At 58.5% G+C, this 47,446-nt stretch carries 42 protein-coding genes and 1 pseudogene; 20 read left to right on the top strand and 23 right to left on the bottom strand.

Translation table 11 applies throughout. From position 1 onward, the window contains the following. The first annotated feature begins 41 nt into the window (after nucleotides 1–41). The 5 genes from E5J99_RS21920 (at nucleotide 42) to E5J99_RS17530 (ending at nucleotide 5,115) form a co-directional block, all read left to right on the top strand. Nucleotides 42–368 (top strand): RDD family protein, encoded by a 327-nt coding sequence (locus E5J99_RS21920; RefSeq protein WP_167852197.1) that lies wholly within the window; start codon nucleotides 42–44, stop codon nucleotides 366–368. Between the two features lie 54 nt (nucleotides 369–422). After that, nucleotides 423–713, top strand: a complete 291-nt coding sequence (locus tag E5J99_RS17545; protein ID WP_135499122.1) for a putative quinol monooxygenase — start codon at nucleotides 423–425, stop codon at nucleotides 711–713. 217 nt (nucleotides 714–930) lie between these two features. Beyond that, nucleotides 931–2,742 (top strand): ABC transporter ATP-binding protein, encoded by a 1,812-nt coding sequence (locus E5J99_RS17540; RefSeq protein WP_135499121.1) that lies wholly within the window; start codon nucleotides 931–933, stop codon nucleotides 2,740–2,742. 100 nt (nucleotides 2,743–2,842) lie between these two features. Further along, nucleotides 2,843–3,463 (top strand): hypothetical protein, encoded by a 621-nt coding sequence (locus E5J99_RS17535; RefSeq protein ID WP_135499120.1) that lies wholly within the window; start codon nucleotides 2,843–2,845, stop codon nucleotides 3,461–3,463. Nucleotides 3,464–4,491: 1,028 nt separating this feature from the next. Then, a complete protein-coding gene (locus E5J99_RS17530) occupies nucleotides 4,492–5,115 on the top strand; it encodes a DNA-3-methyladenine glycosylase I (protein WP_135499119.1) in 624 nt (207 codons plus the stop codon). A 219-nt stretch (nucleotides 5,116–5,334) separates the two neighbouring features. On the opposite strand, the gene E5J99_RS17525 is transcribed toward E5J99_RS17530, so the two are convergent. Beyond that, nucleotides 5,335–5,667 (bottom strand): hypothetical protein, encoded by a 333-nt coding sequence (locus tag E5J99_RS17525; protein ID WP_135499118.1) that lies wholly within the window; start codon nucleotides 5,665–5,667, stop codon nucleotides 5,335–5,337. Between the two features lie 12 nt (nucleotides 5,668–5,679). Here E5J99_RS17525 and E5J99_RS17520 point away from each other — a divergent pair, with 12 nt between their 5' ends. Continuing rightward, complete coding sequence (locus tag E5J99_RS17520; protein WP_135499117.1) at nucleotides 5,680–6,735, top strand: serine hydrolase domain-containing protein; 1,056 nt, start codon at nucleotides 5,680–5,682, stop codon at nucleotides 6,733–6,735. Between the two features lie 25 nt (nucleotides 6,736–6,760). Here E5J99_RS17520 and E5J99_RS17515 read toward each other — a convergent pair whose 3' ends face one another. Next, entirely contained in the window at nucleotides 6,761–7,357 is a 597-nt protein-coding gene (locus E5J99_RS17515; protein ID WP_245319073.1) for an IS630 family transposase, read from the bottom strand. After that, nucleotides 7,324–7,710, bottom strand: coding sequence for an IS630 transposase-related protein (locus E5J99_RS17510; protein WP_135499115.1), 387 nt, complete (start codon nucleotides 7,708–7,710; stop codon nucleotides 7,324–7,326). The genes E5J99_RS17515 and E5J99_RS17510 overlap by 34 nt, the downstream gene beginning before the upstream one ends. Nucleotides 7,711–8,245: 535 nt before the next feature. Here E5J99_RS17510 and E5J99_RS17505 point away from each other — a divergent pair. Both E5J99_RS17505 and E5J99_RS17500 read left to right on the top strand, forming a co-directional pair. Then, nucleotides 8,246–8,947: a hypothetical protein gene (locus E5J99_RS17505; protein ID WP_135499114.1), complete on the top strand. Its 702-nt coding sequence runs from the start codon at nucleotides 8,246–8,248 to the stop codon at nucleotides 8,945–8,947. A gap of 507 nt (nucleotides 8,948–9,454) precedes the next feature. Continuing rightward, the gene (locus E5J99_RS17500; protein WP_135499113.1) at nucleotides 9,455–10,072 is read left to right on the top strand and encodes a hypothetical protein; all 618 of its coding nucleotides are present in this window, start codon (nucleotides 9,455–9,457) and stop codon (nucleotides 10,070–10,072) included. Nucleotides 10,073–10,083: 11 nt separating this feature from the next. Here the strand turns inward: E5J99_RS17500 and E5J99_RS17495 are convergent, their stop codons facing one another. Beyond that, the gene (locus E5J99_RS17495; protein WP_135499112.1) at nucleotides 10,084–10,719 is read right to left on the bottom strand and encodes a class I SAM-dependent methyltransferase; all 636 of its coding nucleotides are present in this window, start codon (nucleotides 10,717–10,719) and stop codon (nucleotides 10,084–10,086) included. An 838-nt stretch (nucleotides 10,720–11,557) separates the two neighbouring features. Next, nucleotides 11,558–13,699 carry a carboxy terminal-processing peptidase gene (locus tag E5J99_RS17490; RefSeq protein WP_135499111.1) on the bottom strand — a complete coding sequence of 714 codons (2,142 nt, stop codon included), beginning with the start codon at nucleotides 13,697–13,699 and terminating at the stop codon, nucleotides 11,558–11,560. A gap of 480 nt (nucleotides 13,700–14,179) precedes the next feature. Between E5J99_RS17490 and E5J99_RS17485 the strand changes: the two genes are divergently transcribed. Both E5J99_RS17485 and E5J99_RS17480 read left to right on the top strand, forming a co-directional pair. Beyond that, the gene (locus E5J99_RS17485) at nucleotides 14,180–14,587 is read left to right on the top strand and encodes a hypothetical protein (protein WP_135499110.1); all 408 of its coding nucleotides are present in this window, start codon (nucleotides 14,180–14,182) and stop codon (nucleotides 14,585–14,587) included. Nucleotides 14,588–14,628: 41 nt separating this feature from the next. Next, nucleotides 14,629–15,363 (top strand): DUF3885 domain-containing protein, encoded by a 735-nt coding sequence (locus E5J99_RS17480; RefSeq protein ID WP_135499109.1) that lies wholly within the window; start codon nucleotides 14,629–14,631, stop codon nucleotides 15,361–15,363. 349 nt (nucleotides 15,364–15,712) lie between these two features. Here the strand turns inward: E5J99_RS17480 and E5J99_RS17475 are convergent, their stop codons facing one another. The 8 genes from E5J99_RS17475 to E5J99_RS22085 all read right to left on the bottom strand — a co-directional run bounded on the left by E5J99_RS17475 (nucleotide 15,713) and on the right by E5J99_RS22085 (nucleotide 23,923). Further along, nucleotides 15,713–16,534, bottom strand: a complete 822-nt coding sequence (locus E5J99_RS17475; protein ID WP_135499108.1) for an enoyl-ACP reductase FabI — start codon at nucleotides 16,532–16,534, stop codon at nucleotides 15,713–15,715. 166 nt (nucleotides 16,535–16,700) lie between these two features. After that, nucleotides 16,701–18,374 carry a DNA repair protein RecN gene (gene recN, locus E5J99_RS17470; RefSeq protein ID WP_135499107.1) on the bottom strand — a complete coding sequence of 558 codons (1,674 nt, stop codon included), beginning with the start codon at nucleotides 18,372–18,374 and terminating at the stop codon, nucleotides 16,701–16,703. A gap of 291 nt (nucleotides 18,375–18,665) precedes the next feature. Beyond that, nucleotides 18,666–19,586, bottom strand: a complete 921-nt coding sequence (porD, locus tag E5J99_RS17465) for a type IX secretion system protein PorD (protein WP_135499106.1) — start codon at nucleotides 19,584–19,586, stop codon at nucleotides 18,666–18,668. Then, on the bottom strand, nucleotides 19,579–20,256 hold the full coding sequence (locus E5J99_RS17460) for a phosphopantothenoylcysteine decarboxylase (RefSeq protein ID WP_245319070.1): 678 nt from the start codon (nucleotides 20,254–20,256) through the stop codon (nucleotides 19,579–19,581). Before E5J99_RS17460 ends, porD begins: the two co-directional genes overlap by 8 nt. A 43-nt stretch (nucleotides 20,257–20,299) precedes the next feature. After that, entirely contained in the window at nucleotides 20,300–20,851 is a 552-nt protein-coding gene (locus E5J99_RS17455) for a flavoprotein (protein ID WP_135499105.1), read from the bottom strand. Between the two features lie 16 nt (nucleotides 20,852–20,867). Then, complete coding sequence (locus E5J99_RS17450; protein ID WP_135499104.1) at nucleotides 20,868–21,212, bottom strand: DNA-directed RNA polymerase subunit omega; 345 nt, start codon at nucleotides 21,210–21,212, stop codon at nucleotides 20,868–20,870. Nucleotides 21,213–21,311: 99 nt separating this feature from the next. Next, nucleotides 21,312–22,136, bottom strand: a complete 825-nt coding sequence (locus tag E5J99_RS17445; RefSeq protein ID WP_135499103.1) for an outer membrane protein assembly factor BamD — start codon at nucleotides 22,134–22,136, stop codon at nucleotides 21,312–21,314. Between the two features lie 56 nt (nucleotides 22,137–22,192). Next, on the bottom strand, nucleotides 22,193–23,923 hold the full coding sequence (locus tag E5J99_RS22085) for an OstA-like protein (protein ID WP_135499102.1): 1,731 nt from the start codon (nucleotides 23,921–23,923) through the stop codon (nucleotides 22,193–22,195). Between the two features lie 87 nt (nucleotides 23,924–24,010). Here E5J99_RS22085 and tilS point away from each other — a divergent pair, with 87 nt between their 5' ends. The 4 genes from tilS to E5J99_RS17420 all read left to right on the top strand — a co-directional run bounded on the left by tilS (nucleotide 24,011) and on the right by E5J99_RS17420 (nucleotide 27,694). After that, the gene (gene tilS, locus E5J99_RS17435) at nucleotides 24,011–25,339 is read left to right on the top strand and encodes a tRNA lysidine(34) synthetase TilS (RefSeq protein WP_135499101.1); all 1,329 of its coding nucleotides are present in this window, start codon (nucleotides 24,011–24,013) and stop codon (nucleotides 25,337–25,339) included. A gap of 35 nt (nucleotides 25,340–25,374) precedes the next feature. Continuing rightward, a complete protein-coding gene (locus tag E5J99_RS17430; protein ID WP_135499100.1) occupies nucleotides 25,375–25,848 on the top strand; it encodes a hypothetical protein in 474 nt (157 codons plus the stop codon). Nucleotides 25,849–25,967: 119 nt separating this feature from the next. After that, nucleotides 25,968–26,906, top strand: a complete 939-nt coding sequence (gene mdh / locus E5J99_RS17425; RefSeq protein ID WP_135499099.1) for a malate dehydrogenase — start codon at nucleotides 25,968–25,970, stop codon at nucleotides 26,904–26,906. 89 nt (nucleotides 26,907–26,995) lie between these two features. Further along, a complete protein-coding gene (locus E5J99_RS17420) occupies nucleotides 26,996–27,694 on the top strand; it encodes a DNA alkylation repair protein (RefSeq protein ID WP_135499098.1) in 699 nt (232 codons plus the stop codon). A 63-nt stretch (nucleotides 27,695–27,757) separates the two neighbouring features. On the opposite strand, the gene E5J99_RS17415 is transcribed toward E5J99_RS17420, so the two are convergent. Genes E5J99_RS17415 through mutL form a run of 3 tightly spaced genes read right to left on the bottom strand, consistent with a single transcriptional unit; the run spans nucleotide 27,758 to nucleotide 31,404 of the window. Further along, complete coding sequence (locus tag E5J99_RS17415) at nucleotides 27,758–28,648, bottom strand: rhomboid family intramembrane serine protease (protein ID WP_135499097.1); 891 nt, start codon at nucleotides 28,646–28,648, stop codon at nucleotides 27,758–27,760. 14 nt (nucleotides 28,649–28,662) lie between these two features. Beyond that, on the bottom strand, nucleotides 28,663–29,439 hold the full coding sequence (locus E5J99_RS17410; RefSeq protein ID WP_135499096.1) for a rhomboid family intramembrane serine protease: 777 nt from the start codon (nucleotides 29,437–29,439) through the stop codon (nucleotides 28,663–28,665). A 21-nt stretch (nucleotides 29,440–29,460) separates the two neighbouring features. After that, on the bottom strand, nucleotides 29,461–31,404 hold the full coding sequence (gene mutL / locus E5J99_RS17405; RefSeq protein ID WP_135499095.1) for a DNA mismatch repair endonuclease MutL: 1,944 nt from the start codon (nucleotides 31,402–31,404) through the stop codon (nucleotides 29,461–29,463). Nucleotides 31,405–31,688: 284 nt separating this feature from the next. On the opposite strand from mutL, the gene E5J99_RS17400 reads away from it, so the two are divergent. Further along, the gene (locus E5J99_RS17400) at nucleotides 31,689–34,643 is read left to right on the top strand and encodes a glycoside hydrolase family 3 N-terminal domain-containing protein (protein WP_135499094.1); all 2,955 of its coding nucleotides are present in this window, start codon (nucleotides 31,689–31,691) and stop codon (nucleotides 34,641–34,643) included. Between the two features lie 199 nt (nucleotides 34,644–34,842). Beyond that, nucleotides 34,843–35,979 carry an N-acetyl-alpha-D-glucosaminyl L-malate synthase BshA gene (gene bshA, locus E5J99_RS17395; RefSeq protein WP_135499093.1) on the top strand — a complete coding sequence of 379 codons (1,137 nt, stop codon included), beginning with the start codon at nucleotides 34,843–34,845 and terminating at the stop codon, nucleotides 35,977–35,979. Nucleotides 35,980–36,249: 270 nt separating this feature from the next. Here the strand turns inward: bshA and E5J99_RS17390 are convergent, their stop codons facing one another. Next, nucleotides 36,250–36,786: a DUF7935 family protein gene (locus E5J99_RS17390; RefSeq protein ID WP_135499092.1), complete on the bottom strand. Its 537-nt coding sequence runs from the start codon at nucleotides 36,784–36,786 to the stop codon at nucleotides 36,250–36,252. 153 nt (nucleotides 36,787–36,939) lie between these two features. On the opposite strand from E5J99_RS17390, the gene E5J99_RS17385 reads away from it, so the two are divergent. Further along, nucleotides 36,940–37,293, top strand: a complete 354-nt coding sequence (locus E5J99_RS17385; protein WP_100334767.1) for a HesB/IscA family protein — start codon at nucleotides 36,940–36,942, stop codon at nucleotides 37,291–37,293. A 56-nt stretch (nucleotides 37,294–37,349) separates the two neighbouring features. Here the strand turns inward: E5J99_RS17385 and E5J99_RS17380 are convergent, their stop codons facing one another. Next, nucleotides 37,350–37,541 (bottom strand): hypothetical protein, encoded by a 192-nt coding sequence (locus tag E5J99_RS17380; protein WP_135499091.1) that lies wholly within the window; start codon nucleotides 37,539–37,541, stop codon nucleotides 37,350–37,352. Between the two features lie 408 nt (nucleotides 37,542–37,949). Between E5J99_RS17380 and E5J99_RS17375 the strand changes: the two genes are divergently transcribed. After that, entirely contained in the window at nucleotides 37,950–40,142 is a 2,193-nt protein-coding gene (locus tag E5J99_RS17375) for a penicillin acylase family protein (protein ID WP_245319068.1), read from the top strand. Between the two features lie 243 nt (nucleotides 40,143–40,385). On the opposite strand, the gene E5J99_RS17370 is transcribed toward E5J99_RS17375, so the two are convergent. The 3 genes and pseudogenes from E5J99_RS17370 to E5J99_RS17365 all read right to left on the bottom strand — a co-directional run. Beyond that, nucleotides 40,386–41,015, bottom strand: a complete 630-nt coding sequence (locus tag E5J99_RS17370; RefSeq protein WP_135499089.1) for a hypothetical protein — start codon at nucleotides 41,013–41,015, stop codon at nucleotides 40,386–40,388. Nucleotides 41,016–41,113: 98 nt separating this feature from the next. Continuing rightward, nucleotides 41,114–41,437, bottom strand: a complete 324-nt coding sequence (locus E5J99_RS22170; RefSeq protein ID WP_317128837.1) for a glycoside hydrolase family 97 C-terminal domain-containing protein — start codon at nucleotides 41,435–41,437, stop codon at nucleotides 41,114–41,116. Nucleotides 41,438–41,449: 12 nt separating this feature from the next. Continuing rightward, nucleotides 41,450–43,303: pseudogene (locus E5J99_RS17365) on the bottom strand (glycoside hydrolase family 97 catalytic domain-containing protein); the annotation flags it as partial. A gap of 404 nt (nucleotides 43,304–43,707) precedes the next feature. On the opposite strand from E5J99_RS17365, the gene E5J99_RS17360 reads away from it, so the two are divergent. Next, the gene (locus tag E5J99_RS17360; protein WP_135499088.1) at nucleotides 43,708–45,327 is read left to right on the top strand and encodes a glycerol-3-phosphate dehydrogenase/oxidase; all 1,620 of its coding nucleotides are present in this window, start codon (nucleotides 43,708–43,710) and stop codon (nucleotides 45,325–45,327) included. Nucleotides 45,328–45,363: 36 nt separating this feature from the next. Here the strand turns inward: E5J99_RS17360 and E5J99_RS17355 are convergent, their stop codons facing one another. Beyond that, nucleotides 45,364–45,999, bottom strand: a complete 636-nt coding sequence (locus tag E5J99_RS17355) for a hypothetical protein (protein WP_135499087.1) — start codon at nucleotides 45,997–45,999, stop codon at nucleotides 45,364–45,366. A 120-nt stretch (nucleotides 46,000–46,119) separates the two neighbouring features. Further along, complete coding sequence (locus E5J99_RS17350; RefSeq protein ID WP_135499086.1) at nucleotides 46,120–46,482, bottom strand: winged helix-turn-helix transcriptional regulator; 363 nt, start codon at nucleotides 46,480–46,482, stop codon at nucleotides 46,120–46,122. Between the two features lie 88 nt (nucleotides 46,483–46,570). Between E5J99_RS17350 and E5J99_RS17345 the strand changes: the two genes are divergently transcribed. Further along, entirely contained in the window at nucleotides 46,571–47,203 is a 633-nt protein-coding gene (locus tag E5J99_RS17345) for an NAD(P)-dependent oxidoreductase (RefSeq protein WP_135499085.1), read from the top strand. The last annotated feature ends 243 nt before the right edge of the window (nucleotides 47,204–47,446 follow it).

Raw genomic sequence — 47,446 nt, 5'->3', positions numbered from 1 at the left:
ACGGTCTGAAACTCGCGGGGGAAGGTGGGCATAGCAGAACGGTGTCGTTACCCAAAGCTAAGCCTGCCCTACCCGGCGGGTTTCTTTTTTGCCTCCTTACCAACCCCCAAAAGGCTAAAGTCAAGCTTATCTATAGTGCCTGGATGGAAACCACACCATATGCCGGCAGTCTTGGCAAGCATGTGATGGGGCTTAAAGTAGTAGACCTGGACGGGGAGCCCATTTCCCGCACCCAGGCTTGGGGCCGCAATATCACCAAGCTCGTTTCCTTCATTCCCCTGTTTATCGGAGCCTTGTGGATTCTGGTTGATAAGCGCAACCAAGCCTGGCACGACAAGGCAGCCAAAACCTTGGTGGTAGCACGGTAAAAGTGGTCAACCAGTATGGGAGGAAAGGCGGCCCTCACCTTACCGATAACTAACATGACTATCGAATACATCCGCTACCGTATTGCCGCCGAGCAGCAGCCCGCTTTCGTGCAGGCCATCCACAGTGCCAACGAGCTCCTGTCCCAGGATCCCGACTGCCTCGGCTACCAGCTCAGCCACTGCCAGGAAGACCCGGAGCTCTTTATCTGGCGCATCGAGTGGACCTCGGTGGAACGCCACCTCAACGGCTTCCGCAAGAGCCCGGCGTTTGGCGCGTTCTTTCAGCTGGTGAAGCCCTTTTACCAGAGCATTCAGGAAATGAACCACTACGCGGTGGTAGGGTAGAACGTCATGTCGACCAGCGGGAGACATCTCGCGTGGCCTCGTTGAGTTACTAATCAAACATCAGCACGCGGGATGTATCCTCTCTGCTTGATGCGCAGAATGGTCGACATGACGGGCTCTTGTTTAGTGCTTATTCCGTCAACGTAACCCTCCCAATAACCCCACCCCCCGCTCCCGCGTCTAACCGGACACTACCACACCGTCTGCTAAGCCGCTTATGAGTCTCTGGGAAATCATCCGCCGCCTGTATCCCTACGTGCTGCCCTACCGCCGCATGGTTGTTAGCACGCTGCTGCTGACGCTGGTGGGCTCGTTGGCGGCCCAGGTCAACCCGTTTGTGCTGCGCTACACCGTGGATACGGTGCAAAGCCTGCTCAACCGCAACCTCGGGCTGGCGCAGGGGGCCACCATGCTCATGTGGGTGAGCGTGCTGCTGCTGGGCAAGGAAATCACTAACACCTTTATCCAGTTCGGGCAGAGGTTCTACGGCGAGAAAATCCGCATCAGCGTGGCGAGCACCCTGTCGCAGGATGCCATTCACAAGATTCTGAGCTACCAGCTCGGCTTCTATTCCGACAGCGGCAACCAGACCGGCAAGCTCCAGACCCGCGTGGACCGGGGCGTGGAGAGCCTGATGAAGCTGGTGCAGAATTTCTTTATCGACATTCTGCCGTTGTTCGCCAACGCTGCCGTGGCCCTGGTAGTCATGTTTATGGCCAACCTCTACGTGGGCTTAGTAGCCGTGGCGGTGCTGCCCGTCTACTTCTGGATCAGCTACCGGCAGGCCGATAAGCTCAATGGTACCCGCCGGGCGCTGCGCGGACTACGCGAGGCCAAAAGCCAGGGCTTGGTGAACCTGATTGACTCGGCGGTGGTCATCAAGAGCTTCGTGCGCGAAGACTACGAGGAGCAGAAGCAGGCCCAGGTGCAGCAGAACCTGCAGGAAGCCCAGTTGGCCACCCGCAAAACCAACTTCCTCTACGACGGCCTCAAAACCTTCGTCGAGCAGGTAGGCGTGGTGCTCATTATCATCCTGACCGCCTACCTCGTGCTCGACCGCCAGATCAGCATCGGGGCCATCATGTTCCACATTCTGCTCTTCAACAACGTGTCGGCCCCCATCCGGCAGCTGCACCGCATCTACGACGAGATGAACGAGGCCCTCACCTACTCCGAAGGCTTCTTCGACATCCTCGACGCCGATGACGCGGTGGAGAAAACCGGCCCCCTCCAGCCCGACCAGGTACGCGGCACCTTCGACATCTGCCACGTCGACTTCACCTACCCCAGCGGCACCCAGGCCCTGCACGATGTCTGCCTGACCATCAAGGAAGGTACCACCACCGCCCTGGTGGGCCTCAGCGGGGCCGGCAAAAGCACCATCATCCACCTGCTCTGCAAGTTCTACGAGCCCGACAGTGGCCAGATGCTGCTCGACGGCCAGCCCCTGGCCGACTACGACACCCACGCCCTGCGCCAGCGCATCGGGCTGGTGCTCCAGAAAAACCACATCTTCAAGGGCACCATCGAGGAAAACATCCGCTACGGCGTGATGGACGCCACCTTCGAGCAGATAGAAGCCGCCGCCCGCCAGGCCTACCTCCACGACCAGATTCTGGAGCTACCCAGGGGCTACCAGAGCGACGCCCAGCAGCTCTCGGGCGGGCAGCAGCAGCGCATTGCCATTGCCCGACTGTTCCTCAAAAACCCGCCTATCATCTTCCTAGACGAGCCCACCGCCAGCCTCGACGCCATTGCCACCGAGCAAATCAAGAACTCGCTCGACGCCATCAAGCAGGGCCGCACGGTGGTCATCATCTCCCACAGCCTGGCCCAAATCGTGGACTCCGACTGCATCTACGTCATGAAGCAGGGCCGCATGGTGGAAAGCGGCACCCACGAGCAGCTCTACGACCTGCGCGGCACCTACCGCGAAATCTTCGACGCGTCGGCAAGGAGCCTGAATATCGAGAAGCTGGCGCGGGTGATGGTCGATGATGAAGATGAGGTGGGGGATACGGCCGCGTAGCGGCGCGATACGTAGCTCGGCTGCACATGCAGCCAGCTATTCAGTATTCAACCATATTTACCGAAGTTCTTAATTTCAGTATCGTTTATCTCCAACCAATATGCTTCGTGCTTCACAGTATGTTTCTGTCTTGTTGTTCTTGTTCAGTGGGTTAACGGCGTGCAAAAAAGAGGCAGAGGCGCCAACTGCCCCGGTACGCTTGTTTTCCAATGGTCGCGAAATAAAAGATGAGACTGTGAAGTGGCGGTTTGCCAAACAGTCCGGCACCTTTTTCACCGACCCGCCAACATTATCTGACCCCAATTTTTATGTGCAGTATCTAAAACCCGATACCGCAGTATTTGGAAAGAGCAGCCTGACATTCATTGACCGCCATAGCGGCGAACAACACCTGTTTTATTCCCCCTATTTAGTACAGGTCAGGAACCCGGATGATCTGCTTCGGCTGTGCCTGAAGTATAAAGGTCCTCTGCTTTATACTTTGCCTACCAATGGATACGCTTATCTGACCCAGGAAGTACGGGTAGGCTACATGCCCAACGGAGCCAGCAGCATTCGACTATCGGTGTTGCGCTACCGCTGTCGGCAAACCACGTCTGGATACATAGATATAAAGGGACTTCTGTTTAATGAGTTCGACGAAACCGTCATTAGCCGGGTTCCGGCTGGTGACACGGTGGCAATACAAGAGTCGAGCGTTACGATACCCGTTCAGCGCTAAGCTCGCCGCAATAGCTCGGCTGCGCCAGTAGCCCCCAACTGGCGCGAGTTTAGCGCAGCGTAACTCGTGACTAGCCATGACGTGGAGATTGTATCTCCACTGCCGCGCCAGCGGCAAGCCGGTACCGCGTCGGTAGCTGGTCGTTCGAATGGGGGAGGCACAGCCTCCCGGCATAGGAAGGCACAAGTTATGGCTGCGCCTAAACTCGCGCCAGCGTGTGTAGCCACCAGGCACTTCTCCCCCCGTTGTGCGTATCTTCCGTAGCTAACCGCCACTATGATGCCCCAGCTCACCCTTAATATGCCCGACCACCTGGCGGCCCACCTGGCAAGCCTATGCCCAGGCCTCTGGCGGCGCTGGTAGAGATGACCTGCTAAGCCTGACCACCTCCATCTGGCGCGAGTTTAGCGCAGCGTAACTCGTGCCCAGCCACGGCAGGGGAGGCTGCACCTCCCCTGCCACACTAACGGCGAGCCGGTAGTGCACAGCGACAAAAAGACGGTTCTAACAACCGCCAGTAGGCCTATACCGCCTCGCGCCCACCAGGCACAGCTCAGAGTTACACAATCGAAAAAAAATTATTGATTGTGTAACTCTGAACTGTGCCCTTGCAGGCGCTCGGCCATGCCGAGTGACGCCTCCGCTCTGAGCAGCTCGCGTGCTGACGTATGAGTAGCAATTCAACGACAGCACGCGAGATGTCTCGCGCTGCTCGACATGACGTTCTATTTTCTTCCTGTCCACACACTCCAGGGCCCTCCGGAGGTAACGTTAGACAATCGCCAACACCTGGGATTGGTTACAAACAGCGGGCCGGCGGCAACGACTGGCGAAGCATACCTTCGCCTTACACAAGAGCCATACCCAGCTTGCAAAACTTCCTTACATACCCTCTACCGATGATGCTTGTACCTTGCGCACCTCCAGTACGTCAGCATGCGCAATGCGTCGACTGCGCGGACGTCAGGTGAGGCATGACGTGCTGTTTGCGTAGTGCGTAAAGGCTCCACATTCATCTATACCACGTAATGACCGTACCGAATTCTGCCGGGAGCGAGCAGCAGAGTGGCCGCTGCCCGTGGGCTGACAACAGCGAATTGCTCCGCGCCTTTCACGACCATGAGTGGGGCGAGCCGGTAGCCGAGGCCGGCATTTTGTTCGAGTATCTGGTGCTGCACACGTTTCAGCTCGGGTTCGACTTTCCGGTGGTGCTCAAGCGGCGCGAGGGGTTTCGGGAGCTGCTGGCTAACTTTGAGCCGGAGCGCCTGGCCCGCTTCGACGAAGACGACATAGCCGGGCTACTGCTGAATCCGCGCATTTTGCGTAACCGCCGCAAGCTGGAAGCCACCGTGCAGAATGCCCAGGCCTGGCTGCGGCTGCGCCGGGAAGTGGGCGGCGAGGCCGGAATACTGCCGTTTTTCTACCAGTACGTGGGCGGCCGCCCCCTCGATACCCGGCGCAGCGCCACCAACCCGGCTCCCCTGACGACGCCGCAGAGCGAGGCGATGAGCAAGGACCTCAAGCGGCGCGGCTTCGTAATGACCGGCCCCATGACGTGCTACAACATCCTGCAGACCGCCGGGCTGGTGAATGACCATTGGCTGAGCTGCCCCCGGCACGCCGAGTGCGCGGCCCTCACCACGCAGGCTTAGCCCCAAGACTATGTCCGGAATAGTGTGTTTGCTTGCTCTGTCGTCCGCCTGTCGGAGCATTACTACCACACAGGTAATTCTCTCCGTCCGTCTGTCATCCATCATCTGTCATCCTGAGCTTGCGAAGGACCTTCCTCACCTACCCCACAAATCCTCTTACCAATGTACCAAAGCACTTTACCGCACAGGCAGCAATAGGCTTTGGACATTGAATAGCACTTATATACTTAAGCGAGGAAGCTCCTTCGCAAGCTCAGGATGACAGACGACAAGTAAGCAGATAACAGATGGAGCGGCAGCAATACTTCGACAAGCGGACGCCAGAGCATGCAGGATGTTTTTTTTACTGATTAGCTGCTTCTGCGGCACGGCATTCTTACCAAATGAAGCTATCCAGGAAATCTTCAGCCCGTCATGCTGAGCTTGTCGAAGCATCTCTACCGCTTCGTTGAAGAGCCCTGAGCGAAGCGGCAGAGATGCTTCGGCAAGCTCAGCATGACGGGCTGAAGTCAATTTCCAGACTTCCCGAACAGCTTCAATATCAACCCCCACTCTACATTTATAATGAAGCAGGCTTTTCTGAGTATTCTGCTCTTCTTCTCACAGCTGGGCCTCGCGCAAAGCAAGCTGGAGCGCATCATGAACGATGAGTTTAGCGCCGGGTATTTCAACGGGGCGGCGCTGGTGATCCGGAGTGGGCAGGTGGTTTTGCGGGTAAACAAGGGCGAGGCCAACAAGCAGTTCGCGGTGCCTATTACCGACAAAACGCGTTTCCCTATTGCCTCCATGACCAAGACCTTCACGGCCATTCTCACCCTGCAGCTGCTCGACAAAGCAGTGCTGCGGCTCGACGACAAGGCCGCCCGCTACCTACCCGAGTTGCCCGCCGACTGCCAGAACATCACCCTGCACGACTTGCTCACCCACCGCTCGGGCCTGAAAAATGAGCCCGCCCAGGCATACGCGGCCCGCTACCCACCGGCGGAATACGTGCAGAAGTATGTGGCCAGAAACCCTGCTGCGCCGGCCGCTACCTTCAATTACAACAATATCGACTACGTCCTGCTCACGCGCGTTCTGGAAGTAGCAACCCGCAAAAGCTACCATGAGCTGCTTGCGGAAAACATTCTGCGCCCCCTGCGCATGACCGACACGGGCGTGATACACGAGGCCCGCATAACGCCCAACCTAGCGTACGGCTACCACAACTACAGCTTTGGGGCCGGCACTGCGCAGGATACGCTGACCAACGACCTGCTGCCGTACCTATCCAACTATGCCGGGGCCGGAGCGCTGTATTCGACCCCAGATGACCTATATAAGCTGGTGCAGGGGCTGAAAGACAATCGTCTGCTGTCGAAGAAAGGCATGCAGCTGCTGACCGGCCGGCCGGAAAAGGCGGCGTTTATCGGCTACGCCCGTGGCTACCCAGGCCTGGGCTTTTACTACAACGACCGGACATTTGCCCAACCCGTGCTGGAGCGCCGCGGCAGCATCAACGGCTTCAACTCCGTGCTGCTCACCGACCGCACGTTCGACCACCTAGTTATCCTGCTGACCAACACCGACACCGCCGACCTGGAGAAGCTGGCCGACCAGCTCTACACCGAAAGCAGGTAACACCTCTCCTAGAGCAGTTTCACAGTCAGTGTACGTGATAGCCAGAGTGATTAAACCAGTTTTGCGCATCCTGGGTCGTTATCCAAGCCAGCGCGGCTTGCAAGGCGGCTGTCAGGGCCTCGCGGGTGCGGGCGGCGGCGGTGCGCAGATAGGTTTTGAGCTTGCTGAAGGCCCGTTCAATGGGTGTAAAATCCGGCGAGTAGGGCGGCAGGTACAGCAGCCGGGCCCCACGTGCTTCCACCAATTCGGCCAGGCCGGCCGCCTTGTGGACCCGCAAGTTGTCCAGTACGACCACATCGCCCGGCTGCAAGCCTGGTCCGAGCACCTGCTCCAGGTACACGGCAAAACTAGCCGTGTTCACTGCCCCGTCGAGTTCCATGACCGCCTCCACGCCCTGGGCCGAGAGAGCGGCCACCACCGTCACGTTGGGCCCGTTGTGCAGCGGTACAGCCGCGTCTACTCGCCGCCCGCCCAGGGCGCGGCCGTAGCGGCGGGTGTAGGTCAGGTTCACGCTCGTCTCGTCCACGAATTTGAAGCGGGTTACATCTTGGTGCTGCAGGGCTTCGAGAAAGTCCCGGCGCAGGCCCTTTACACGCTCGGTATCGCGCTCGGCAGCGTGCAGACTCTTTTTTTGCGCCGCAAATCCAGCGCTTGCAGCGTCTGCCAGAGCACGGTTTGCCCCACGGCGGGGCTGCCGGCGGCCACTAGTTGCCGGCCCAGTTCGGCCAGCGTCGCATCGGGCTGGGCTGCCACGCAGGCCGCGAGCCGGTGGCGGTCCACCTCCTGCAGGCGGGCCGGCGGCCCCCCGCGGTGGGGCAGGGCGGCCAGCGAGCCGCTGGTGCGCTGGCGTTTGAGCAGCTTCTCCACGAACGAGGTAGAAACGGCAAAGCGACTGGCCACCTGGCCAATCGTAAACTGCCCAGTGGCGTAAGCGGCCGCTACGCGTTGGCGCAAATCATCTGAATAGGCTTGCATAACGCAAGCTACCCTAAAAAACCCGTACACTCACTCTGAAATTGCTCTAGGCAGTGTGGACAGCATGTAAAAAGAACATCATGCTGAGCGCAGCCGAAGCATCTCGCGTGCCACAGTAATCACTTACCATAGTACGCGAGATGCTTCGGCCAGCGGATGCCAGATCAAGCATGACGTGCTATACAGACCAAAACAGCTGTTTCGGCTACTGTCCACACAGCCTAGATGGTGTAGCGGGGTTGGCAGTGCAAGAGCAACTGGGCAGACAGTCGTCCAACAGGCTCGCCTGATGATTTTCAGATACTACCCAACTGCGTAACGAACCCTGCCCGTGCTGCTGCCGAAGAAGCTGCCGCTCCTCCCGTGCGCCTCAACTGACTAGCGGAATGCAAAATAGCGCCAGCGCCAAGCCTCGGCGGGCTTTATTCCGGCTATTTCATGGGTCTTTGTGCGTCCGGTCCGTAAGCAGGGGCAGCGCGGCGCGGGATTTCTGCTCCGCCCCGGCCACTCTGGCCACTATCCAGTACCACTACCCATGAAAAACTTCACTGTAGAACGCCTTTCCTTTGATGCGCTCAGCGAGCTGCCCAACTCCTGGACCAACCAGGACTACACCGCCCTGCTGCACGAAATGGCCTACGACAACCCCGATGAAATAGAACCGGCCGAGCTCAAAGCCATGTGTCTGATGTCGCTCACCGACCTGGAGCCCACTGAAGCCGCACAGCTGGTGCTGGGCTACTTATTCGGGGAGGAGCTCACGACCGGGCAGATAGAAAACCTGGCCCACCAGATGCTGACCGAAAAGCTCTGGGAGGAAAACCCCCAGCTCGGGCAGCACGAAGGCTTTTTCAAAGCCACGCAGCTGTTGTATGAAGCCTACAATGGCAAATTTCCGCGCACCGAGGCCGTTCAGTTTCAGGTGCAGCTCACGGCTGAAAATGCCGAGGACCTGGCGGTGCTGGACGCCCAGCCCGAAGCCCCGCTCCTGCGCCTGCTGGCCCAGGGTATGCCCGACAATACCCTGCTCAAGCGCCTCTTCGGCGACCAGCTGGCCGGCACCAGCTTCCCCGAGGCCCCGCATATTATCTGGCAGCTGCGCACCATCCGGCAGGAAGCCGCCAGCGTGGTTCTGGAAGTCGTCAGCTCGGCTTACTGGCTCGATGACTTTAAGTATGCCGATACGTATGCCGCCACCACCCAGGCCGATGACGTAGCGGTGGCGGAAGAAGGCTAACAGTGTACTGGCGGGGTTGACTCAGTCAAAATACCGGAACAGTCCTGTTGAGCATTCGGCGCATCAAGCACAGAACGAAGCATCTCTACCACAGGGACAGTACGCTGGCACGCGAGAGGTCTCGCGGTGCTCGACATGATCTTCTCTGTACTGGCTGTTCATACCGCCTGGCGTATTCTTTCTTCTCAGTGTGAAAGCCTGGCTGTAGCGGCTTGTCCTTACCCAAAACTCAAACGCCCTTCCAGCCATGTGGCTGGAAGGGCGTTTTTGTGCGGTTGACTATCTGGTTTACCGCTTTTCAAGCATGGTCAGCTAACAAAAAGGACCTTGGCATTACCGCCGGGAAGCCGGAAAAAGATTTGGGTAAGGACAAGCTGTAGCGGCCGGGCTTTTTTGGGCGCAAGTCGCATTGGCGGACACTTCCCGCTTCTACTTCTTATGTTTGTATTGCCAGCTCCGGGCCGGGCCATTCTATTCTTGTTACCCCTACCTTCTTACTGCCACTCTATGTCGCGCACTACGTTATCCGTTGCTTGTGTATTCTTGCTCAGTACGCTGGGAGCCTGCGAAAAAAACGAGTCCAAACCCGCCCCGGATGTGCGGCTGCGCGTCTTTACACAAGCCGGCGAAATCACCAACGAAAAAGTCAAGCAGCGATTTATTGAACAGTCGCCCTACCCGTTTACCGTATCCTCGGAAATAGGCCCGAACGACTTTCTTCGGTTTGTAGCCCCGGACTCTGTTATTTTTGGTTTAAATGGCGTTCGGCTTGCCGTGGTCCAAACCGGGACGCAGCATTTGCTGTATGGCCCCTTGGCTCCCCAAGATCCAAATTTGAGCACCGAGGTGCGGGCGCTACTCAAGTATACCTCCCCTGTGGTACCCTTACCTCCGGCGACCGGCTACGGTTTTTTAACCAAAAACGTGTGGGTGGGATACGGCGACCGAAGCACTATGCGCATGCCGCTGTTACACTACCGGATCCGGCAGAGTTTTGGTGGCGGCAGCTACAACGACCTGGCCGGCGCGACCTTCAACGAATTCAACGAAGCGGCTATCCGCACCATCCGCCCCGGCGACACGCTGGCCGTGCAGGAGTCGAGCATCACAGTGCCGGTGCGCTAGCTCGCGGCAGCCTATTGGCCTGCGCGTTGGAACAGGAATGAAACCAGGCGCGGCGTGGTACTGCGGTCGTCCTCGTCGAACCACTCCCGCAGCTGCACGCAGCTGAAGTCGTGCCGTCGGGCGCTTTCCGTGAAGTCGGATAGATGGTGAACGTAGGCCGGCACCTCGACTACCTGACCTGCGGCCGTGTCGAAGCGGGCCTTGCTGCCTTGGTACTGCTTGAACGGGTGCAGCTCGCCGATGTAGAACAAGCCTTGGGGCCGCAACGCCAGCCGGGCCTGGGCAAAGATGTGGTCGAGGTCCGGAATATGTTCCAGAATGAGGCTGCAGGTGAGCAAATCGGCCGGCTGTGGCGCAAATTCCCAGGGCTGGGTGACGTTGGCTGCCTGGAACGTGAGATGGGGCAGCGGTAGTTTCCGCTGGGCTTGCCGCAGCATCTCGGCCGAGAAATCCACGGCGGTGAGGTGCCGGGCCTGCGTGGCCAGCCACTCCGTGTTCTTACCCGTGCCGCACCCCAGCTCAATTGCCTCGGGGTAGGCCCCGGCGGGAACAACGGCCCGGATGGCGCGAGCTTCCAGGTCGCGGGTGCGGTTGCGGATGGTATCGTAGCTGCCGGCCCAGGTATCGTAGGCTTGTTGGATCGTCATAGGTGCTGTTTAGGAAGTCGGTTTCGTGTCATTCCTTATCTAACGGCCGCTTGCCGAAGCATCTCGCTCGTGTCGTTGAACGGCTCCGACGAGGCAAGCGAGATGCTTCGGCAAGCGGACGCTAGATAGAGCATGACCGCCTGGAGTGTTCCGAACGACTTCCTAAACAGCTTCATACAGTTACAAGATCGGAAAAGCGCTGCTGAGTATTTCGCACCGTTCCCTGAAGCGTCAGACAGCGGCGCGCTACAAATAAAGAGGCTTTACCCTATTAGGCTGTGTGAACAGCAAGTGAAGCTGTTTAGGAAGTCTGGGAATTGACTTTTAAGCGTCATGCTGAGCTTGCCGAAGCATCTCTCCCGCAACAGTAATCAAATTACTTTGGCAACGAGGCGGTGAGATGCTTCGGCAAGCTCAGCATGACATTCTGACGACTTTCTAAACAACTTCTTTGCTTTTCGGGTCATGCTGAGTTTGCCGGAATCGACTTTGGTGAAAATTCCTAGGGCGGTTTCGGATTCCGTGTACGGAGCAGCAGTAGCGCGAACTTTGTAGTTCGCGTCGCCGCGCCGATAGAACGACTGCGAACAGCGTGGGGACGCGAACTACACAGTTCGCGCTACTAGTCATTGACTTCGAAACCGCTCTAAGCACGCTCTTACCAACAGGAATGCCCACCGTGAAGATTTCACGGCGGGCATTCCTGTTGGTAAAAGGCTAACTATCGAAGCTGAGTGGGAAGTGGTCCAGAACACCTGCGGGCGGTTAGAGCAAGCAGGACCGCCTTTTTGCCAAAACAGAGCTTTCAGGCACGGACTACCCTTGCGAAATCAGCGCCTTACAGCTGATCCTGTAGCACGGCCACGGCTTCGCGCAGGGTCAGGTCTTTGCGCAGGGGCTGCACAAAGCGGGCCGCACGGCTGCTTTGCGTAGTGTCGGCGGGCGCGGCGGCCAGTGCCAGCGGGACTACGTCGAGGGTGGGAGCCGCCTGCTGGGTTTCCTTGAACTTATCGGTAGCAGCGCGGGCCAGCTGCTGCTCAGTGCGGTAAGCCGCCAGATTCAACGAGACGAGCGTGGTTTCGCGGCGCTTGGCCATGCCGTCTACCGCATCCGTGAGCAGGCGGAAGGCCGCGTTGGCGGCTACGCGCTGGCGGCTGGCGGCGGCCAGCTTATCCAGGGCGGGAGCAGCGGCCCAGGGCTGGTAGCGGGCAGGCGTGATTTCGTCCCAGGCCAGCGGGTAGTCAGTGTCCTGTTCGCCGTCGGCCAGCGTGCTATAGGCGTCGGGCACCATGATATCGGGCGTCACGCCTTTGAACTGCGTCGAGGAGCCCGTGACGCGGTAATACTTCTGAATGGTCATCTTCAGCGAGCCAAACGGCTTGAGGCTGGCCAGCGAGGGGTTCATGATATCATCGAGCTCAAACACGCGCTGCACGGTGCCTTTGCCATAGGTGGTGTTGCCTACAATCACGCCGCGCTTGTAGTCCTGAATGGCCCCGGCCAGAATCTCGGAGGCGGAAGCGCTGTACCGGTTCACCAGTACGGCCAGCGGACCGTCGTACTGCACCTGCGGGTCGGGGTCACTCACAACTTCAGCGGCTCCCTGCCGGCTTTTTATCTGCACCATCGGGCCATTGGCCACAAACAGGCCGGCCATTTCGGCCGCGTCCTGCAGCGAGCCGCCCCCATTGAAGCGCAAATCGAGCACAACGCCCTGCACGTTCTCGCGCTTGAGCTTTTCGAGCTCGGCTTTCACGTCGGCAGCCGAGTTACGGCCCCCGTTGTGGTTGAAGTCGGCGTAGAAGCTGGGCAGCAGGATGTAGCCGATTTTCTTGCCGCCTTCGTTGATGATGGCCGACTGAGCGTACGTTTCTTCCAGCACCACCACGTCGCGGATGATGGAAATAACCCGGGTGCTGGCGTCGGGCTTGCGCACCGTGAGGCGCACTTCCGTACCCTTTTTTCCCCGAATCAGCTGCACGGCTTTATCCAGGCGCATTCCCTCCACAGCCACGGGCTCGGCCGGACCCTGGGCCACGCGCAGCACCACGTCGCCGGCTTTCAGCTCGCCCTGACGGTAGGAGGCCGAGCCGGGCACGATGTAAGCCACCACAATATGGCCGTCTTTCTCGCTCATCTGGGCACCAGTGCCCTCCAAGCGGCCGGTCAGGGCAATATCAAAGTTGGTTTTGTCCTTGGGGGCGAAATACTCGGAGTGCGGGTCGAAGGTGTTGGCAATAGTGTTGGCAAACTCGGCCAGGCGGTCGGCGGCATCGGTCTGGCGCAGGTCGCTGAACGACTCGTCGTAGTACTTCAGCACCTGCTTGCGAGCGGCCGCTTCGAGCTGGGCGGGCGTGCGCACCGGAGCCGACAGCGTCGCATCGGAGGGCCTGGCTTTGGTGGCCGCCAGCGACTTAGTTGACTCGCGGCTCTGCGCATCCATCAGCTCCGACACGCGCACCATGGTCTGGTACTTGAGCAGGCGCCGCCACCGGTCGCGGCGGGCGGCGGCATCAGCCGGGTAGCTCAGCTTTTCCGGTTCCGTTTCCAGGGTTTCTTGGGCCGAAAACTCGAACGGCTGTTCGAGCAGCTCCCGGTACAGCACCTGCGCTTCCTGCACCCGCTGGTCGAGCAGTTGGGTACTCAGGTCCAGGAAAGCGTGCTTGCCCTGCTTCACCTCGTTGTCGATGGTCGTCTCGTGCTGTTGCAGCCGCTTGATGTCGGGCTGCAGCAAAAACCGCTTGCTGGCATCCAGACGCTTCAGGTAAAGAGCATACACGCGGCGCGAAAAAGCGTCGTCGAGCTGCTCGGGCTGCACATGGGCCACGCCCAAGCCCTGAGCAACAGTAGCCAGCAGCACGTCTTTTTTCTGGGCGGCCAGCGCGTCGGACTGTTGGGCAAAGCTACTGGTAGAAAGTAGCAGCAACAGGCCCGGCAGCAGCGCGGCGCGAAATCCGGAGAAGGTGTGAAATGAAGCCATAGGGTAAGGACAACCGAATAAAGACGAAATACTACTGGGCATTTGCCGGGCTGCTGCTCGCGCCTCGATAACGCGGCCAAGCTACGCTCCTGGCGGGCTGGGCCCAGGTGGTAGCGGAGCGGACCAGCAGTAAGACACAGGCCCGCCCGGCAAGTTGCATAACGAATAACTACCCGGCAGTAGTTCACCGGGCCGGCCCCGCAGCCCGGCCCCGGCCGTGTAGTCAAGTCCTTTCGCGTGGTGCTGGCCCTCACTACTTATGAAGCTGTTCAGGAAGTCGGTATACCTAATTCAGACCGTCATGCTGAGCGAAGTTGAAGCAGCTCTGCCGCAATGGCAACTACTACCACAACGAAGCGGGAGAGCTGCTTCGACTTCGCTCGGCATGACCGTTTGACGACTTCCTAAACAGCTTCTATGCATCTTTACGGCACTGAGCGGCCCTCATCAATCCCTTTTTGAAGCCGTCTCTTCTGCATTATGATCAACTCACTATACCGGGGCGACGGGAGCATTTATCTGACCATTGAGCGTAACGAGCAGCACAACTGGAATTATGCCTGCTGGTATGGCCGTCAAACCCTGAGCACGGTGATGGATGGCGGCCTCACCTACGTGGATATGCTCCGTGCCGCGCCCTGCCCCAAGCTGCTGAATGACCACCGGAATCTGGTGGGCACCTTCACCGATTCGAACGACTGGATCCAGCAGGTCTGGACGCCGCTCATCATGGCGGCCGGGCTGCGCTATTTTGCTCAGGTTGTGTCGACCGATATTTTCGGCCAGCTTTCCATCGAAGATTTGCAGCACCGCATCGGCGAGCAGCTGGATATGCGCCTCTTCGACAGCCTGGAACCGGCCCAGATCTGGCTGCAGAGTCAGCCGTAGCGGGGCCGGGCAGTGGCCACTTCCGTCTCCCGGCAGCGGTATTGCCGGCTGGAGTATGCTGGCACGCGGGTATTAGCCAGTATTACAGTGCTTTATTTCCTCTTATACCTCCTCTATCCAGCGCTGCTTTTATCCGGCACCACTTTCCTGGTTTACCCCTGAGTATCGGTCTTTTTTATCGTTGGCCTATTGGCATTCGGTTCGATTTGCAGGGCGAGCATTCCACTTATCTGCAGCCCAATCATCCTGAGTATTTACCAAACAAACACTACACCTATAACGAGCTGTATTTCCAGGAAGTAAGCCACCGGGCATCGACGTTATTCCACGCAGCCTTTCACCCTGATGACGAGGTTATAGTTGTTTATCAAAAGTCCAATCATAAAAGGAGCCGAATTAAAGACTCACATTTTCTCCTTCGTCAGCTGGGCATCACTAAAGCCGATGCACTGTTCAGGAAAATCGCCAATCCATATCAGCATATCTGGCGTTTTGGCAAATGGATAAGGATGTATTTCACCACCACCACCTCCACTATTCCTCTACGAAACATAGCGGCGGCAATTGCCAACCAGGATTTTGGTGGCAGAAGTCCGGTAATACGTGGTGACGTATTTTTCCTGAACGTCAGTCGGAGCCTTATTTTTCACATGTACGACGACCGGGGGCTTGACATAATAGCCGTTGATAAAGAGACTCTACAGCCTCTGTTTGCAACCTATAACAGATGGATACCGGACTACGACCGCGAAAGAATTGAAGTAACTTTCGCTTAGAGGCTGTTTAGGAAGTCGTCAAACGGTCATGCTGAGCGAAGTCGAAGCATCTCTCCCGCTTCGTTGCCAATCGTCAGGCGAAGCGGCAGAGATGCTTCGACAAACTCAGCATGACCGGTTTTAATAACTCAAACAGCTTCTTAGAGCGGATTTCATGTTGCTGTACAGTAGTGCGAACTGTGTAATTCGCGTACCAGAACGACAATCGTTGGGTCGAACCGTTCAGGCACGCGAACTACACAGTTCGCGCTACTCCCTTGGCCCATACACCAGCCTGAAATCCGCTCTAGATATCCAACAAGAAAGCCCGGCCAATTAGCCGGGCTTTCTGCATAACCGGAAACCGGAATTACGAATTCAGCTTCGTAATAGTCTCCACGATGTCTTCCGAAATACCGGTGCTGCTGAAGCCGCCGTCGTGCAGCAGGTTCTGCATCGTCACATAGCGGGTCAGGTCCGAGAACAGGCTGACCACGTAGTCGGCGCAGGCTTCGGCGGGCGCGTTGCCCAGCGGCGACATTTTATCGGCGTAGTCGTAAAACGCGTCGAACCCACCCACACCGGTGCCGGCCGTGGTTTTGGTCGGCGACTGCGAAATCGTATTTACGCGCACGTTCTTGAGCTTGCCGAGGCGGTAGCCATAGTTGCGGGCAATGCTTTCGAGCACCGCTTTGGCCTGCGACATGTCGGTGTAGTCGGGAAAGACGCGCTGGGCCGCGATGTAGGACAGGGCTACCACCGAGCCCCATTCGTTGAGGGCATCCTGCTTTTCGGCTACGGCCATCATCTTATGAAACGACAGCGCCGACACGTCCAGGGTTTTCATAAACCACTCGTAGTTCAACTCGCCATAGTTCTTGCCCTTCCGGATGTTGGTGCTCATGCCAATGCTGTGCAGCACGAAATCGAGCTTGCCCCCCAAGTGCTCCTGGGCGCCGGTAAACAGCTTCTCCAGGTCTTCCATCGACGTAGCGTCGGCCGGAATAATAGGGGCCTCGCACTGCTCCGAGAGCTTGTTGATCTCGCCCATACGCATGGCCAGCGGGGCGTTGGTGAGCACGAAGCGGGCTCCTTCGGCGTGGGCTTTCAGGGCAACTTTCCAAGCAATGGATTTTTCGTCGAGCGCGCCGGAGATGATGCCGACTTTGCCGGCGAGGATGTTGGTGGACATATTGTGGAATGGTGAGTTTTAGTGTTTGACTTGCAAAAGAGGCAAAAAAAATAGGAACGTCCTGCGGCTCGTCGCCGATGCCTCTTTTTCGCGGCAGCAACCAACGTTGCTATACCCGTGAAAAGGCCTCGACCAAGCGCCGCAGGACGTTCTGAAAACCTACTTTTTACCCTGCCACGATTTCACCCCGCATGGCCAGCAGCTCGCGGGCACTCTGGAAAGCATTTTCGCTCGGCCTGGCCCCGGCTATCATGTGGGCTATTTCGCGCACCCGCTCCTCGGCCGTAAGCTCCCGAATGCGGCTCACGGTGCGGTCGGCGCGGTCTTCTTTATACACGAAGTAGTGCGCGTCGCCGGCGGCAGCCATCTGGGGCAGGTGCGAAATGGCCACGAGCTGGTGCTTTTTGGCCATCTGCTGCATCATCCGGCCCACTTTCACCGCAATTTCCCCCGAAATACCAGTATCAATCTCATCGAACACGATGGTCGGCAGGGCCGTTTTGTCGGCCAGCATGTATTTGATGCACAGCATCAGGCGCGAGAATTCCCCACCCGAAGCCGCCTTGCTCAACGTTTGGGGCTGCGCCCCTTTGTTGGCCGTAAACAGAATGCTGACGATATCGGTGCCGCTGGCCGTGGGCAGCCCCATGCTGTGCTGTACCACGATGCGCGCGTGCGGCATGCCCAGCTCGGCCAGCAGCGCCACCAGCTCTTTCTCAAACTTGGGAAACGACTTCCGGCGGCTCTCCGACAGCTTGGCCGCCTGCCGCGTCACGGTGGCCAGCGCGCCGTCGGTGTCTTTGCGCAGCCGGGAAAGCTCCTTGTCCAGATTGAGCACCGAGCCCACTTTCTGGCGTAAGTCGTCGCGCACGCCCATCAGCTCGGCCACGTCGCGCACCTGATGTTTGCGCTGCAAATTGTAGAGCACGTTCAGCCGCCCCTGTAGCTCGTCGATGCGGGCCGGGTCGCCTTCGGTGCGGCGCTCAGCGGCTTCCACTTCATCTGCAATGTCGTGCAGCTCAATCAGACAGCTGTCGAGGCGCTCCTTCAGGACTTTGAACGTATCGGCGTAGCCCGAAATCTGGCCCAGCATGGTAGCGGCTTCCTTCATGCTGCCGGTGGCGCAATATTCGCTTTCGCTCAGGCTCTGAAAAGCCTGCGTAAGCTTGTATTTAATTTCCTCGGCGTGCTCAAGCTGCTTTATTTCCTGCTCCAGCCCTTCCTGATCCTCATTATCGAGGCGAGCTTCTTCGAGCTCCGTCAGCAGAAAGCTGTGGTAGTCCAGCTCTTTGTTGGCTTGGGCTATCTGGTCTTCCACCATTTTCAGGTCAGCCTCCAGCTTGCGGTATTGCCGGTAAGCGTTGCTATAGTGGCCCCGCGTGGGCACCAGGCCGCCATACAGGTCGAGCAGATTGAGCTGGAATACGGCATCGCCCAGCAGCAGCGTATCGTGCTGGGAATGGATATCCATCAGGTTCGCGCCGATGTTGCGCAGGGTTTCCAGCGTCACGGGCGTGTCATTCACGAAGGCCCGCGACTTACCCGACGGACTGATTTCGCGCCGCAGAATACATTGCGCGTCGTAGTCCAGATCTTCCGATTCGAAGATATCCTGGAGCTGGTAGCTGGAAATATTGAACTGGCCTTCAATCACGCACTTCCGCTGGGTGTCAAACAGCATCTTCGAGTCGGCACGGTTGCCCAGCAGCAGGCCAATGGCCCCCAGCATGATGGACTTGCCGGCCCCGGTTTCGCCCGTAATAATATTCAGCAGCGCGGACGGCCGCAGCTCCAGTTGCTCAATCAGAGCGTAGTTCTGTATGCGAAGATCAACCAGCACGGTTTTGCGATTAATTGGCAGGAATGAGCACGAACCACTACCCTATTGCATCCAGCTCCCATCCGCTGCGCCCTGTTTTCTCTGGGCAGCACAAGCGAAGAATCCGGTACAGAGTACTAAGAGCGTGTTTGGGAATTGTCATGCTGATGGGGTTTTCGCTAATTCTCAAACACGCTCTAAAAAGAGGTTGCGCCGTCGTTACAACTAATAAAATTAGTTGATTTGATTGACACAACAAGTTCGGGCCAAATAATTTAGCAACGACCACCGCTATATAGCCGCTTCCCAGCCTTATGGCTGACGCATAATGGTTTGGTACTTGGCCGAGTTCGTCGGGTCCACCTCCGTCAGCATCGTAACTACTTGCTGCTTCTGCTGCTGATCCTGCGCGGTACGGAAGATATCGGATATCTCACTGGACTTCGTGTCGAAGAAAGCCCGGGCCAGTAGCGTACCGGGCCGGCGGATAGCGGCCTGCTGCACGCCCTGCAGCGCCGCAAATACATTGGTGCGGGCCTCGTCGGGCTTCTGAACGAAAATATCGAGTCCCTGCCGGTAGTAGGCGTAAATACCCGTACGCAACGCCTCCAGCTGCGGGTCCTGCAGGTTGTTGAGCAGCCAGTAGCGGTTGCGCGACTCGGAGTCTTTCCAGGCGGGGTCTACTTCGCTGGTAAGGGTCTGGGAGGATGCGTTGGTCAGAATATTGCGGGCCCGGTCGTAGTAGGGCGAGCCCCCCAGCTTGGCAAAGCTATCCTGATCCATGCCGATAATAATGTAGGCGTAGAAGCTCAGCAGCGACGACAGATTGGAAACAAAGGTATTTTCCGAGTAGTCAATCGGGTTCTGGGGCGAGTAGTTGAACACCCAGCGCTTATCGGCGAAAGAAAGCAGACTGGTTTCGTAGCCGGTGCCATACACGGGGCGCGACGTCACGATGCGCGCCGTCGCCTCGTAGGTGCCCGACTGCGGAATAGCGGTGATACCGACGAAAATCCGGCATCGGATGCGCTCCTCCGGCCGGTAGGTCTGATTGGTCCAGGAGCGGCTGTTCAAAAACGACTGCATGTCGTTTTTCATCTGCTGAATCAGCTGCCGATCCGACACGGTGACGTTTTGAGTGCTTACCTCCACTTCGGCCAACAGCTCCTGGGCCTGCCCGGAGCGAGCCAGCACCAAGAGCAGACACAGCAGAGGAATCAGAATTTTACGCATCGCGAAGAGAAAGGCGGGCAAGAACAGTTCGGACAATATCGTGGGCCACGGCGGCTTTGGGCTTCAACTCAAAGATAGTCATTTGGCCCGCCGCATCGAGCAGCGTCACTTTGTTGGTATCATGACGAAAGCCAGCCCCGGGGTCGCGCAGAGAATTGAGCACGATTAAATCGAAATTCTTGCGCTGCAGCTTGCCCCGGGCATGGGCTTCCTCATCATTGGTCTCTAACGCAAAACCGACCGAAAATTGTTCAGGCCGCTTGGTTTGCCCCAGCGTAGCGGCAATATCCACGTTCCGGACCAGCTCCAGCGTCAGCGTGTCCCCAGCCTTCTTAATCTTATTCGGCGCTACTTCGCGCGGCCGGTAGTCGGCCACGGCGGCGGCAAACACCCAAACATCGGCTTCGGGCGCGGCGGCGGCGGCGGCGCCATACATCTGCGCGCCCGTTTCGACACGCGTTGTCCGAATTTGGCTATTCGCCGGGTCGGGCAGAGTAGTGGGGCCGCTAATCAGCGTGACCTGTGCCCCACTTTCGGCGAAGGCCTCAGCCAGCGCGTAGCCCATTTTGCCGGTGCTGTGGTTACCGATAAACCGAACCGGGTCGATGGGCTCGTAGGTAGGCCCGGCAGTTATCAGGACGCGCATTATTGGGTTTGATTTGGCAGACAAAGGAACGGGTTACGCTCAGCGGGCAGAACAGGTTTGTCTTATTCTATTCACTGAAAAAACGCTCCAACTCCTGCACGATATCCTCGGGCTCCAGCATGCGTCCGGGGCCGGAAAGGCCACTGGCTAGTTCTCCCACCGGTGATTCCAGCACGTGGTTGCCGAAGCTGCGCAGTCGCTCAAAGTTGTGGGTCACGGCCGGATGCACGTACATATCCAGGTCCATAGCCGGGGCGAAAAACACCGGACAGCGGGCCGACAGATACACGGCCGCCAGCAGATTGGGGCAATGCCCGTTGGCGAGCTGCGCCACGGTATTGGCACTGGCGGGAGCCACCACCAGAGCGTCGGCCCATAACCCTAGCTCCACATGGTTGTGCCACTGCCCGGCGGCTTCATCCCGCAAAAAGCTCGTCAGCACCGGTCTTTTGGACAGTGTACCCAACGTCAGGGGCGTGACAAAGGCCGAGGCGGAGGCCGTCAGAATGACTTGCACCTCGGCCCCGGCCTTTAGTAGTAGCCGCACCAGCATAGCAGATTTGTAGGCGGCAATACTGCCGCATACTCCCAAGATGATCTTGCGGCCTTGCAGCGACATGGCGCGAAACGGCAGCTTACTCCGCCGCCCGAACTACTGGAACTTCCTCTTCGGCGGGAGTGCGGAAGGTCACTTTACCGTCCATAAACTCTTCGATGGCCAGGATAGTAGGCTTCGGCAACCGCTCGTAATGCTTGGAAATCTCAATTTGCTCGCGGTTTTCGAATACTTCCTCCAGGTTATCGACGGTGGTAGCAAACTCGGCCAGCTTGCCGTTGAGTTCCTCTTTCAGCTTTATCGAAATCTGATTGGCGCGCTTCGAGATAATGGCAATCGAGGCGTATACGTTGCCGGTTTCGTGGGTAAACTCCGACATGTTGCGGGTCACGATAGAAGCGGAAACGGTGTTCGGATTTTTCATATGATGCAGAGTCTTTAGGTTCTGATGGAAAACAAGCGGATGCCGGAGTCTGGCGCCGCACACAACGACCTCCAAGCTACGACATCCTGCTGTTACAATTTATTTTGCCGCCGTGTCGGCGGGCTTGAGCTTATTAATCTCTTCCCGGGCAGCGGTGTACATGGTTTCGGCAGCTTTCAGGTTCCGGCTCTGCGGGTAGTTATCGATGAAGAGCTGATAGAACGACAGCACTTCCAGATACCGCTCCCGCTGCTTTTCCGTTACGCTTTCCCGGGCTAAGTCGTACTGGGCGTTGAGCTTGAGAAACGCGGCTTCCTCATTGAAAGCCGATGCCGGATACTGCTGCTGAAACGAGTTGAAGGCCGTAACGGCAGCCTGGTAGTAGCGCACGTTGTAGTACAGCTTTGCGCTCTGATAGGCTTTGTTCTCCAGCTTTTTCTGCAGCTCCTGCGACATACTCTCTGCCTCGGGCCGGAACTGGCTCGACGGATACCGGTTCAGAAAGTCCTGAATTGACTCCAGGGCCGAGTACGTGTTGGTCTGGTCCAGCTCAAACTCCGGCGAGTCACGAAACAGTGACTTGGCGTTCAGGAACGTCGCTTCCTCGGCAAAAGTCGAGTTAGGATACGTGTCGGCAAACGACTTGAAGTAGTAGGCGCTCAACACGTAGTTGCGCTGGCGGTAGTTGGTGTTGGCGAAGTAAAACTGAGCCTTTTCAGCCTCCGGGCGGCCTTTGAGCAGCGGAATCAGGTCTTCCAGCAAGGTGCCGGCCTTGAAAAAGTCGCCTTTGTCGTAGTACTGCACGGCGGCCTCGTACTTCTTATTGACGTCGCTGCTCTTGAGCAGCTTTTGATAACCGGAGCACGAGCCAAGCAGCAACGTACTCACGAACAGAACAAAAAAGGCGGGGCGAAAAGACAGCATAGGGGGCGCAAAGGTAACGGATTGCAAAGCCGAATCAAAGATAGACCGGCGGGGCCTTATTTAACCGCGCGTGGCGCGGGCACTTTGGAGAGAGGTGCAGGCTTGGCAGCGGGCTTCGTCGCTTTGGCCTTACTAGCCGGGGCTTTGGGCTTCGCCGCAGGCTTCACCCTGGGTTTACTGGTCGTTTTGGGTTTGGCTTTGCTCTTCGCCTTGGGCTTGGCTTTCACCGGCAGGGCGAAGTGCTTACCTAACACCAGGCGGCGCGTGGGGCGTTCCGCCACCCGCCAGCTAAAGCCTTTGAGCTTCTTGTCCTCCGCTTTGAGTTCATGGGGGGGAATAAAACTGGCATCGGGGTTGGTCAGAAAGGATATCGTTTGGAGTTTGCTCTCGGCGAAGCGCAAGGCCATGTTGGCACTCACGGCTTTGTTGAGGCCTGTCACAGTCGTGTCGCCTTCAAGAGCAAAGTAGAGGCTCTCGGCGTTGCCAAGCACGTCCACTTTTTTTAGCTTGCTATCAACGAAGTAGCCCACCATGTTGCGGCCCTTCACCTGGTTGAAGTTCAGAATCGTGTCCTGCCCGATAATAAACGAGTTGGCGTACAGACGGATCTGGTCAATTTTTTTGCGCCGCTGCCGTATTTCCATGCTGTCGGCCGTCAGCTGGTTGTTCTCCGACCACAGCACCGGATTCTTGTTCAGATAGATAATCGAGTCCTGCCGGTCGTAGGTCAGCGAGTCGCAGCGGCCCTGCAGGTCTTTGCGGAAGATTTTCACTTTGGGATAGGCATACAGCACACCCGCTGCATTCAGAGGCGGCCGCCCCTCCACGCTCACCAGCGTATCGGCGGCCAGATACAGCGTGTCGTTGTCGGTGATGTTGCGCATCACGGGGCTGCTACCATACACTTTGGCCTTGCCCAGCCCGCGCCAATACTTGCCCACGTCGCCGCGCAGCACCAGGTTGTCCTTCTTCGACGTCATCGAGACGTGGCCGGTGGCAATGCCATACTGCCGCGCTTCGTCGTACACCAGCTTATCGCCCCCGAGCAGGTAGTTCGGAGTCTCGATTTTGGCGTTGCGCTGGAAGTTCGAAACCTTGGTCAGGGTGTTATACGTGCCGTTTTCGGCGTACACGTTGCCCTGCTTACCCGTGATGCGCGTGGGGCCAAAGAAGTAGGCAATCTTCGACAGCGTGTTGTACTGCAGCGTGTCGGTATCGATTTTATTCTCCTTGGTCACCAGCTTCACATTGCGCTTGAAGCTGAATACCTTCGACGTGGTATTATAGTACCCAAACTGGCTGTCCAGCGTGTTTTCGGGGTCCACGAGGTGGCCGCCGGTGCTGTAGTAGGCCAGGTTTTTATCCAGGTCGTAGTCGAGTACGTTGGTCGTGAGCGTCATGCGCGGGTCGCGCATCACCACGTTGCCCGTCATGCGGGCCTTGCGGGTGTCGCCGTCGTAGGTGGCCTGGTTGCCGGTAATGGTCACGGTATCGTTTTGCACGATACGCACGTTGCTGAAGGCTTCCAGCGCGTTCTTGTCAATATACTGGTAGGCCGAGTCGCAATACAGCAGCGTGGTGCCCTGCCGGAAGCTCACGTTCCCAATCAGCTTCCGGATTTCGACGCCGTTGAAGGTGCCGCCAATCAGCTTTTCGGTGCCGGGCAGCAGCTCGATACGCTGGCCCTTGGGCGGCACGGCAGCGGCGGGCCGGGGGCGCTGCTGGGCCCGAACCAGCAAGGGCAGGGCCGCGAGAAAAAGCAGAAAAAGAATCTTTACAAAACGCATTTCGGGGGCAAAGGTACGGAAGGCAGCCCGGTAACGCCCATCTTTGCAGGCTAGTGCCCACCGTTGCCTTCCCGAATCATTTTTTGTATGCTTGACCGTGTCCGTCAGTTTGTTGCCGAAAACGAGCTTTTCTCTCCCGCTACCGATTATGTGCTGGTGGCCGTCAGTGGCGGCATGGACTCGGTGGTGCTGGCCGACGTGCTGCACCGCCTGGAAATAAAGTTCGCCATTGCCCACTGCCACTTTGGCCTGCGGGGCGAGGAAGCCGATGCCGACGAGGAATTTGTGCGCAAGCTGGCTAAAAAGTACGAAGTGCCCTACTTCGCCGAGTTCTTCCAGACCAAAGAGTTTGCTGCTCAGGAAGGTATTTCGACCCAAATGGCGGCCCGCACGCTGCGCTACACCTGGTTTGAGCGTATCCGCCAGACCCAGCAGCTCGACTGCATCGCTACGGCTCACCACCAGCGCGACGCGGCCGAAACCATGCTCCTGAACCTGACCCACGGCACCGGCCTAGCCGGGCTGCACGGCATTAAGGCCAAAAACGGCTTCATCGTGCGGCCCCTGCTGGGCGTGGGCAAGGAAGATTTGTTCGAGTATTTGGTCGAAAACCGGCTGACGTGGCGCGAGGACGCCTCCAACGACAGCACGCTCTACCAGCGCAACCGCCTGCGCCACGATGTACTGCCGGTGCTGCGCGACATCAACCCCAACCTCGACCAGACCCTGCACATCACGGCCGAGCGCGTGGGCGGAGCCGAGGAAATCGTGCGGCGCTACGTGGAAGACACCACGGCCCAGGCGCGCCGCGACGAAGCCGAAGTCACTTACCTGAACATCCCGACCTTACAGCGCACCGCCGCTACTACCCTGGTATTGCATGAGCTGCTGCGGCCTTTTGGCTTCTCCTATGTGGTGGTGAAGGATATTGTGGCGGCCTTCGGGGCCGAGTCGGGCCGGCGCTTCGAGTCGCCGACGCACCTGCTGGTGAAAGACCGGGACCAGCTGGTGATTAAGCCCAAAACGCTCACCAAGTTTGGCACCTACCAGCTACAGGCCGGCCAAACGGAGCTCAAAGCCGAAGGCCTGAATCTGCGGGCTGAGCTGAGCGAGGCGACCGGGCTGGAAATACCGCGCAGCAAATCGGTGGCAGCACTGGATGCCGACCGGCTGCAGTTTCCGCTCACGGTGCGGCGCTGGCAGGAGGGCGACTGGTTTATGCCTATCGGCATGAAAGGCAAGAAGAAAATCAGCGACTTTCTGATTGACCAGAAAGTGCCGCTCAATCTGAAAGACGACGTGCGGGTGCTGGTTACGGCCGACCAGAAAATAGCCTGGATTATCGGCTTCCGCCCCGACGACCGGTTCAAGATAACCGAGGAAACCCAGCGCGTGCTGACCGTGCGGCGTATGTAGCGTAGCGGCCTATACTGCGGCTAATTCCTAAGTTCATGAAGTACCTACACGTATTCTTCCTACTCGTTACAGCTGCCGTACCTGGCTGCGTCAGTGACAGATGCGAAGCGCCGCTCGACGCATCCGAGACGGTGGTTCCGCTACGGCTGCTCAAGGCCAGTGGCACCCAGGACGTATTCACCCCGCCCGCCCGCTACTCCCGGGATTCGGTGGTGCTGCGCGACGAGCAAGGCCAGCTGGTGCCGCTACTGGCTGGGCAGAAGGATTTGGAGCCATTGTCATTCTTTTTGCTTGACAAGGACAACGATCCGCAAATAGGCCCATTGGTGAAGAGGCAATTTATCCTCTACCTGTCAAAGGCGGATCAGGATACCATTCGAGCGGAATACGTGCTGTTTGAGAATGACTGTGACAGACCGCAATTCAGGACGCTTAAGCTGTATTACAATGCCGTACAAGTTCACGAGAACAGCACCTCTATACCCGACCTGCTCATTCGCAAACGGTAAAGAATAGCGTCCGGGCCTTACCTGCTTGGGTCAACTTTCGCAGAAAACCACCGCCTGAAACTCGTTTTCGCTTAGCTTTACAACCGCGAATAAAATTCCTAAACCCAACCCATCACCCGATGAAAGTTACCGTAGTTGGGGCTGGCAATGTGGGCGCTACTTGCGCCGACGTTTTAGCCACCCGCGAAATCGCCAACGAAGTTGTTCTGGTTGACATTAAAGAGGGCTTCGCCCAAGGCAAGGCGCTGGATATCTGGCAGAAGTCCCCCATTATTGGCTACGACTCCCGCACGGTAGGCGTCACCAACGACTACAGCCGCACGGCTGGCTCCGAAGTGGTGGTTATCACCTCGGGCCTGCCCCGCAAGCCCGGCATGAGCCGCGACGACCTGATTTCGACCAACGCCGGCATCGTGAAATCGGTGACGGAGCAAGTGGTGAAGTATTCGCCCAACGCCATCATCATCGTTGTGTCGAACCCGCTGGACGTGATGACCTACCAGGCGCACCTGTCCTCGGGCCTGCCCCGCGAGAAGGTGTTTGGCATGGCCGGCATCCTCGATACGGCCCGCTACCGCGCCTTTTTGGCCGAAGCGTTGAATGTTAGCCCGAAAGACATTCAGGCGGTGCTCATGGGTGGCCACGGCGACACCATGGTGCCCCTGCCCCGCTATACTACCGTAGGCGGTATTCCCGTAACCGAGCTGATCGGCAAGGCAGAGCTGGACGCAATCGTGCAGCGCACCGCCGTGGGTGGTGGCGAGCTGGTGAAGCTGATGGGAACCTCGGCCTGGTATGCGCCGGGTGCCGCCGCAGCCCAAATGGTGGAAGCCATTGTGCGCGACCAGCGCCGCGTGTTCCCCGTCTGCATCAAGCTGGAAGGTGAGTACGGCATGAACGGTGTGTACCTGGGTGCTCCGGTTATTCTGGGCAAGAACGGCATCGAGCGGGTTATTGAGCTGCAGCTCAACGACGACGAGAAGCAGCTGCTCGAAACCTCGCGGGGCCATGTGAAAGAAGTAATGGATGCCCTGGACAAGATGACGGCCAACGCCTAATCCTGCTAGTAGCACCAGAAAAGCGGCCGTTCTGCATCAGCAGGACGGCCGCTTTTTTTATCTTCACTTCTTCCAAATCACTCCTTCCAATGCTTGCTGCCAGCGTTGAAAAAGCCCTTCACGACCTCGCCGACCCCAAGCGGGCAGTACTTCTGGCGCGCTTTTTCAAAACCGGGCCGGGCGGCTACGGCGCAGGCGACCAGTTTTTGGGGCTTACACTGCCCCAGCAGCGGCAGGTGGCGCGGCAGTTTCGGGAATTGCCGCTGGCCGAAGTGGAAAAGCTACTGGCCAGCCCCTGGCACGAGCACCGCCAAACCGGCCTGATTATCTGGACGCTGCAATTCGCGAAAGCCGGCCCGAGCGGGCGGCAGGCAATTCACGAGGCCTACCTGCGCCACCGCCACCGCGTGAACAGCTGGAACCTGGTCGATATCACCTGTCCGCTGCTGGTGGGCACGTATCTGCTCGACAAAGACCGGGCGGTACTGCTGGAGCTGGCCGCCGAACCGCACCTGTGGAGCCAGCGCATGAGCCTAGTGTCGACGCTGGCGTTCATCCGCAAGGGGCAGTTTCAGGATACGTTTGCCGTAGCCGAGCTGCTACTCTCCCACCCCCACGACCTGATTCAGACAGCCACCGGCTGGATGCTGCGGGAAGTGGGCAACCGCAACGAAGAGGCGTTGGAAGAATTCCTGGCCGACCACCACGGCCAGCTGCCCCGCACGGCTCTGCGCTACGCCATCGAGCAGCTACCACCGGCCCGGCGGCAGTGGCATATGCGGAAATAATAAAGCCCCGCCGACTTGCATCGGCGGGGCTTTTTTCACTGCGTAACAGTCGAAACCCGGAGCTTACTTCTGGCTGGCTTTGAACAGCTTCTGCTTTTCATCCTTCGAGAGGCTTTCGTAGCCGGAGCGCGAAATCTTATCCAAAATCAGGTCGATTTCCTCCTGCTCGGGGCGGGCGAGGCCGCCTTTTTTGGCAGCCGGCGCTTCGGCCGGACGGCTGCGGTGCGTTACGCTCATGCGTGGCCGGCCTGAAACCAGATTGGCAACGAAGTCGCCGACGGCCTGCACGGGGCGGCCCAGGTCGCGGCCCGCCTGCAGCTGCCGGATAAAGACGAAGCCCAACAGCGCACCACCAATGTGCGCCAGCTCACCACCAGGGTTGCCGCCATTGATACCGGCAATGGAAACCAGCACGACTACCGCCGCAATGTATTTGATCTTGACCGGCCCGACGAAGATCAGGTTGAACGTATAGTCGGGCAAAAGCGTGGCGGCGGCTACGATAATGGCTGTCACGGCCGCCGAAGCGCCCACGATAGGAACGCCCAGCCGAGCCTGAAACACGGGGAGCAGGTTGAAGCTCAGCAGGAAAAACACGGCTCCTACCAGCGCTCCTAGTATATAGATGCTCACCAGCTTGCGGTTACCCAGATATTCCCGGATCAGCATGCCGAACCAGTACAGATTCAGCAGGTTGAAGATGATGTGCAGAAATCCTTCGTGGGTGAAAGCGTAGGTGAGAATGGTCCAGGGATGGCGCAGCAGGCTCGGCAGATCCGAAGGCATAGCGAACTGGCGCATCACGACGTTGTAGATTCCGCTGGCACCGGAGACATACAGAATGGCCCGCAGCACAATCAGGGCGGCAAAGACCAGCACGTTAATCAGCAGCAGCTGATTCAGTGCGTTGTCGCGCCGGCTGAAAGCCGTACGGATATCGTTGACAATACTCATGGCGGGCGAAGCGGCTAGTAGAATTGGGAACGGCCTCGCTCCCAGAATTTCAACACAATAAACCCAATCAACAATCCACCCAAGTGGGCAAAGTGCGCCACATTGTCGCCCGGCGTACGATGCACGCCATTGTAGAGCTCATAGAGCGCATAAAGGCCCACAAAGTACTTGGCTTTGATCGGAAAAGGAAAGAAGAGCAGCATGAGCTCGGTGTTGGGAAACAGGTAGGCGAAGGCGAACAAAATGCCAAACAGCGCACCGGAAGCGCCCAACATGGGCGAGTTGAGACTGGCCGAATACATGGCTTCCATTTGCGTCAGCGCCGATTGCACCAGGCTCTGGTCTTCGGGGTGGCGGTGCATTTCGCGGGCGTTGATTTCGTAGCCGCGTGCTTCCGGCAGGTTGCGCTCATAGAAATCGACGTAGCCCACATCCGAAGGAGCCGCCCGAAAGGCCTCCATATCCTGCTGCATCCGATTCAGCTCGTAATATCGGACGCCCGAATACAGCACGCCGGCCCCGATACCACAGATCATCCAGAAGGTCAGGAACCGGTTGCCGCCCCAGCGCTGCTCCAGCAGCGGACCGAAGGAAATCAGACCGAACATATTGGATAGAATGTGCCCGAAGCCCCCATGCATAAACATGTACGTGATGAACTGCCAGGGCTGAAAATTGGCGGAGCCCACCGGGTACAGCGCAAATGCGTTTAGTCCCAGCTGCGTCTGCAGGATAAAAACGCCAATATTGATAAAAAGCAGGATGCGAACTACCGGGGTAAGGTTGAACATGCAGGGAAGATCAGGGCAAAATCAGGGTTTACGGAAAAGGTCCTGCAGCTGGCTAAGCTCCAGCAACACCAGGGTACGGCGGCCATCGGGCGTGTAGCTGGGCACGGCGCAGGCAAAAAGCCGGTCGACGAGGGCCGTCATTTCTACGTCCGATAACCGTGCAGTGTCGCTATTGGTTGCCAGGCGGCGCGCCAAGGCCCGCACCAGCTGCTCGCGCCGGTCGAGGCGCACGGGGCCGGCGTGGGTCCGAAACTGCTCGATGAGGCCTTCCAGCAGCTCCCGCTCGTCGCGGTTGGCCACATCGGCCGGAATGCCTTCCACGGCAATTGTATTGGGGCCGAACTCATTGAATCGGAACCCAATAGCATGCAGGGCGTCGGAGACTTCGCGCAGAATGGCGAAATCCTGGGGCGAAAACGTGACGGTGCGCGGAAACAACAGCGTTTGGGAACTGCCGCTTTGCCGCTCCAGCGCCTGGGCATACTGCTCATAGAAAATTCGCTCGCGGGCAGCGGCCTGGTCGATGAGCATCATGCCCGACTTCACGGGCACCACCAGATACTGCTGGTTAATCTGCACCACCCGGTTGCCCGGCCCGCTGGCTTGCTCACGCAACGGCAGCTCGGGCGCGGCCACCGCCAGCGGCACCGGGTTGTGCACGACCAGCGGCGAGCTGACTTTTTCAAACCGCTCGATGGCCTGGGCGTCGCCTTCCGGCAGATCGGGCACCACCGTCTGCCCCAGCGATTTGTAGAATGCTTCCAGGTCGCGCTTGGCCTGCTCGGTGGGCCGGGCTGGCAGCGTCCGCTCGGTGCCGCCGCCGTCGCGGGGCGACGAGGTAGCGGCGCGGGCAGCCGCCGAAGCCAGGGCATCGGGCCGGTAGTCGTCGCCGAAGGGGTTGGCATTGGGCGAAGCGCGCAAGGGCTGAATAGGGGCAAAATTCACGTCGCCCTCAAAGTCCAGGGACGGAGCCATGTTGTGAATCCCCAAGGACTGTTTCACGGCGGCCCGCACGATGGCGTACACGGTTTTTTCGTCCTCAAACTTGATTTCCGTCTTCGTGGGGTGCACGTTGATGTCGATGGCCTTGGGGTCGAGCTCCAGAAACAGCACGTAGAACGGGTGCGTCTCTTTGGGCAGCAGGCCTTCGTAGGCGGCCAGCACCGCGTGGTTGAGGTAAGCCGAACGGATAAAGCGGTTGTTGACGAAGAAGAACTGGTCGCCCCGGCTTTTCTTCGCCGACTCGGGCTTGCCGATAAAGCCTTTCACCGCAATGAAGGGCGTAACTTCCTCGCAGGCCGCCAGCTGCTCTTTATAGCCGTTGCCGAGCAACGCCACAATGCGCTGACTCAGCTTACCGGCCGGCAGATTAAACACCTCCAGATCGTTCTGGTAGAGCGAAAACGTAATCTGCGGATTCGACAGGGCCACATGCTGAAACTCGTCCAGAATGTGCCGCATTTCTACGGCGTTGGTCTTGAGGAAATTGCGCCGGGCCGGCACGTTGTAAAACAGGTTTTTGACGGCAATGCTGGTGCCATCGGGGCAGGCCACGGGCTGCTGGCTCATCACCTGCGAGCCTTCGATGAGCAGCAGCGTACCCGTGTCCTGGTCGCGCTGCTTGGTGCGCAGCTCCACCTGGGCCACGGCGGCAATCGACGCTAGCGCTTCGCCCCGAAAACCCAGGGTGCGGATTCGGAATAAATCTTCGGTGGAGCGAATTTTGCTGGTGGCATGCCGCTCCAAACTCATGCGGGCATCGGTGGGCGTCATGCCCGAGCCATCGTCCACGACCTGCACGAGCTGCTTGCCGGCTTCTTTCACGATAAGCTGCACGTGCGTGGCCTTGGCATCCACGGCATTTTCGAGCAGCTCTTTCACCACCGAAGCCGGCCGCTGAACCACCTCCCCCGCCGCAATCTGGTTGGCGAGGTATTCGGGGAGCAACTGAATTACATCCGCCATCGACCGGGAACTGAAGGTGATACTGAACTGGTTAGCAACGCTTATTGGGGCATCGGCGAAGCCAATAACGTCCGACCTCAGGATTTTATCCGTAAGTTTGCGGCCAACTTTTGTGTGCCCCACGCCATACGGTTCTCCGACTTGGCGCGTTGAAAGAAAAGAATGCCAAGAGCCGCACGCCAACCGCAGTAGCTAAATCACTGGCACGATTTTCCTTTCGATAGTACACAAAAGTAGGGCTATTTCCGCTCAGATTCAACTTTACGACGATACCACGGGAGTCAATGCTCAAGGAATTTCGGATTAGTCTCTTACTGGTACTTCTGGCTGTTACGGGTCTGATCATCTCCTCGTCGGCCCCCAAGGACAAGGACGTGCGGCCCATTTCGGCGGCCGAGCAAACCTGGGTCGACAGCGTGTTTGCGACCCTCACGCCCGACCAGCGCCTGGGCCAGCTCTTCATGGTGGCCGCTTACTCCAACAAGGACAAGAAGCACGTTCAGCGCATCGATGAGCTTGTCAAAGTCTATGGCATTGGCGGGCTGATGTTTCTGCAGGGTGGCCCCCACCGGCAGGCTACCCTTGCCAACCGCTACCAGGCCGAAGCGAAAGTACCGCTGCTCATGGCCATGGATGCCGAGTGGGGCCTCGATATGCGCCTCGACTCCAGCATGCACTTTGCCAAGCAAATGACGCTGGGCGCCATGGATGACGACCAGTACGTGTACCAGATGGGTCGCGAAATTGCCCTCAAGCTCAAAACCCTGGGCGTACACGTCAGCTTTTCGCCCGTTATCGACGTCAACTCCAATCCCGACAACCCGGTTATCGGCAACCGCTCCTTTGGCGAAAACAAGGAGCAGGTTGCCAAGCGCGGCGTGGCCTACATCCGAGGGTTGCAGGACCATGGCATCATTGCCGTAGCCAAGCACTTCCCCGGCCACGGCGACACCGATGTAGACTCGCACGTGGCCCTGCCGGTGGTGAATACCGATATGGCGCGCCTGACCAACGTGGATCTGTACCCGTTTCAGCAGTCGTTTCAGGCGGGTGTGATGGGCGTGATGGTGGCCCATTTGTACATGCCGCTGTTCGATACCATTAAAACCCAGACAACTACGCTTTCCAAGAATTTGGTAACGGGCCTGTTGAAAGAGAAAATGGGCTATAAAGGCCTGGTTTTCACCGATGCGCTCAATATGAAGAGCGTAACGGACCTGTATAAGCCCGGCGAGCTGGATGCCCTGGCCCTGGCCGCTGGCAACGATGTGCTGCTGTTTTCGGAAGACGTGCCGATGGCGCTCCAGAAGATTCGGGAGGCCGTAGCAGCGGGCACTATCGCGCAAGACGATATTGATTACCGGGTGCGCAAAATTCTGCGGGCCAAGTATTGGGCTGGCCTCAACCGCTACCAGCCCGTGGACGTGGCCAACGTGGTCGAAAACCTGAAGCGCCCCCTGAGCCGCACGGTGCAGCAGCAGATTTACGAGCACGCGGTGACGGTGGTAAAAAACGACGACGACCTGCTCCCTTTCCACCGCCTCGATACGCTCCGCATTGCCTCCGTCACGGTGGGCACGCCGGCGGGTAGCACCTATGCTACCATCATGAACAAGTACCAGGCAGGCGCGGTGTATTCGGTGCCCAACCGCTACGCCGTCGACTCCACATTTGCTCGTATTCAGGCGCGCCTGACGCCTTATAACGTAGTGGTGGTGAGCCTGCACGGCATGAATAACACGCCAGCCCACAACTACGGTATTGGCGAAGGCACTCTGAAATTTATTAAGGAGCTGCAGGCCAATCCGAAGCTGAAAACGGTGGTAGTGGCTATGGGCAACGCCTACGCGCTGAAATATCTGGAAGATGCCCGCACGCTGGTGTGCGGCTACGAAGACAACTACCCGTCGCAGCTCGTAGTGCCGCAGGTGATGTTTGGGGCACTGCCCGCCAAAGGCCGCCTGCCCGTTACGGTTTCGCCAACGCTGAAAGCAGGTGTGGGCTTGCCGACTCCGGATTTCCGGCGGCTACGCTACGCCACGCCCGAGAGCGAAGGTCTGGATTCGAAGATTCTGAGCCAGATTGATAATATCGCGCTGGAATCGGTGGCGTACGCGGCGGCTCCCGGCTGCCAGGTGCTGGTCGCCAAAGACGGAGCCGTGGTGTTTGACAAGAGCTATGGCTACTGCACTTACGACAAAACCCACCCCGTTGAGAACAGCACGCTATATGACCTGGCTTCGGTAACCAAAGTAGCCGGTACGCTGCAAGCGGTGATGTATCTCAAAGACCAGGGCAAGATCAACCTCGATGCCAAGGTAGCCGACTACCTGCCCGAGCTGCGGACGTCGAACAAGAAGGATATGACGGTGCGCGACGTGCTGCTGCACCAGGCGGGCCTCAAGCCCGGTATTCCTACCTGGGAGCGGACGGTAAACAAGGCCGGCCTCAAGCCTACCTTCTACGCCAGCACACGTTCCGATGAGTTTCCGAACGAAGTAGCGCCCGGCACCTTCAGCACCAAAGCCGTTGATGACTCGGTCTGGACCTGGATTATGCGTAGCAGCCTGCTGCCCAAAATCAAGGGCAAGCACCCGATAGAGTACAGCGACCTGAGCTTTATGGTGCTGAAGCGCCTGAGCGAGAAAGTGCTGGCCCAGCCCATCGATAAGTTCCTGGAAAAGACCTTCTATAAGCCGCTGGGCCTGGCTTCCATGACTTATAATCCGCTGGAGCGCTTTCCCAAAGCCTGCATTGCCCCCACCGAAAACGACACCTACTACCGCAAGACCCAGCTTCAGGGCACCGTGCACGACCAGGCGGCGGCGCTGCTGGGCGGCGTGGCGGGCCACGCCGGCCTGTTTGCCAACGCCAACGACTTAGCTGTACTGATGCAGATGGACCTGCAGAACGGCCGCTACGGCGGCCAGCGCTACTTCCAGTCGCCCATCGTGACCGAGTTTTCGCGGCCCCAGGTGGCGGGCAACAAGCGCGGCCTGGGCTGGGACCACGGCAACCCTGAGAAGCCCGAGGGCCCGACTTCCAACCTGTCGCCGGCCAGCACCTTCGGCCACACCGGCTTCACGGGCACCTGCGTGTGGATGGACCCCGAAAACAAAATCCTCTACATCTTTCTTTCCAACCGGGTGTACCCCGATGGCGGCAACAACAAATTGCGCCAGTACAACATCCGCACGCGCATCCACGACGTTATTTACAAGTCTTTACAAAAGACATGATCTGTTGCCTGACATTTCTGTTTCTTTGACTCCGCAATCGGCGGTGAGGCGTTCCTAGGAGCGACTTGCCGCCGATTTCATTTGCAGCGCGAAGCTCCAGCTTCGCGTGTCGTTGCGCGGTTGCCCCCAACGATTTACTTCTCGCCGTATCGTTTACCGATGCGCGAAGCTGGAGCTTCGCGCTGCTGCTTCCCACCCCATGAATATCGGCATCGTTTGTTACCCTACGTTTGGCGGCTCCGGCGTCGTGGCTACGGAGCTGGGCAAGGCCCTGGCCCTGAAAGGCCATAAGGTGCACTTCATCACCTACAGTCAGCCCGTTCGCCTCGATTTCTTCAACGAAAACCTGTTCTACCACGAGGTCTATATTCCGCCCTATCCGTTGTTCCAGTTTCCGCCCTACGAACTGGCGCTGGCCTCGAAAATGGTGGATATCGTGCAGAATGAGAAGCTGGACGTGCTGCATGTGCACTATGCCATTCCGCACGCCTCGGCGGCTTACATGGCCAAGCAGATTCTGCGCACCAAAGGCATCACCGTGCCGGTCATCACCACGCTGCACGGCACCGACATTACGCTCGTCGGCAAGGATGCCAGCTACGAGCCGGTGGTAACCTTCAGCATCAATCAGTCGGACGGCGTAACGGCGGTTTCCGCCGATCTGCGGCGCGAAACCTACGAGTACTTTGCTATCGATAAAGACATTGAAGTTATTCCCAACTTCATCAACTTGGAGCGTTTTAAGAAGCAGAACAAAGGTCACTTTAAGGCCGCTATTGCGCCGGAAGGCGAAAAGCTGCTGGTGCATACCTCCAACTTCCGCTCGGTGAAGCGTGTCGACGACGTAGTGCACATCTTCGCCGGGGTGCGGCAGCAGATTCCGGCGAAGCTGCTGCTCGTCGGCGACGGGCCCGACCGGCCCCGCATCGAGAAGCTGTGCCGCGACATCGGCTTGTGCAATGATATCCGCTTCCTGGGCAAGCTCGAAGCCGTGGAGGAAGTGCTCAGCATTGCCGACCTGTTTTTGATGCCCTCGGAAAAGGAAAGCTTTGGCTTGGCCGCCCTAGAAGCCATGGCCTGCGAAGTACCCGTTATCAGCACCAACGCCGGCGGTATTCCCGAGCTGAACGCGCACGGCGCCACCGGCATGCTCAGCGAAATCGGCGACGTGGCCGATATGGTCAAAAATGCCCTCTACGTGCTGGCGGAAGAAAATCTGCCGCGCTTTAAAGAGGCCGCCCGCGCCCGGGCCGAGGAGTTTGCCGTGGAAAATATCGTTCCGCTCTATGAGGCCTGCTACCAGCGCGCCATCGACGCGCAGCTGGCTACTGCCTAGCGCACAGTCTGTCATTGCGAGCGAAGCGAAGCAATATCTTCTGAAATGCAGAAATCCTTTTAGAGCGTGTTTGGGATTTTGCCTTTCGTGTCATGCTGAGCGCAGTCGAAGCATCTCTACCGCAACGGTAATCAGGTTACTTTGGCGGTAGAGATGCTTCGGCTGCGCTCAGCATGACGGAATCGGCGTTTTTTTAAATTCCCAAACACGCTCTGAGAGGATTTCCGAATTTCGCAACGCACGGATTCCTTTGCTCTTCGCAATGACAGGCTAAAATAACCCGGAAGCCTCCCGCTTCACTGCCAGCAAGGCTGGGGCGGTGGGGTCCAGCTCGTCGGCAATCAGGGTTTCGAGGATGCGCTTGGCCAGCTCGGTGCCGCGGGCCTGCTGGGGCGTGGCCAGGGCGTGATAGGCCTTGTTAATCATCGTCAGGATATTCTCTTTGGCTTGCTTCACCTGCTCCCAGGTTTCGGGGCCCATATAGAGCTGCTGGCTGAGGTTATGCTCGAACTCAGCCCGGATTTCGGTTACCAATATCCGATGATATTCGGCGGCCGTCTGGCCCGAGCTGCTCAGGCGAATGAGCAGGTTGTTGGGCGTGATGCGCTCGAGCAGCAGCGTGACCCGCTCGTAGGCCTGCAAGCGTAGCGGCAGGGTGGTTTTGGAGTTTTCCAGGCGCAGCTCAATCAGGCGGCGCTGCTGGTCTTTCTCCAGGTAGCTTTGAATCAGGAAGAACAGTGAACCCGCCACGATGAGGGCGGGCAGAATACTCTTGAGCAAATCGAAGATGTACGCGGTAGTGTCCATGCGGCAGAGAAAACAGCTGTTTTGAGGGCGGCAAGGTCGGGAAATATTCGGTGAACCCGACGCTCGGCCTTGCTGTTCTATACGAGCCGAAGCTGCTGACGTATGCTGGTGGCTTCGTATCTTTGCGCCTACTCTTCTAACCCCGAACGCACTATGGCAACGGCCGTTTCAACTAAAATTGCTCCCATCACCCTCACGCCGGGGGCCTTGGTTGAGGTAAGAAATATCATTGAGGAAAAGAAAGTACCAACCGAATACGGTCTGCGTATCGGCGTGCAGGGCGGCGGCTGCTCGGGCATGAGCTACCTGCTGGGCTTCGACAAAGCCAAAGACAACGACGAAGTCTACGACCTCGACGGCCTGAAGCTCATCATGGATAAGAAGCACGCCATGTATGTGCTGGGCATGGAGGTCGACTTTCAGGATGGTCTCAACGCCCGGGGCTTCGTTTTCAACAACCCCCAGGCCAAGAGCACCTGCGGCTGCGGCTCATCGTTTTCGGCGTAAACTGCTGCCCACCACACAAAAAAGCCCCGACAAGCAGTTGTCGGGGCTTTTTGCATTTATCTGACCTTCTGATCCAGGGCATCGTACTCGTGGCGCAATAGCTCTTGTAGCGCCAGGGCGACTTGCTGAAGCGTTTGGCCGTGCACTTCCGTGGTATAGTCGGCATCGGTAGCGGAGAACAGGCCGAGCAGGTAGCGACGGCGCTTAGGGCGCTTGTAGAAGAGGTAGAACTCGTAGTGGTCCGGCATCCCGGCTATTGAAATGCTTATGCCGTGGTGAGTTAGTAAGTTTTCTACTTCCACCGAAGGGGCATAATGTACTTCATCCATCCGCCGGCCCTCTATCTACCGCAAAAAGTCAAGCCAGGGAATTTGATTGAAGAACTCGACGATTTGGGCCGGGCTGACTTCTCCCATTTCGATAACATCTGCTTGCAACGGGTGGCAGAAGCAAGCGCGAAAGGGCATATGTAAGGCAGTAGTGAAACGGCGGCACGAGCAGCTATATGGCAAACAAAAAGGGCATCAGCTTCCTTGCTTGCGCTACTTGTTGCTACTTGTAGCCGGCCAAGGCGGGATATTGCCCTAAGTTAGCGCTTCGCGATGCCGCTTGCAACGCTGCTGGCACTCCCCCGCTATTCCTTACTACTCTTTTCAATGCGTCTACTCTTTACCTTTCTGGCCCTACTCGGCGCTCTTAGCGCCCAGGCGTTTAGTCCGGCCGAAATTGCCCGCTGGCAGCAGCAGGCCAAGCAAGTCAAGATCGTGCGCGACAACTGGGGCGTGCCGCACGTGTACGGCAAGACCGACGCCGACGCGGTATTCGGCCTGCTCTACGCCCAGTGCGAGGACGACTTTGCCCGGGTCGAAGACAACTACATCGTGAACATCGGCCGGCTGGCGGAGGTGGAAGGCGAGGCCGCTCTGTACCAGGATTTGCGGGCCCGCCTGTTTCTGGACAGCACCCAGGCCATCAGCATTTATCGGAAAAGCCCGGCCTGGATGAAGCAGCTGCTCAACGCCTTTGCCGACGGCACCAACTTCTACCTCTACTCCCATCCTACCGTGCGGCCCAAGCTGCTGCGCCGCTTCCAACCCTGGATGCCCCTGATGTTTAGCGAGGGCAGCATCGGCGGCAATATCAGCGTGGTGCCGCTGGAGCGCCTCAAGAACTTTTACAGCCAGCGCAAATCCACTTCCTGGCAGCGGCCCGACTTCATGAAGCAGGATCAGGAGCCGGTGGGCTCCAATGGGTTTGCCATTGCCCCGGCCAAAAGCGCCAGTGGCCACGCCCTGCTACTGATTAACCCGCACACCTCGTTCTACTTCCGGCCCGAGGTGCAGGTCATCAGTGAGGCCGGCCTGAATGCCTACGGGGCCGTAACCTGGGGGCAGTTTTTCGTGTACCAGGGCTTCAACCAGCACTGCGGCTGGATGCACACCTCCAGCTACGCCGACTCCATGGACGAGTATCTGGAAACCATTGAGAAAAAAGACGGCAAGTATGTGTACCGCTACGGCAGCAAGCTGCGGCCGGTGCAAACCACTACCGTTTCCATTGCCTACAAGCAGGCCGACGGCAAACTCGGGCGCAAGGAATTCACCACGTTCCGCACCCATCACGGGCCGGTAGTGGGCCAGCAGGCCGATAATAAGTGGGTGACGGTGCGCATGATGGATACCCCGCTGGAGGCTCTGGAACAGTCCTACCTGCGCACCAAGGCCACGGACTACGCCAGCTTCCGGGAAGTAATGAAGCTGAACGGTAACGCCTCTAACAACACCGTGTTTGCCGACAGCAAGGGCACCATAGCCTACTGGCACGGCAACTTCATACCCCGCCGCGACCCGCAGTTCGACTGGAGCATGCCAGTGGATGGCAGCAACCCCAAAACTGAGTGGCAGGGCCTGCACAAAGTAGAAGACCTGGTGCAGGTGATGAACCCGGCCAGCGGCTGGATTCAGAACTGCAACTCCACGCCGTTTACGGTAGCGGGGCCGAGCAGTCCGGCCAAAAACAAATACCCCGCTTACATGGCTCCCGATGCGGAAAACTACCGCGGTGTGAATGCCGTGCGGGTGCTGAGCCGTAAGAATACCTTTACTCTCGACACGCTTATTGCCGCAGCTAAGGACCCGTATCTGGCGGGCTTCGAGGAGCTGATTCCGGCCCTGGCCAAGGATTTTCAGTTCGCAATGGATAGCCCCAACCCGCCGGAAGGTAACGTGGTAGAAGCCATGAAGCTGCTGCGCGGCTGGGACCGGCGCTACGGCAAAACGTCGGTAGCGCAAACGGTGGCGACCTACTGGGGCGAGAAAATTCAGCGCCTGGCCCGCACCCGCGTGGCGCCTAACCAGCCGATGGACCAGATGAAGCTGATAGCCTTTGTCATTGCCAAAACCAGCCCCCAGGAAAAGGTAGCGGCCCTGCAGGAAACCCTCGACGAACTGACCCGGGACTTCGGCACCTGGAAAATGCCCTGGGGCGAGGTGAACCGCTTCCAACGCCTGACCGGCAACATTCAGGAAACCTACGACGACCAGCAGCCCAGCCTACCGGTAGCCTTCACTTCCTCAGCCTGGGGCTCGTTGGCGGCCTTTGGCTCCAAGGCCTACCCGGGCACTAAGAAGCGCTACGGCAATATCGGTAACAGCTTTATTGCCGTGGTGGAATTTGGGCCACGCCTCAAAGCCCGCTCGGTGCTGGCCGGCGGCAATAACAGCAAGCCCAGCTCCCCGCACTTCACGGACCAGGCGGGACTGTATGTGGAGGAGAACTTCAAGGACGTACTGTTCTATCCCGAAGATGTGCAGAAGCACGCCGAGCGGACCTATTCGCCGGGGCAGTAAGAGCTCAAGTAAATGAAGAAGCCCCGGCCGTAAGGTCTTGTCCTTACCCAAAACTCAAACGCCCTTCCAGCCATGTGGCTGGAAGGGCGTTTTTGTGCGGTTGACTATCTGGTTTACCGCTTTTCAAGCGTGGTCAGCTAACAAAAAGGGCCTTGGCATTACCTCCAGGAAGCCGGAAAAAGATTTGGGTAAGGACAAGGCCGTAAGGTCGGGGCTTCTTCATTTGCTTGGCCACACGATGCGTTAATAAGGGCTCTTCGTTGTAGTAACACCTGCTGGCAAGGAAAATAATCCGTTTTCCAGCTTCACTTTCTTAACCTCAGTAGCCACGCTTTCCATAGCAAACTGCGGGGTATCAACGATAAACTTTAGTGGAATAGCGTTGGTGTTCTTAAGAACCTCATACCAATTACCAAACTTATGCTGTTCATAGAGTTTGGGGTCAACGCTAAGTTTGGAGCTGAAGTAATATTTCTGCACGCCGCTTTTGCAGGTTAGCGTAAGCTCATCGCACTTGTAGCCCAGAATGTCAGTAACTCCTCTTTTCACTTCAGCCTTGAGAACTTCATCCGCATTAACCGTGGCATCGTTCCAGAGTGCCGCTTCGGAATTCGCCATTTTGGTATACAGCTTATTCTCTTGATTACTGAACAGCTGCCACTGCATGAGCTTGCCATCGTCGATGCTTTTGTAACTCCCACCTTTTATATAGTACTCTTGCGTAGTACCCATCATGTCATTCCATTGCTGGTCAGTTACATTGGGCAGCTTGCTTTTGCAACTATTTGCGTATAAAATTCGACCTTCAAATGCTTGACCCAAAGCGCTAATAGTGGTGAGAAGCGCAATAAGTGCGGTAAACAATGCTTTCATGAGTGCAAAAATGATGGGGTAACTTATCCAAAATGTAAGGGAATCAACCGGCGCATTTGCAGGATACTAAGCGTGGTATCACAGCATAGAATTTTGTTCTACTGACGTACCGGCTTGATGCTCACGGCTGCCCCGCCGCCCGCGGCCAGCTGCAGCGGCAGCACCGAATTGCTGTTTACTTTCAGCTTGCGAATCTGATAGGCCATCGGGTTTTTATTCCAGGAAGCGTCTTTGCCGTCGGCATACACAATGGCTTCGTAGGGCTGGCCGGGGGTGAGAAAATCGAGCTTCACGGATTGTTCCCGGGCATTTTCGTCGGTGATGCTGCCCAAGTACCACTCGTCTTTCCCCTTGGCTTTGCGAGCCGTGGTGACAAAGTCGCCGGGCTCGGCCAGCAGCACGCGGGTGTCGTCCCAATCCACGGGCACATCCTTGATGAACTGGAAAGCGTCGCGGTGCTTCTCATAGTTCTCGGGCAGGTCGGCGGCCATTTGCAGGGGGCTGTACAGCGTCACGTACAGGGCCAGCTGCTTGGCCAGGGTAGTGTGCACTTGCTTGCCCTTGTTCTGGGGCGCATATTGGTCGAGCGTAATCTGGAAGATGCCGGGCGTGTAGTCCATGGGGCCGCCCATCAGGCGAGTGAACGGCAGAATGGTTTCGTGCTCGGGCGGGTTGCCGCTGCTCCAGGCATTAAACTCAGTGCCCCGGGCAGCTTCGTTGGCCAGCCAGTTGGGATAGGTGCGGTGCAGGCCGGTGGGGCGCACGGGCTCGTGCATATCCACCATAATACGGTTCTCGGCCGTTTTCTGGGCGGCCCGCACGTAGTGGTTCACCATCCATTGGCCATCGTGATGCTCGCCGCGCGGAATGATGCGGCCCACGTACCCGGTTTTGACGGCGTCGTAGTTATGGTCGCGCATGAAGCGGTAGGCCGTGTCCATGCGCCGCTCGTAGTTCGTGACCGAGCCGCTGGTTTCGTGGTGCATAATGAGCTTCACGTTTTTGCCGGTGGCGTAGCGCTGCAGCTCATTCACATCAAAATCAGGGTAGGGCGTCACAAAGTCGAACACCTCCTCTTTCCAGTTGCCAAACCAGTCTTCCCAGCCCACGTTCCAGCCCTCCACGAGCACGCTTTGCAGGCCATTCCGGGCCGCAAAGTTGATGTAGCGCTTCACGTTGACCGTGTTGGCCGAGTGCCGGCCACTAGGCTTGAGCGTGGCAAAATCCGTGTCGGCCAGCTTGATATTGCTTGCGTCAGAGTAGGCCCATTTGCCCTTGTTGATCTGCATCTCCCACCACACGCCCACGTATTTCTGGGGCTTAATCCAGCCCGTATCCTGAATCTTGCTCGGCTCATTCAGGTTCAGAATCAGCTTCGAGGTCAGGATGGCCGAGGCGTTATCGGCCACCACCACCGTGCGCCAGGGCGTTTGGGCGGGGGTTTGCAGATAGGCTTTGGCTCCGGTAGCATCGGGGCACAGCTCACTGGTCAGCGTGTGGGTGCTGCCGTTGACGAGCAGCGCCATGGCCGAATAGTTGACCAGCGCCGCCTCGTGGATATTGATGTACAGGCCATCGGCCGACTTGAGCATGAGCGGCGTTTGCACGGCATTGCCCGGAATCGGGACTTGCGTGGCAATTTCGGGCGTGGCCTGGGCAGCTGCGGGGCTCACCTCGCTCAACTTAGTGGTCGAGTAGAGGTACTCGTTGGTATCGTAGTCGCCCCGCATCCAGAAGGCTTGGTGGTCGGCGGGCAGAATAAACTCGGTTTTCTCGGCGGAAACCGTGAAATACTTCAGCCCTGGCTGCTCCGGAAACTCGTAGCGGAAGCCCAGTCCATCGTCGAACAGCCGGAAGCGCACTACCAGCTGCCGGTGTTCGGCGGCCTCCTGCTGCAAGGTCACGGCCAGCTCTTTGTATTGGTTGCGGATGCTTTTTACTTCGCCCCACACGGGTGCCCACGTGTCGTCGTGCTGGCTGGAATCAAGGCGGGCGATGGTAAATCCCTTGTCGAAACCGGGCTACCCCTGCAGCAAGAGTCCAAGCCGGCTGGGCTGCAACACGGCTTTCGCGCCGTATTGCAGCTGGTAGGTAGGCTCACCGCTGGCGCTCAGGCCAAACTTCAGCGTGAGCTTCTTGCCCGGCGAGTGAAGCGTTTGGCCCTGCAGCGGCGCTGCTGCGGTGGGCGTGGAAGCCGAGGAACACGCCGTGAGAAATGAACCCAAGCACGTGCTCAGCAGCACGCTGCTGCTCAGGGCCCGCACAACATGGGTGGTATATTTCCTCATTTGCCGCGAATTTTCAAGATTAATGCCTCCTCCGTTGTCACTGGTCTCCTGCCAGAGCCTATGCTCAAAGCTAGTGCAGATTTCTGGCTCCTGGAATCCTATTCACTTACCGGCTTCTCCCCTACTCGCTACGACGAAACGCCATAGCCAGTGCCCCGGTGATATAGCCAGAAAATCGAGTCTTTGCTTCACGATTCGGGAGCAGAGTCAAAGGGCCGAAACGGCGCCGACAAAGGCTAGGGTGGCCTAAGCCTCGAAAAATACGGTTAAGGTGACGGGCGCAGCCCTGCGCCCGAGGCCGGCGGCACTATCTATTTGCTCGCTAATTCCGTTGAGGCATTGGCCATGCCCACCGCACTCCGTAGCTTCCGCAGTGCCGCCATTGCTGCCTTATCCCCCCTGCTATGCCGATTTCCGATCCTCATGACGTATTCCGCCGCGAAAACCTGCTTCGCACCCTGACCGCCCGTCCCATTTGGGATTTGCTCGTTATCGGGGGCGGCGCAACGGGCCTGGGTGTGGCGCTGGATGGTATCAGCCGGGGCTACACTACGCTGCTGCTGGAGCAAGCCGACTACGCCAAGGGCACCAGCAGCCGCAGCACCAAGCTGGTGCATGGCGGGGTGCGCTACCTGGCGCAGGGCGACATCGGGCTGGTGCGCGAGGCCCTGTACGAGCGAGGCTTATTGCTGCAAAATGCGCCGCATCTGGTCAAAAACCAGGAGTTCATCATTCCCAATTACGACTGGTGGGGCGGCCCGTTCTACACCATTGGGCTCAAGCTCTACGATATGCTGGCGGGCCGGCTCAGCCTGGGCACCTCCCGGCATCTAAGCAAGCAGGAAACGTTGCGCCGGCTCGGCAACCTCAAAGCGGCGGGCCTTCGGGGTGGCGTACTCTACCACGACGGGCAGTTCGATGATGCGCGCCTGGCCATCAATCTGGCCCAGACGGCCATTGAACAGGGCGGCACCCTGCTCAACCATGTTGCGGTGCGGGGCTTAGTGAAGGATGCGCAAGGCCAGATTTCGGGCGTAACGGCCACCGATGCGGAAACCGGCCGCTCCTATGAGCTGCGGGCCAAGGCCGTAGTGAATGCCACCGGCGTGTTCGTCGATGCCATTCTGCGGATGGACGAGCCGGCGGCGCAAAAGCTGGTGCGGCCTAGCCAGGGCGTCCACATCGTGCTCGATAAGTCGTTTCTGCCTGGCAACGATGCCCTGATGATTCCGAAAACCGACGATGGGCGCGTACTGTTTGCCGTGCCCTGGCACGGCCGCGTGGTGCTGGGCACCACCGACACGCCGCTGGACGAAGCCCAGCTGGAGCCCCAGGCGCTGGAGGCGGAAGTCGATTTCATTCTGCGCACTGCGGCTCGCTACCTTACCCACACACCCACCCGCCACCATGCACTGAGCGTTTTTGCGGGCCTGCGCCCTCTGGCCGCGACGCCGGATGGCGCTGCCAAAACGCGGGAGATTTCGCGCAGTCACAAAATTCTGGTATCCGGAGCAGGCCTCATCACCATCACGGGCGGCAAATGGACCACCTACCGCCGCATGGGCCAGGATACCATCGACCAGGCCATTGCCTTGGGTAAGCTGCCGGCCGCCGAAAGCCGCACGGCCCACCTGCGCATTCACGGCGCCCAGCCCACCACCGACCATCGCTCCCACCTCGCCGTGTACGGCACCGACCAGCCAGCCCTCCAGCAGCTTCTCACCGAGCAGCCGGAGCTGGCGAAAAAGCTGGACGACGCGCTGGAGTTCAGGTGCGTGGAGGTGGTGTGGGCCGCCCGCCACGAAATGGCCCGCACCGTGGAAGATGTGCTGGCCCGCCGGGTGCGGGTGCTTTTCCTCGATGCCGCCGCTGCCATTCGCATGGCTCCGGTGGTAGCTGCGCTACTAGCCCGCGAGCTGGGCCACGACACCACTTGGCAGCACCAGCAAGTGACGGAATTCACCCAGATGGCACGGCAGTATGTGCTGCCGCAACAGCCGGCAACCGACGAAGCAACAAGCTAACGACCGATTTGCGCCGCGCAAAACCGCCCGGGCGCTTCAGCTGAAATCGTATGGATAGCCGATTTCCTGCACATCCGTTTCCAGCATCACCCAGTCGTCCAGCTCTTGGTTCAGAGCCTGCACGAGGGCTTTAGTCAGAGGCTCGTGGCGGTAGATGCGGGCCACATCGTTGGTATCAATCGGCTCCCGCTCGGTTTCGTCGAGGTAATACTCGTTGGCCCAGTCGGCGTAGGATTCAGGCTGGCCATCGAGGATAGAAAGTAGCTCCTCGGAGCCGTCGTCCTCATTTTCCGCCACGCCGGTCTGCCAGCCGTGGGCGGGCGTATACCAGAGGCAAAATGTGGTACCGATGGATAGTACCGGCTCACCGAGCATGAATTCGTCGAAGGCAGCAGGCAGGCCGCGTGTTAGCTGGACTTTGTCGGGCTGGTCGTATTGGGAGAGGAAACCGTTGATGCAGCAGCCTTCGGGCCGGAACAGCACCAGCATCTGGTCACCTTCGCCGTCACTCATTTCAAACAAGGCCTCCGTTTCGCTCCAGTTGGGGCTGTACGTGTAATAGCGAAACTCCAGATCGGGCGAGTTGACGGCATCGAGCACGGCCAGCGACTGGCAGAGGCGCTGCAGCGCGGCTGCGTCGGGCAGACGGGAAAGGTCAAGGGTGGAAATCATACCGCAAGATATAGCAGATCCGATGGCTTCTGCCGCCCGCCCCAGTCGCTTCGGCCGGGCAGGCGCGGACGCCGCCCGCCGAAAAACGGCCTCCGAAACCTACAGGCGGCCTTATGCCTGCTACTGCGGCTGGTCTGCTGGCGGCCCCTCCCCCTGCAGAGTGCTAAGGTAGTGCTGGCCAAAGTCGGCAGCGGCCGCCACCAGCGGCAGGGCCGCGCGGCCGGTGTCCGTCAGCTCGTACTCGACACGGGGCGGCACTTCGCCGTAGTTGTGGCGCTGCGTTAGGCCGGCATCGGTGAGCAGACGCAGCTCCTGCACCAGCATCTTTTCGCTAATCCCGGGCAGCGCCCGTCGCAGCTCGCCAAACCGCAACGGGCCGGCACCCAGTTGATGTAGCACCAGCAGGCGCCACTTGCCGCCCACCAGCTCCAGGGTGGTGCGCACCGGGCAGCGGGGCGTGACGAATACGGGCAAAGGAGCCATTTCTTACTTAAATGTTAGTACTACCAATAGCAGCAGGTACCCCAAAGCTACGGTTCTTTGCCCCAGACTTCACCGTTTTTTCTATTGTATGAAACGTATTGCCCTCTTTGGCGGCTCCGGTCTCACCGGCCAGGAATTCCTCAAACTCGCCCTGCAGCATGGCTACCCGGTGTCTGCCCTGGCCCGCACCCCTGCCAAAATCCCACAGACATCCCCGAACCTGCAGGTGGTGCCCGGCGACGTGCTCAACGCCGAGGACGTCAGCAGCATCGTGCGCGGTGCCGACATCGTGGTGAGCTTGTTTGGACAAGTGAAGAATTCGCCTAAAGACGTGCAGACGCGCGGCACCGCCCACATCGTGGCGGCCATGCAGCAGCACGGGGTTCGGCGCATCATCAGCCTGTCGGGCGGGGGGTTGCCCTACGCCGAAGACCAGCCCCAACTCGCCGACAGGCTCATTCGCGGCATCATGCGCCTGGCCGTGCCCCATGTGCTGACCGATGCGCAGAGCCACGCCGACGTGCTGCGCGCCAGTGGCCTGGACTGGGAAATCGTGCGGGGGCCGCGCCTTACCACCGAAGTGGCCCGCAAGCAGTACCGCGTAGGCTGGGTAGGCGTGAATGCCAGCACCAGCATCGGCCGTGCCGACCTCGCCGACTTTATTCTCAAGCAAGTGGAAAGCGACGAATTCGTGGGGAAAATGCCCTTCGTGAGCCGTTGAATCCGAATAATCTGTGCTGATCCGTACTTAGGACCTACCCGAACAGGCTTTTCCAGAACGTCATGCTTTATCTGGCGTCCGCAAAGTCGAAGCATGACCGCCTACTCGGATAGCCTCTTAGAGCCTATCCAAATAGGCATTATTTTCGGGTATGGCAACGACTCAAGAATTCATCATTTCCGATGCCTTGTGGGAGCGTCTGCGGCCGCTGCTGCCGGTGCATACCCCGAAGGCTCATCCCCT

The organism is Hymenobacter elongatus (assembly GCF_004745955.1).
GTDB lineage: Bacteria > Bacteroidota > Bacteroidia > Cytophagales > Hymenobacteraceae > Hymenobacter > Hymenobacter elongatus.
The sequence above is the reverse complement of the archived record's forward strand: the minus strand, read 5'-3'. Positions and strand labels throughout refer to the sequence as shown.

Coding starts and splice junctions, on each gene's coding strand:
- E5J99_RS17545 (WP_135499122.1), top strand. CDS start 423: ATGACTATCGAATACATCCGCTACCGTATTGCCGCCGAGCAGCAGCCC.
- E5J99_RS17540 (WP_135499121.1), top strand. CDS start 931: ATGAGTCTCTGGGAAATCATCCGCCGCCTGTATCCCTACGTGCTGCCC.
- E5J99_RS17535 (WP_135499120.1), top strand. CDS start 2,843: ATGCTTCGTGCTTCACAGTATGTTTCTGTCTTGTTGTTCTTGTTCAGT.
- E5J99_RS17530 (WP_135499119.1), top strand. CDS start 4,492: ATGACCGTACCGAATTCTGCCGGGAGCGAGCAGCAGAGTGGCCGCTGC.
- E5J99_RS17520 (WP_135499117.1), top strand. CDS start 5,680: ATGAAGCAGGCTTTTCTGAGTATTCTGCTCTTCTTCTCACAGCTGGGC.
- E5J99_RS17510 (WP_135499115.1), bottom strand. CDS start 7,710: ATGCAAGCCTATTCAGATGATTTGCGCCAACGCGTAGCGGCCGCTTAC.
- E5J99_RS17505 (WP_135499114.1), top strand. CDS start 8,246: ATGAAAAACTTCACTGTAGAACGCCTTTCCTTTGATGCGCTCAGCGAG.
- E5J99_RS17500 (WP_135499113.1), top strand. CDS start 9,455: ATGTCGCGCACTACGTTATCCGTTGCTTGTGTATTCTTGCTCAGTACG.
- E5J99_RS17495 (WP_135499112.1), bottom strand. CDS start 10,719: ATGACGATCCAACAAGCCTACGATACCTGGGCCGGCAGCTACGATACC.
- E5J99_RS17490 (WP_135499111.1), bottom strand. CDS start 13,699: ATGGCTTCATTTCACACCTTCTCCGGATTTCGCGCCGCGCTGCTGCCG.
- E5J99_RS17485 (WP_135499110.1), top strand. CDS start 14,180: ATGATCAACTCACTATACCGGGGCGACGGGAGCATTTATCTGACCATT.
- E5J99_RS17475 (WP_135499108.1), bottom strand. CDS start 16,534: ATGTCCACCAACATCCTCGCCGGCAAAGTCGGCATCATCTCCGGCGCG.
- porD (WP_135499106.1), bottom strand. CDS start 19,586: ATGCGTAAAATTCTGATTCCTCTGCTGTGTCTGCTCTTGGTGCTGGCT.
- E5J99_RS17455 (WP_135499105.1), bottom strand. CDS start 20,851: ATGTCGCTGCAAGGCCGCAAGATCATCTTGGGAGTATGCGGCAGTATT.
- E5J99_RS17450 (WP_135499104.1), bottom strand. CDS start 21,212: ATGAAAAATCCGAACACCGTTTCCGCTTCTATCGTGACCCGCAACATG.
- E5J99_RS17445 (WP_135499103.1), bottom strand. CDS start 22,136: ATGCTGTCTTTTCGCCCCGCCTTTTTTGTTCTGTTCGTGAGTACGTTG.
- E5J99_RS22085 (WP_135499102.1), bottom strand. CDS start 23,923: ATGCGTTTTGTAAAGATTCTTTTTCTGCTTTTTCTCGCGGCCCTGCCC.
- tilS (WP_135499101.1), top strand. CDS start 24,011: ATGCTTGACCGTGTCCGTCAGTTTGTTGCCGAAAACGAGCTTTTCTCT.
- E5J99_RS17430 (WP_135499100.1), top strand. CDS start 25,375: ATGAAGTACCTACACGTATTCTTCCTACTCGTTACAGCTGCCGTACCT.
- mdh (WP_135499099.1), top strand. CDS start 25,968: ATGAAAGTTACCGTAGTTGGGGCTGGCAATGTGGGCGCTACTTGCGCC.
- E5J99_RS17420 (WP_135499098.1), top strand. CDS start 26,996: ATGCTTGCTGCCAGCGTTGAAAAAGCCCTTCACGACCTCGCCGACCCC.
- E5J99_RS17415 (WP_135499097.1), bottom strand. CDS start 28,648: ATGAGTATTGTCAACGATATCCGTACGGCTTTCAGCCGGCGCGACAAC.
- E5J99_RS17410 (WP_135499096.1), bottom strand. CDS start 29,439: ATGTTCAACCTTACCCCGGTAGTTCGCATCCTGCTTTTTATCAATATT.
- mutL (WP_135499095.1), bottom strand. CDS start 31,404: ATGGCGGATGTAATTCAGTTGCTCCCCGAATACCTCGCCAACCAGATT.
- E5J99_RS17400 (WP_135499094.1), top strand. CDS start 31,689: ATGCTCAAGGAATTTCGGATTAGTCTCTTACTGGTACTTCTGGCTGTT.
- bshA (WP_135499093.1), top strand. CDS start 34,843: ATGAATATCGGCATCGTTTGTTACCCTACGTTTGGCGGCTCCGGCGTC.
- E5J99_RS17390 (WP_135499092.1), bottom strand. CDS start 36,786: ATGGACACTACCGCGTACATCTTCGATTTGCTCAAGAGTATTCTGCCC.
- E5J99_RS17385 (WP_100334767.1), top strand. CDS start 36,940: ATGGCAACGGCCGTTTCAACTAAAATTGCTCCCATCACCCTCACGCCG.
- E5J99_RS17380 (WP_135499091.1), bottom strand. CDS start 37,541: ATGCCGGACCACTACGAGTTCTACCTCTTCTACAAGCGCCCTAAGCGC.
- E5J99_RS17375 (WP_245319068.1), top strand. CDS start 37,950: ATGCGTCTACTCTTTACCTTTCTGGCCCTACTCGGCGCTCTTAGCGCC.
- E5J99_RS17370 (WP_135499089.1), bottom strand. CDS start 41,015: ATGAAAGCATTGTTTACCGCACTTATTGCGCTTCTCACCACTATTAGC.
- E5J99_RS17360 (WP_135499088.1), top strand. CDS start 43,708: ATGCCGATTTCCGATCCTCATGACGTATTCCGCCGCGAAAACCTGCTT.
- E5J99_RS17355 (WP_135499087.1), bottom strand. CDS start 45,999: ATGATTTCCACCCTTGACCTTTCCCGTCTGCCCGACGCAGCCGCGCTG.
- E5J99_RS17350 (WP_135499086.1), bottom strand. CDS start 46,482: ATGGCTCCTTTGCCCGTATTCGTCACGCCCCGCTGCCCGGTGCGCACC.
- E5J99_RS17345 (WP_135499085.1), top strand. CDS start 46,571: ATGAAACGTATTGCCCTCTTTGGCGGCTCCGGTCTCACCGGCCAGGAA.